This window comes from Microbacterium sufflavum (genome assembly GCF_023091155.1).
Taxonomy (GTDB): Bacteria; Actinomycetota; Actinomycetes; order Actinomycetales; family Microbacteriaceae; genus Microbacterium; species Microbacterium sufflavum.
This window is the reverse complement of record NZ_JAHWXK010000003.1, coordinates 112479-169855: the sequence shown is the minus strand read 5'-3', so window position 1 is coordinate 169855 and position 57377 is coordinate 112479. Positions and strand designations below refer to the sequence as shown.

The following is a 57377-nucleotide window of genomic DNA, read 5'->3' as shown; positions in this document are numbered from 1 at the left end:
ATGGCCCGTCCCCAGTCGGCGGCGTGCAGCACGCGGTCGCGCAGCCGCTCGTACCGCGTCGCCCGCGCCTCGGGGGGAGGCAGCAGGGGCTCGGGCGCGGTCACCGCTCCAGCCTAGACACCCCGCCCGCCTAAGCTGGGCGGGTGATCATCCTCGCCGCCACGCCCATCGGGAATCTCGGGGACGCATCACGGCGTCTGGTGGAGGTGCTGGAGAACGCGGAGGTCGTTGTCGCGGAGGACACCCGCACCACGCAGCGGCTTCTGCAGGCGCTGCAGATCGCCAACCGCCCGCGCCTGATCGCGCTGCACGACCACAACGAGAAGCAGAAGGCCGCGGAGCTGGCGGCCCTCGCCGCGGACACCGATGTCGTGGTGATGAGCGACGCGGGCATGCCGACCGTGAGCGACCCGGGCTACGGGCTCGTGGCCGAGGCCGTGGCGCAGGGGGTCACGGTCACCGCGATCCCCGGTCCGAGCGCCGTGCTCATGGCGCTGGCGATCTCGGGTCTGCCGACCGACCGCTTCACGTTCGAGGGGTTCCTGCCGCGCAAGCCGGGGGAGCGCCGGGCGACCCTGACGGCGCTCGCCGCGGAGCCGCGCACCATGGTGTTCTTCGAGTCGCCGTCGCGCCTGGCCGCGACGCTCGCCGACATGGGGGCGGCGTTCGGCGAGGACCGCCGGATCGCGGTGTGCCGGGAGCTGACGAAGCTGTACGAGGAGGTGCGCCGCGGGACCGCCGCCGAGCTCGCCGCCTGGGCCGCCGACGGCGTGAAGGGCGAGATCGTGGTCGTGGTCGAGGGCGCGCCCCGCCGCGCGGTGTCGGCCGACGACGCGCTGGCCCAGGTGCAGGCCCTGGTCGCGGACGGCACGCGCCTGAAGGAGGCCGCGGCCGAGGTGGCGGCGCAGACCGGCCTCTCCACGCGCGACCTCTACCAGGCCGCCCTCGCCGCCCGTACCCGATGAGCTCGGGGGGCACCCGGTGACGACACCGGCGGAGGCGCACGACGCCATCGCGGCCGCCTACGACCGCCGCGCCGCGGAGTACGTCGCGATCGCCGGCACGGTGGAGCAGCTGGACCCCCGCGACCGCGACACGATCGATCGCTGGCGCCGAGCCACCTCGGGTGCCCTGCTCGACGCCGGGTGCGGTCCCGGGCTGTGGACGCGGTTCCTCCACGACGCGGGGCACGACGTGTCGGGCATCGACCTGTCGGCGGAGTTCGTCGCGGAGGCCCGCACGCGGCACCCCGGCCTCGACGTCACCCAGGGCTCCTTCCTCGCGCTGCCGCAGCCCGCCGGGTCGCTGGGCGGCGTCCTCGCGTGGTACTCGCTCATCCACACGCCGCCGACCGAGGTGCCCGCCGCGCTCGCCGAGTTCGCGCGCGTGCTCGCGCCAGGGGGACGACTGCTGCTGGGCTTCTTCGACGGCGAGCCGCGCGCGCCGTTCGACCACGCGATCACGACCGCGTACTTCTGGTCCGCGGAGGCGCTCACGCCGCTGCTCGCCGCCGCGGGGCTCGAGGTCGAGGGGACCGAGACCCGCGCCCGCGTGCCCGGGGAGGCGAGCACGCGCCCGCACGGTGCGCTGATCGCCCGCCGGGTCTGATCTACGCTGTCCTGACACCCGATCCGACGACTCGACCCTGGGGGATCCGCCGTGAGCAAGGCCGCGACCGTGTACGACGTCGCCGCGCACGCGGGCGTCTCGATCGCCACCGTGTCGCGGGTGCTGCGGTCGCCCGATGCCGTACGACCGGCGACCCGCGAGCGGGTGCTCGATGCGGTCACGGCTCTCGGCTACGTCCCGAGCGGAAGCGCGCGCGGGCTGGCCGAGCGCCGGACGGGCGTGCTGGGCCTGTACTTCCCGGGGTTCGACGCGGCGGAGGACGCCCCCGCGCTCGACGTCCTGTCGAGTGCGGGAGCCGCGGCCCCGCCGTTCACGGTGGTGGAGGACGAGGGCGAGCCCGGCGCCCCCGCCACCTCGATGCTGTTCCTGGACGAGGTGCTGCGCGGGGCCGAGCTGGAGGCGTGGAAGCAGGGCTTCGTGCTGATGGTGGGCGTGGGGCGCGACGACCCCGACCGGTCGACCGTGCGGGACATGGCCGGTCGTGTCGACGGGCTCATGGTGCTCGCGAGCAGCGTGCCGGACGACGTGCTGGCGCGGCTCGCGCGCCGCATCCCGGTCGTGGTCCTGTCCGGTCCGCCGCGCGGCGACGACTACGACCACGTCACGGTCAGCAACGCCGAGGCGATGGGCGAGCTCACGCGGCACGTTCTCGCGCAGGTCGGGGAGGGTGCGGTCGCGTTCCTCGCGGGTCCCGCGGACTCGCCCGACGCGGAGCAGCGGCGCGAGGGCGTGGTGGCGGCCGTGGCGGCGTCGGGCCGGGCGACCGAGGAGCTGCGGCTGCTGCGCGGCGACTTCACGCGGGCGTCGGGGCGGCGCGCGGCCGAGGAGCTGCTGCGCGACGGCGCACCCCCGTCCGCGGTGATCGCGGCGAACGACCAGATGGCGCTGGGGGTCGTCGACGTGCTGCACCGCGCGGGCGTGCGCGTGCCCGACGACGTGCTCGTGACCGGGTTCGACGGCATCGATGCCGCCGCCCTCTCCGTCCCCCCGCTGACGACGATCCGGCAGCCGATGATCGAGCTGGGCCGCGCCGCGGTGCAGGTGCTGGCGCGCCGGCTGGAGGAGCCGGAGGCCCCGCCCGCGGTGGTGCGGCTGCCGTTGCAGATCCTCCTGCGGGAGAGCTCCGCGCGACCCGCCTGACGCGCCTCGAACGGACGGGAGCGCGGTGTCAAGGGGTTGCCGATCACAAATGTATGCGCTTACACTCGCTCATGCGGCTTCGGCCGACGGACGCTCCGACCCGTGGGGCGCCCATCATGACAGAGACGACATGAGGTCCCCCAGTGGCAGAGACGCACACCTTCCGACGCTGGCGCAGAGCCGCCGTCGTGGGGCTCGCGGCCGCGGCGATCGCGCTCAGCGGCTGCAGCATCCAGATCAGCTCCCAGCCCGACCCCTCCATCGGCGAGGACACGATGCTGATCAACGCCGACCACGGCAACCCGTTCTTCACGAAGAACTTCAACCCGTACCTGACCAACACGCGCACCGCCTCGCGGTGGATCTACGAGCCGCTGATCCTGGTGAACCCACTCGACGGCGAGCTCAACCCGTGGCTGGCCTCCGCGTGGTCGCAGCCCGACGCCCGCACGATCGTGATGACGCTGCGCGACGGGGTCGAGTGGAGCGACGGCGAGGACTTCACGGCCGACGACGTCGCCTTCACGTTCCAGCTGCTGAAGGATGAGCCGTCTCTCGATATCAAGGGCGCCTGGCAGCACATCGACTCGGTCGAGGTCGACGGCTCCGACGTGATCTTCCACCTGCAGAGCGAGGACGCCCCGTCGCTGTCGATCCTCGGCCAGACCATGATCGTGCCGGAGCACATCTGGAAGGACGTGCAGGATCCGGGCACCTGGCGCAACGAGGATCCGGTCGGCACCGGCCCGTTCGTGCTCGGCAACTACAACGACCAGCAGTACTCGATGGACCGCAACCCCGACTACTGGCAGGCCGACCGGATCGAGATCGAGCACATCATCCTCCCGGCGACCAACAGCCAGCTCGACACCGTCACCCGCGGCTACGACTGGGCGTACGCGTTCATCTCCGACGTGGAGGGCACGTGGGGCGCGGCCAGCCCCGACAACACCTGGTGGTTCCCGCCGGGCGGCGTGATCTCGCTGGTGCCGAACCTCGAGGTCGCCCCGTTCGACGACGTCAACGTGCGCCGCGGCATCGCGCTCGCGCTCGACCGCGAGGAGATCGCCGAGACCGCCTCCGAGGGCTACATGAAGCCCGCCGGCCAGACCGGCCTGATCCTGCCGAACCAGGAGCAGTACCTCGACCCCGAGATCCCCGACGCGGGCATGATCGCGCAGGACGAGGACGCCGCGCTCGCCGCCTTCGCCGAGTCCGGCTACACGCTCGACGGCGATCGGCTGGTGGGGCCGGACGGCGAGCAGCTGGAGTTCTCGCTCACCACCGCGAACGGCTTCTCCGACTGGACCCGCGCCGCGCAGACCGTGCAGCGCCAGCTCGGAGACATCGGCATCAAGGTCTCGCTGAAGCTGCCGCAGCCTGCGGGCTACCAGAGCGCGATCGGCAACGGCGACTTCGAGATGGCGATCGGCGGCATGGGCAACGGCGACGTCTACCAGGCGTTCAACAGCCTGCTCTCCAGCGACTTCTACGTGCCGTCCGGGGAGTCGACCACGAACAACTTCGAGCGCTACCGCTCGCCGGAGGCCGATGCGCTGCTCGCGGAGTACCGCGCGACGGTCGACCCGCAGCGCCAGGGCGAGATCGTGCACGAGCTGCAGAACATCGTGTACGACGAGCTGCCCGTGATCGGCATGTACTACGGCGGCATCTGGGGCCTGTTCAACGAGGCGAAGTTCACCGGGTGGCCGTCCGCCGACGACCCGTACATGATCCCGCAGAACTACGACTCGGCGCCCCTGATGATCTTCACCCACCTGAAGCGAGTGAACGGAGACGACCAGTGAAGTACGTCGCCCAGAAACTCGGCCTGTTCGTGCTGACCCTGTGGGCCGCGGTCACGCTGAACTTCTTCCTCCCGCGCATGATGCCCGGCTCGCCCGCCGACGCCGCGATAGCCAAGCTCTCGCAGAACGGACCCGTGTCGGATGCGACCAGGGCCGCGATCGAGGCGCAGCTCGGCGTGCCGACCGGCTCGCTGTGGGACCAGTACGTCGCCTACCTCGGTCAGGTCGTACGGCTCGACTTCGGCGTCTCGTACACGTTCTACCCGCAGTCGGTGTCGAGCATGGTGTCCACGGCGCTGCCGTACACGCTGGGCCTGGTGGGCATCGTCACGATCCTCGCGTTCGTGATCGGCACCCTCATCGGCGTGATGGCCGCGTGGCGGCGCGGCACCTGGCTCGACTCGCTGCCCACGCTGACCGGCTCGTTCCTCAGCACCTTCCCGTACTTCTGGACCGCGCTGCTGCTGCTGTTCTTCCTCGGCTACGTGCTGCACTGGTTCCCGACGACCGGCGCCTACTCGGCGACCACGACGCCCGGGTTCACGTGGGACTTCATCGTCGACCTGGTGCGTCACGCGTTCCTGCCGGCGCTGACGATCCTGCTCACGTCGCTCGGCGGCTGGATCATCGGCATGCGCAACGCCATGATCAACACGCTCGGCGAGGACTACATCACCTTCGGTGAGGCCAACGGGCTGCGCGGGCGCACGATCGCGCTCCGCTACGCCGCGCGCAACGCGATCCTGCCGAACCTCACCGGCTTCGGGCTCACGCTCGGCGGCGTGGTGGGCGGGTCGATCCTCGTGGAGCAGGTGTTCGGCTATCCGGGCATCGGCTACCTGCTGTTCAACGCCGTGATCGGGCAGGACTACCCGCTCATGCAGGCGCTGTTCCTGATGATCACCGTGAGCGTGCTCATCGCCAACTTCCTCGTGGACATCCTCTACGGGGTGCTCGACCCGAGGACGCGCCGATGATGATCCCTCCTTTCCCTGTCCGCCTGCACTGCGTGCTCGACCCGAGGACCAGACGATGACCTCCACCATGAACGTCAAGATCCCGGCCGATCGGATCGCGGCCCCCAGCCCGTGGCGCTCCTTCGGGCGCATGGTCGGCACCCTGTGGGCCAACGGCAAGGCACGGCTCGGGCTGTGCATCCTCGCCTTCTTCGTCCTGGTCGCGCTGTTCGCGCCGCTCCTCGCGCCGTACGGCCCGAAGGAGAACGGCTTCGAGCGCAACGCCGACGCGTCGTGGGAGCACTGGCTCGGCACGACCGCCGCGGGCGAGGACGTGCTCAGCCAGCTGATCTACGGCGCGCAGGTGAGCCTGCTGGTCGGCTTCGCCGCCGGCATCCTGTCCACGATCGTCGCGGTGCTGATCGGCCTGAGCTGGGGGTACATGCGCGGCTTCGCCGGCGAGGTCGTCGGGTTCATCGTGAACCTGTTCCTCGTGATCCCCGGCCTGCCGCTCATGATCGTGATCGCCGCGTACCTGCAGAACGGCGGCATCCTCATGATCATCGCCGTGATCGTGGTCACCGGTTGGGCGTGGGGCGCGCGCGTGCTGCGCAGCCAGACCCAGTCGCTGCGCGGCAACGACTTCGTCACCTCGGCCCAGTTCTCCGGCGACAGCAGGGCCCGCATCGTGTTCCGCGAGATCCTCCCGAACATGACCTCGATCATCGCGGGGACCCTGTTCGGCGCGGCCACCGCGGCGATCCTGGCGGAGGCAGGCCTGGAGTTCCTCGGCCTCGGCGACTCCAGCATCGTCAGCTGGGGCACCATGCTCTACTGGGCGCAGAACTCCAACTCGCTGCTCACCGGGCAGTGGCTGCTGCTGTTCGCCCCCGGTCTGTGCATCGCCCTGCTGGCCCTCAGCCTCACACTCATCAACTTCGGCGTGGACGGCATCTCCAATCCGCGCCTGCGGGAAGGGAAGGGGCGATGAGCGCCATGACCGCGCACACCTCGGATCGCAACGCCGGAATCCTCCTCGACGTGCAGAACCTGTCCGTCGAGTACGCCTCCCCGGGGCAGCAGCCCGTGCAGGCCGTGCACGACGTGTCGTTCACGCTGCGACGCGGCGAGTTCGTCGGACTCGTCGGCGAGTCCGGGTCGGGCAAGTCCACGCTCGGGTTCGCGCTGACCCGGCTGCAGAAGCCCCCGGCGCGCATCAGCGGCGGTCGCATCCTGTTCGACGGGCGCGACATCCGCGAGCTCGACGCCGAGGGACTGCGCCGCCAGCGGCAGGGCGGCTTCGCGATGGTGCTGCAGTCGGGCATGAACGCGCTCAACCCCGTGCGCACGGTCGCAGGTCACTTCCGCGACATCTTCGCCGCGCACGGGCATGTGCCCCGCGAGGCCCGTGAGGCCAGGGCCCGCGAGCTCGTGGGGAAGGTCGGCCTGAAGCCCGAGGTGCTCGACCGCTACCCCGGGGAGCTCTCGGGCGGCATGCGGCAGCGCGCCTCGATCGCCCTCGCGCTGTCGCTGGAGCCGCAGCTCATGGTGTTCGACGAGCCGACCACGGCCCTCGACGTGCTCGTGCAGCACGCGGTGATGGACACGATCCAGGAGCTGCAGCGGTCGGAACGGTTCACGGCGATCCTCATCAGCCACGACCTCGGCATCGTGCTCGAGGCCACCGACCGGGTCATGGTGATGCACGAGGGCCGCATCGTGGAGGACGCCCCGAGCCACGACATCCTGCACCGTCCGCAGGACGAGTACACGCGCATGCTGCTGAGCCACTACGCCGACCCCCGGGCGGAGAAGATCGAGATCCCCGGGTTCCTCGATGTGGGCACCCGCCGCCGCGAGGGCCGCAGCCGCACCGACGTCACCGAGACCCTGCCGACCGTGTCTGCGCGCGACACCCGGCGCGCGGACGCGGCGATCGTGGTGGACGGCGTCACCAAGCGGTACCCGGCGCCACGGCGCGGGCAGGAGCCGGTGGTCGCGGTCGACGACGTGTCCTTCCGGCTGGAGCCGGGGGAGGCCCTCGCGCTGGTCGGCGCCTCGGGGTCGGGCAAGTCGACGATCGCGAAGATGCTCACCGGCGTCGAGAAGCCCACCGCCGGCACGATCCGCTTCGGCGACACCGACGTCGCCGCGCTGAAGCGCCGGGGCCTGCGCGACCTCCGCAAGGACGTGCAGATGGTGTTCCAGGACCCGTATGCGGCCCTGAACCCGCTGCACACGGTCGAGTATGCGCTGTCCCGCCCGATCCGCAACTACACGACGCTGCGCGGCACCGAGGCGCGGGCGCGCGTGCTCGAACTGCTGGAGACCGTCGGCCTCACGCCCGTCGAGCAGTTCGCGGCCAAGCTGCCGCACCAGCTCTCCGGCGGACAGCGGCAGCGTGTCGTGATCGCCCGTGCGCTCGCGAGCGACCCGCAGGTGCTGATCGCCGACGAGCCCGTGTCGATGCTCGACGTGTCGCTGCGTGCCGGCGTGCTCGCGCTGCTGGAGGACCTGCGTGAGCGCTGGGGCATCAGCATGCTCTACATCACGCACGACCTGCTGAGCGCGCGCCTGGTCACCGAGAACATCCTGGTGCTCAACGGCGGACGGGTCGTGGAGCGCGGCGAGACCTCGCACGTGCTCCAGCACCCCGAGGACCCGTACACGGTCGAGCTGCTCGACGCCGTGCCCAACCCCTCCCGCGCGCGCTGAACCGCGCCGGGAGATCTGCAAGAAAGAGAGAGGAGCGCATCCGTGCTCGCATTCCCCGACGGCTTCCTCTGGGGCGCCGCGACCGCCGCCCATCAGGTGGAGGGCAACAACACCACGAGCAACTGGTGGGCGATGGAGCACGCCCCCGACTCGCCCATGGTCGAGCCCTCCGGCGACGCCGCCGACCACTTCCACCGCTACCCGGAGGACATGCGGCTGCTGGCCGAGGCGGGGCTGAACTCCTACCGCTTCTCGGTCGAGTGGGCGCGGATCGAGCCGGAGCGCGGCTTCGTGTCACGGGCGATGCTCGACCACTACCGCCGCATGATCGACACCGCGCGGGAGCACGGGCTCGACCCGACGGTCACCCTCATGCACTTCACGGTGCCGCAGTGGTTCCAGCGCGACGGCTTCTGGCGCGCGGACGACGCGGTCGACCTGTTCTCGCGCTACGTGGAGACCGTGCTGCCCATCCTCGACGGCGTGCGCTACGTGTGTACGATCAACGAGCCCAACATCGCCGCGATGCTGGCCGGGGGAGAGGACGCGGCCAACCTCGTCGCCTACGGTCTGCCCAATCCCGACCTCGCCGTGGCGGACACACTGCTGGCCGCGCACCGCCGGGCCTCCGAACTCGTGCACACCGTGCCGGGCGCGCAGGCGGGGTGGACCATCGCGACCCAGGCCTTCCACTCGACGGGCGAGCCGGGCGCCGACGACATGCTGGCGGCCTACGGCGACCCGCGCGACCACTGGTACCTGGAGCAGTCGGCCGGTGACGACTTCGTGGGCGTGCAGGCGTACACGCGCACGTTCATCGGTCCGGAGGGACCGCGGCCGGTCGCCGACGACGTGGAGACGACGCTGACCGGGTGGGAGTTCTACCCGCCCGCGCTCGAGCTGGGGGTGCGCAGCGCGTGGGAGCGCAGTGGCGGGGTGCCGGTGATCGTGACCGAGAACGGCATCGCCACGGCCGACGACACCCGCCGCATCGTCTACACGCAGGGCGCACTGGAGGGCCTGCACCGCGCGATCGCGGACGGCATCGAGGTGCGCGGGTATCAGCACTGGAGCGCGCTGGACAACTACGAGTGGGCGAGCGGCTTCCGGCCGACCTTCGGGCTGATCGGGTTCGACCACGAGACGTTCGAGCGGTTCCCGAAGCCGTCGCTGACGTGGCTGGGCGAGGTCGCACGACGCAACGCGCTCTGAGCGCGCACCGGCGTAACCTGCGGCATGGGGGCACCTAGAATTGCTCCATGCCCGCAGGCGAATCCTTCTACATCACCACGCCCATCTACTACCCGTCGGACGTGCCCCACATCGGCCACGGGTACACGACGGTGGCGGTCGACACGCTCGCGCGGTGGCACCGCCAGGCGGGGGATGACACCTGGATGCTCACGGGCACCGACGAGCACGGGCAGAAGATGCTGCGGGCGGCGGCGGCCAACGGCGTGACGCCGCAGGAGTGGGTGGACAAGCTGGTCAGCGAGAGCTGGTTCCCGCTGTTGACGACCCTCGATGTCGCCAACGACGACTTCATCCGCACGACGCAGGAGCGCCACGAGACCAACGTGCAGACGTTCTTCCAGCGCCTGTACGACCGCGGCTACATCTACGCGGGCGAGTACGAGGCGCTCTACTGCGTGGGCTGCGAGGAGTTCAAGCCGGAGTCCGAGATCGTCGACGGCACCGGTCCCTTCGAGGGGCTGAAGGTGTGTGCGATCCACTCCAAGCCGCTGGAGCTGCTGCAGGAGAAGAACTACTTCTTCAAGCTGAGCGAGTTCCAGGACCGGCTGCTCGAGCTGTACAAGACCGAGCCCGACTTCGTGCGGCCGGACTCGGCGCGCAACGAGGTCGTGTCGTTCGTGAGCCAGGGGCTGAAGGATCTGTCGATCTCGCGCTCCACGTTCGACTGGGGCATTCCGCTGCCGTGGGACGAGTCGCACGTGATCTACGTGTGGGTCGACGCGCTGCTCAACTACGCCACCGCCGTGGGCTACGGCTCCGATGAGGAGACGTTCGCGCGCCGCTGGCCCGCGTACCACGTGGTCGGCAAGGACATCCTGCGCTTCCACGCGGTGATCTGGCCCGCGCTGCTGATGGCGGCGGGGCTCGACGTTCCCAAGGGCGTGTTCGCGCACGGCTGGCTGCTGGTCGGCGGCGAGAAGATGTCGAAGTCGAAGCTGACCGGCATCGCGCCGACCGAGATCACCGACGTGTTCGGCTCCGACGCCTACCGTTTCTACTTCCTGTCGGCGATCGCGTTCGGCCAGGACGGCTCGTTCTCCTGGGAGGACCTGTCCGCCCGCTACCAGGCCGAGCTCGCGAACGGCTTCGGCAACCTCGCCTCCCGCACGACCGCGATGATCGAGAAGTACTTCGAGGGCATCGTCCCGCCGGCGGCCGAGTACACCGAGGCGGACCTCGCGATCCAGAAGATCGTCGCCGACGCCGCGACGAAGGCGGATGCCGCGATCGGCCAGTTCCGCATCGACGAGGCGATCTCCGCGATCTGGACCATCGTCGACGCGCTCAACGGCTACATCACCGAGAACGAGCCGTGGGCGCTGGCCCGCGACGACGAGAAGCGCGAGCGTCTGGGCACGGTGCTGTACACGTGTGCCGAGGGCCTGCGGGCCCTGGCGGTGCTGTTGTCGCCGGTGATGCCCCAGTCCACCGAGAAGCTGTGGATCGCACTGGGCGCCGCCGAGACGCTGGGTCGTCTGCAGGACCAGCCGATCCGTGAGGCGGGGGCGTGGGGCGTGCTGAAGCCGGGCACGAGCGTCAACGGCCTCGCGCCGCTGTTCCCGCGCGTGGAGTCGACGGCCTGACCGACACCCCATGACCGAGACGTACGTGCAGCGCCGAGACGGCGACGGGCGCAAAGACCTGCGGTATCCCGCAGCCCCCGAGCCCCTCGCCGTCCCGGTGTACGACAACCACGCGCACCTGGAGATCATGGACGGCGACGAGCCGTTGAGCCTGACGGAGCAGCTCGACCGCGCCGGGGCCGTGGGCATCGCCGGGGTCGTGCAGGCATCGGGCGACATCGAGTCGTCGCGCTGGGCGGTCGAGGCGGCGGCTTCGGACCGGCGCGTGCTCGCCGCGGTGGCGATCCACCCGAACGACGCACCGACCTATGCCGAGCAGGGCCGTCGCGGCGGTGTCGGTCTCGACGAGGCCCTCGCGGTGATCGACGAGCTGGCGGCGCATCCGCGCACCCGCGCGATCGGCGAGACCGGGCTCGACTTCTTCCGCACCGAGCCGGAGCGCCGCGGGCCGCAGTTCGAGTCGTTCGAGGCGCACATCGCGCTCGCGAAGAAGCACGGCATCGCGATGCAGATCCACGACCGCGACGCGCACGACGCGGTGCTGGAGACCCTGTCGCGTGTGGGCGCTCCCGATCGCACGGTGTTCCACTGCTTCTCCGGCGACGCCGCGATGGCCCGGGTGTGCGCCGACGCCGGCTACCACCTGTCGTTCGCGGGCAACGTCACGTTCAAGAACGCGCAGAACCTGCGCGACGCCCTGAAGGTCACGCCGCTCGACCGCCTACTGGTGGAGACCGACGCCCCGTTCCTCACGCCGACGCCGCTGCGGGGACGCCCGAACGCGCCCTACCTCGTGCCGATCACGGTCCGCTTCCTGGCCGCCGAGCTCGGCATCGGCGTCGACGAGCTGTCCGCGCAGCTCGCCGAGAACACCCTGCGGGTCTACGGCTCGTTCACCGACTGAGCGTCCACGTCGTCCGGGCCGGTCTGGGCGACCGGTTTCGCGCTCACGATCTGCGAGATCGGCTTCCACACCAGCAGCAGTGTGATCGCTGCGCCGCCGAACGCGAACCACCACGGTGCGGTGAGCCCCCACAGCTGGGCGATCACTCCGCCGAGCGCCTGGCCGACGATCATGCCCCCGAACACCCCGACCATGTTGACCGAGGCGACGCGTCCCTGCAGCTCGGCGGGCACGAGGCGCTGCCGGACGGTCGTGGAGATCGTGCCCCACACGAAGGCGTACGCGCCGAAGAAGAACATGATGATCAGCGCCACCCAGCCGGCGGTGGTGAGCGCGAACGCCAGGTGCATCAGCACCTCCAGCGAGAGCACGATGCGCATGAGGGTCGCGAACGACACGTGCCGTTCGAGCCACCCGAAGCTGAACGTCGCGAGGATGCCGCCGGCCGCGGACGCCGTGGTGAGGGCGCCGTACCCCACCGGGCCCATCTGCAGGTGCTCGGTCGCGTACAGCACGAGCACGCCCCACGGCGCCGCCCACGTGACGTTGAAGACGAGGATGATGATCACCAGCATGCGCACGGGCGGGTTGCGCCACAGCCAGCGCAGCCCCTCCGCGATGTCGGTGTGCACGGGCGGGTGCGCGGCGGCGTCCGCCCGGGGTGGCACGGGCGTGCGGGCCATGCGGGAGATCAGCACGACCGCGAGGCTGACGCACAGCACCTCGACCAGGAACGGCCAGGCGTGCCCGGCGGCGAACAGGAACGCCCCGAGGGGAGGACCGGCGAACTGGTTGGCCACGAGGTAGCCGGCCTGGAGCCGCGCGTTGCCGATCCCGAGGTCGTCCGGCTTCACGATCATCGGCAGCAGCGTGCTGCTCGCGGTGTCGACGAACACCTCGGCCGAGCCGTACAGGAAGGCCACCGCGAGCACGATCCCGATGTTCGCGGTGCCCGTCACGAGGAACACGCACAGCGCCGCGAGCACGACCGCCCGCGCGGCGTTCGCGATCATCACCAGGCGCCGACGGTCGAAGCGGTCGGCGATGGCCCCCGCGTGCAGGCCGAACAGCAGCCAGGGCAGGAACTGGAGGACGGCGCCGGAGGCGACGAGGATCGGCGACGAGGTCATCGAGGCGATGAGCAGGGGAGCGGCGGCCAGCGCCACGCCGTCGCCGATGTTGCTCGTCCACGACGACGCGAGCAGCCAGCGGAAGTCCCTGCCCATGCGCCGCGGAGCGATCAGTTCACCGAGGGAGGGCATCCCCGCAGGATAGCGAGTGCCGGGGACGGTCGGGCTTTCGGCGAGAATGGACGCATGACCGTCACCCTGCTCGGAGCCGCCGAGATCCGCCGACTGGCCGCCGAGCTCGATGTCACCCCCACCAAGAAGCTGGGCCAGAACTTCGTCACCGACGCGAACACGGTCCGCAAGATCGTGCAGGCCGCGCGCGTGCAGCCGGGCGAGCGCGTGGTCGAGGTGGGGCCCGGCCTGGGTTCGCTGACGCTCGCGATCCTGGAGACCGGGGCCGCCGTCACCGCCGTGGAGATCGATCACCGCCTCGCCGCCCGCCTGCCGCAGACCGCCGCCGAGCACGGCGTGCCCGAGGGGGCGCTCACGGTGGTCGATGCCGACGCGCTGCGGGTGGCCGAGCTGCCCGGCGAGCCGACCGTCCTGGTCGCGAACCTGCCGTACAACGTGTCGGTGCCGGTGCTGCTGCACTTCCTCGAGACCTTCCCCTATCTGCAGCGGGGCGTCGTGATGGTGCAGGCCGAGGTGGCCGAGCGCCTGGCGGCGAAGCCGGGGTCGAAGATCTACGGCTCGCCGAGCGTGAAGGCCGCGTGGTACGGCGAGTGGCGGCTCACCGGCACGGTGTCGCGGCAGGTGTTCTGGCCCGTTCCGAACGTCGACAGCCTGCTCGTCGGCTTCGATCGGTCGGAGGGCGAGCGCGGTTCCGAGGCCGAGCGTCGCCGCACCTTCGAGATCGTCGATGCCGCGTTCAACCAGCGCCGCAAGATGCTCCGCCAGGCGCTGTCCGGCGTCTTCGGCAGCTCGGCCGCCGCGACCGAGGTGCTGACGGCCGCCGGCGTGGCTCCGACCGCCCGCGGCGAGGACCTCACGGTCGACGACTACCAGCGCATCGCGCAGCAGGCACCGGCTGCCTGAGGCTCTACCCGCCGCTCCCGCCCCCGCCGCCGGGCTCCCGCCGTCGCAGCGGGAGCCCGGCGGAGGTGCGGGCAGGACGCGGAGCTCAGACCCCCGAAGGGATCTCCGTGAGCGTGCGGTCGTGCAGGGGCTGCACGGGTCGGTGGTTGTCGGGGTACACGGCGGTGAACGCGGCGAGCTCCTCCGCCGACACCGTCACCGGGGTGAGGTAGACGTTCCAGCGCACGTCCTCGGTGCACGGCGGCGTGGTGAGCGAGCCGTCGTACTGCACGCTCACGCCGTCCGCCGGGATGAGCGCGGCGGGGTCGATCTTGTGGCTCAGCGGCGTGCCCTTCTCGCTCACCGTGGGCGTGATCGAGGAGAAGAACTCGTCGAGCGCCGTGCTGGCCGCCCCTGCCTGCAGCATCACGCCGAGCACGAGCACCGAGCCGTCCTCGGCCTTGTGCACCAGGTGCAGCTCGGCGGGAGCCGTGCGTCCGTCGATCGTGTGCTCGCTGCTCGCGTGCAGGTGGAACTGCTGCAGCTCGTACGTCTTGCCGTTCACCTCGATCGAGTTGGACGTCGGGTCCTCCGGGATCGCCTCGATGGTGTGGCCGTTGTTCTCGATGTCGAACGCGGCGGGGGCGTAGTGCGTCACGACCTTCTGCGCGGCGGTCCCCATCTGCACCGTCGAGGTGTCGATGGCGATGGGGGACTCGTGGGAGCTGTCGACGTTCTCGCACGCGGCGCCGAACTTCCCCCAGTGCTCGGGGCCGTTGGAGCCGCGGTACGACCACTCGGCGTCCGCGGAGGCGCCGGGCGAGGGCGACGCAGACGCGGCGGGGGTCGTGGCGGCGGGTGCGCAGCCGGCGAGAGCGCCGATCGCGAGGGCCGCGGTGGACAGAGCGAGAGCGGGGCGGATCTTCATGTTGTTTCCTTCGGAGTGTGCGGCGCGCGCTGCAGGCACAGCGGATCGCCGCGCACCACACCGCGACGCCATCGGGACGATGCCCTGGCGGACTGCGTGATCACCCGGACGGCCAGTTGTCACTGCCCCGCGGCGTCCGAGCGGCACGAGTGTAGGCGACGAAACCCGGAGTTGCCCGTGGTCCCGCACCGCCCGTCGTCCCCGCCTACCAGCGCATCGGGCGCCACGCAACGGCGATCCCGGATCCCACACCGCCCGGTAATCTGGCACCGTGACCGACTCCCCGCGCTTCCGTCCCGATGTCCCCGAGCTCCACCGCCCGTACGCCGCCGACGAGGGCCGCTACGGACGGTTCGCCTACCGTCAGGTCGGGTCGTCCGGCCTCTACCTGCCGCCGATCTCGCTCGGGCTGTGGTGGAACTTCGGCGACAACATCCCGCTCGACAACCAGCGCGCGCTGCTGCGTCACGCGTTCGACGGCGGTGTCACGCACTTCGATCTCGCGAACAACTACGGCCCGCCCTACGGCTCCGCCGAGAAGAACTTCGGTCGCATCTTCGCGGAGGACTTCCGGCCCTATCGCGACGAGCTCATCATCTCGTCGAAGGCCGGCTGGGACATGTGGCCGGGCCCGTACGGCGACTACGCGAGCCGCAAGTACATCCTCGCCAGCGCCGAGCAGTCGCTCACGCGCATGGGCCTGGACTACGTCGACATCTTCTACTCGCACCGCGTCGATCCGGTCACCCCGATCGAGGAGACCGTGGGCGCGCTCGACACGCTCGTGCGGCAGGGCAAGGCCCTCTACGTGGGCATCTCGTCGTACAGCGCCGAGCGCACGGCCGAGGCGGTCGCCGTGGCGAAGGATCTCGGCACCCCGCTGGTCATCCACCAGCCCGCGTACTCCATCCTGAACCGGTGGATCGAGGACGGCCTCACGACGACGCTCGAGGAGTCGGGTCTCGGGGCCATCGCGTTCACGCCGCTCGCGCAGGGACTGCTCACCGACAAGTACCTGGGCGACGGCACCGCCGACCGGGCGCAGCAGCGCGGCTCGCTCCCGAACGGCAAGCTCACCGACGAGGCCGTGCAGACGCTGCGGGCGCTGAACGACGTGGCGAAGGGCCGCGGACAGTCGCTCGCCCAGCTGGCGCTGCAGTGGACGCTGCGCACCCCGGTGGTCGCCTCGGCCCTGATCGGGGCGTCCCGGCCCGAGCAGCTCGACGAGAACCTCGCCGCGCTCGACGGGCCCGAGTTCACCGCGGAGGAGCTCGCCCGCATCGACGAGCTGTCCGGGGGGATCGACGTGAACCTCTGGGCCACCTCCTCGGATCTGTGACCCGGTCATGAGCCTCGCCTCGGCCGCCGGATCCGTGCACGTGCGCGCGCCGGGGAAGATCAACGTCTATCTGGGGGTCGGTGGCCGCCACGACGACGGCTACCACGCCCTCGCGACGGTGTTCCAGGCGGTGTCGCTGTACGAAGACGTGATCGCGCGACGGGCGGACGACTTCTCGATCACGGTGTCCGGGGTCGAGGACGACGGCTCCGTGCCGCTCGACGACCGCAACCTGGCGATGCGCGCGGCGAAGCTGCTCGCCACGGCCACCGAGCACACCGGCGGGGTGGCGCTCGAGGTGCGCAAGAGCGTTCCGGTCGCTGGCGGCATGGGGGGCGGATCGGCCGACGCCGCCGCGGCCCTGGTCGCGTGCGATGCGCTGTGGGGGACCGGTCTGTCGCCCGCGCGTCTGCACGACCTGGCGGCGCGGCTCGGCGCCGACGTCCCGTTCGCCCTGCACGGCGGCACGGCGGTGGGCACGGGGCGCGGTGATCAGCTGAACCCCGCGCTCGCGCGCGGCCGCTTCGACTGGCTGCTGGTGACGAGCGAGCAGGGCCTGTCGACCCCGGTGGTGTACGAGCGGCTCGACCTGCTGCGCGAGGAGGAGGGTGCGCTCGCCGATGACCCGCCGCTGTCGCTCGACGTGCCGATCCCGGTGCTCCAGGCGCTGCGCACCGGAGACCCGCGGCAGCTCGCCGATGCGCTGCACAACGACCTGCAGACGGCGGCGCTGCACGAGCGGCCCGACCTGGGCGACACGATCGACCGCGGGATCGCGGCGGGTGCCCTGCACGGGATCGTCTCGGGCTCCGGTCCCACGGTCGCGCTGCTGTGCCCCGATCCCGAGACCGCGCAGGACGTGCAGACCCGGCTGCGGGACGAGGGGTTGGACCCGCTGCACGTGCACGGGCCGGTGCCCGGCGCCCGCATCCTCGGCTGAGGTCTCCCGCCGCGACGTCCTCCGGCCCACCGGTCCGTGACGCCTTCGGGATGCACGGCGCGGTCGTGGCAGACATAATGAAGTGACGATGTGACCGTGCACACGCGAGGAGGCAGTGATGTCCACGTCCTCCGAGCGTGCCCGCCTGCCGAGCATCCGCGACGTCGCCCGGCTCGCGGGGGTGTCGCACCAGACGGTGTCCCGCGTGCTGAACGATCACCCCAGCATCCGGCCGGAGACCAAGGCGAAGGTGCTCGACGCGATCGCCGTGCTGGACTACCGGCCGAACCTCGCGGCGCGCGCGCTGGTGACGAGCAAGTCGAACATGCTGGGCATCCTGTCCGCCACGATCGGCGAGTTCGGCCCCACCTCGTCCATCGCCGGGATCGAGGATGCGGCGCGCGAGGAGGGCTACTCGGTCTCCACGCTCAATCTCCCCTCGACCACGCCGGAGGCCATCGGCAACGCGGTGCGCCAGCTCGAGCGGGAGCAGGTCGACGGGATCGTGGTGCTCGCGCCACAGGTGCGCGTGTTCCATGTCTTGCGCGGCATGTCCGGCGCGATGCCCTTCGTCACTCTGCAGACGGCGTCGGGCTCGGACGGCGTGAGCCTGTCGGCCGATCAGGTCGCCGGTGCCAAAGCCGCGACGGAGCACCTCATCTCGCTCGGGCACAGCGACATCCTGCACCTGGCCGGACCGCAGGACTGGATCGAGGCGGAGTCGCGCATGCGGGGCTACCTCGACGCGCTGCGCGATGCCGATCTGCCCACGTTCCCGCCCATCCGCGGGGACTGGACGGCGGACTTCGGCTACTTCGCGGGCAAGGAGCTGTCGCACCGCCGCGACTTCACGGCGGTGTTCGCGGCGAACGACCTGATGGCGATCGGACTGCTGCACGGCTTCCGCGACGCGGGGGTGCGGGTGCCGCATGACGTGAGCGTGATCGGCTTCGACGACATCCCGGTCGCGGCCCACGTGGCACCGACGCTGAGCACCGTGCACCAGGACTTCCCGGAGCTGGGCCGCCGCGCGGTGCGCATCCTGCTGGCGCAGATCCGCGGTGAGGATCCGCCCGCGTTCGGGGCGCTGCAGACGCTGCTGCGGGCTCGCGAGTCGGCCGCCGCCCGCTGAGCCGATCCGGCGCGCTCGGGGCACTCGATTCCCGCGGGCCGCGCCCCTCCACGGATCGAATCCTTTCGATCCGCCGCGCCGCCGGGATGCCCGTGTTCCTGCGGATCGCGAGGAGATCACGGTCGCGACACGGAATGCCCGCGCCGACTTGACACCGCTCCCGCGGGAGACGACGATGTATCGATGTGAACGGTCACATCGAAGGTGACCGCACGTCGCGAGGAAGATCCGTGAGCACCACTGCAACGTTGCCGACCGTGTCAGGCCCGATCCTGGAGATGCGCAGCATCACCAAGGAGTTCCCGGGGGTCAAGGCGCTCGCCGACGTCTCGATCACCGTCCGCGCCGGCGAGATCCACGCGATCTGCGGCGAGAACGGCGCCGGGAAGTCGACGCTGATGAAGGTCCTCTCCGGGGTGTACCCGTACGGCAGCTACGACGGGGAGATCCTGCTGTACGGCGAGGAGCAGCGCTTCAAGGACATCGCCGCGAGCGAGCAGGCGGGCATCGTCATCATCCACCAGGAGCTGGCGCTCATCCCCGAGCTGTCCGTCACCGAGAACATCTTCCTCGGCAACGAGATCCGCCGCTTCGGCCGCATCGACTGGCAGGCGCAGAAGGAGCGCACGATCGAGCTGCTCGCCCGCGTCGGGCTGAGCGAAGACCCCGACGTGCCGATCAAGACCCTCGGCGTCGGCAAGCAGCAGCTCATCGAGATCGCCAAGGCCCTCAACAAGGACGTCAAGCTCCTGATCCTCGACGAGCCGACCGCGGCCCTGAACGAGAACGACTCCCAGCACCTGCTCGACCTGATTCTGGGGCTCAAGGCCAAGGGCATCGCGTCGATCATGATCAGCCACAAGCTCAACGAGATCGAGCAGATCGCCGACGAGATCACGATCATCCGCGACGGCCGCACGGTCGAGACGCTCGACATCTCCCGCGGCGAGATCAATGAGGACCGCATCATCCGCGGCATGGTCGGCCGGTCGCTGGAGAGCCGCTACCCCGACCGCACGCCCGAGATCGGCGAGGTGTTCTTCGAGGTCAGGGACTGGTGGGTGCAGCACCCGACGGTGCCGGAGCGCATGGTCGTGAAGGGCTCGAACCTGAACGTGCGGCGCGGCGAGGTCGTCGGCATCGCCGGGCTCATGGGCGCGGGGCGCACCGAGCTCGCCATGAGCATCTTCGGTCGCTCCTACGGCACCTATCTCTCCGGCACGCTCGTGAAGGACGGGCAGGAGATCGAACTGCCCGATGTCGCTGCGGCCATCAAGCACGGCCTCGCCTACGTGAGCGAGGACCGCAAGGTGCTGGGGCTCAACCTGCTCGACACCATCAAACGGTCGATCGTGGCGGCGAAGCTGTCGAAGATCGCGCACAACGGGGTGGTCGACGCGCGCGAGGAGTTCGCGGTCGCCGAACGCTACCGCAAGGCGCTGCGCATCAAGACCCCCTCGGTGGAGGAGGGCGTCGGCAAGCTGTCGGGCGGCAACCAGCAGAAGGTCGTCCTCGCGAAGTGGATGTTCACCGACCCCGACCTGCTGATCCTCGACGAGCCGACCCGCGGCATCGACGTCGGCGCGAAGTACGAGATCTACGCGATCATCAACGAGCTCGCCGCCCAGGGCAAGGGCGTGATCGTGATCTCCAGCGAGCTGCCCGAGCTTCTCGGCATCTCCGACCGCATCTACACCGTGTTCGAAGGCCGGGTCACCGACTGCATCCCGGCCGACCAGGCGACCCCCGAGGACCTCATGCGCAGCATGACCTCCGCGACCCAGAAAGCATCCGCATGACCACCGACTCGACCACCGCGAAGCGCGGCTTCCACTTCAAGGACATCACGAAGATGTTCGGCGGCGGCGGCACCTCCACGCTGCGCCAGTTCGGCATCCTCGGCAGCCTCGTCGTCATCCTCGTCGTCTTCCAGGTGCTGACGTGGATCGTGAAGGGCACCGGACTCACGCTGTCGTCCGGGAACCTCATCAACGTCGTCAACCAGTACTCGTACATCCTGATCCTGGCGATCGGCATGGTGATGGTCATCATCATGGGGCACATCGACCTCTCGGTCGGCTCGGTCGCCGCGTTCACGGGCATCGTGGTGGCGAAGGCGATGCAGGACTGGAACCTTCCCTGGCCGCTCGGCATCCTGCTGGGACTGGGGGTCGGTGTGCTCGTGGGAGCCTGGCAGGGCTTCTGGGTCGCCTATGTGGGAGTGCCGGCGTTCATCGTGACCCTGGCCGGCATGCTGTTCTTCCGCGGGGCGAACCAGTGGGTCGGCGACTCGCAGTCCGTGCCCGTTCCGGAGGGCTTCAAGATCATCGGCGCGGGGTACCTGCCGGAGATCGCACTGCCGCTGCCGTTCAACATCCCGACCATGCTGCTGGCGCTCGCCGGCGTGGCGTGGATCGTGTTCTGGGAGATCCGTACGCGTCGCGTGCAGCGCAAGATGGGCTCCGACATGGCGCCGCTGTGGGTCAGCGTCACCAAGGTCGTGCTGATCTCGGCGGTCATCCTCATCGCGGGCTGGCTGTTCGCCACCGGACGTGAGGGCACCAGCTTCCCGATCTCGGGCGTCATCCTGCTCGCCCTGGTCATCCTGTACTCGTTCATCACGAACAACACCGTGTTCGGCCGGCACATCTACGCGGTCGGCGGCAACCGGCAGGCGGCGCGCCTGTCGGGCGTGAAGGACCGCTGGGTCGACTTCTTCGTGATGATGAACATGTCGGTCCTGGCCTCGCTGGCCGGCATGATCTACGTCGCGAGGGCGACCGCGTCCGGTCCCCAGGATGGCAACGGCTGGGAGCTCGACGCGATCGCCTCGGTCTTCATCGGCGGTGCGGCCGTCTCGGGCGGCATCGGCACCGTGATCGGGTCGATCATCGGTGGTCTCGTGATGGCGTTCCTCAACAACGGCCTCGCCCTGCTCGGCGCCGGCGCCGACGTCGTGTCGATGATCAAGGGCCTCGTGCTGCTGTTCGCGGTCGGCATCGACGTGTGGAACAAGCAGCAGGGGCGCCCGTCGATCACCGGCTTCCTCACGCGCCGCTTCGGCCGCAAGCAGGACCCGGCCACCGACACCTTCGATCCGACGAAGACGAACTACCCCACCAGCCAGAAGTACGAAGCCCCCGCCGTCGAGGAGACGCGCGGAAAGTAAGGGCCGCGTCGCGCAGCGCACGCGCGACGAGACCTGCACACACCAGAGAAAGAGATCACATGAAGAAGATTCTTCTGTCGGCGACAGCGCTTGTCGTCGCGGGCGCATTCGCCCTCACCGGCTGCTCCTCGGAGCGCGGCGGTGACACGGGATCGGGTTCCGGCGATGAGGCCACGAAGGGCTTCGCCGCCGACGCCACGATCGGTGTCGCCCTCCCGGACAAGACCTCGGAGAACTGGGTCCTGGCCGGTGACCTGTTCAAGACCGGTCTCGAGAAGGCGGGATTCAAGGCCGACGTGCAGTACGCGCCGGCCAGCAACACGGTCGCCGAGCAGCAGAACCAGATCCAGGCGCTCGTCACGGGCGGTGCCAAGGTGATCATCATCGGCGCGAAGGACGGTAAGCAGCTCACCACCCAGGTCGAGGCCGCGCGCGACGCCGGTGTCGCCGTCATCGCGTACGACCGCCTGATCGAGAACACCGACGCGGTGGACTACTACGTCGCGTTCGACAACTTCGAGGTCGGCAAGCTCCAGGGTCAGGCGCTCCTCGACGGTCTCGCCGAGCGCGCGGGCCACGAGGCGCCGTACAACATCGAGCTGTTCTCGGGTTCGCCGGACGACGCCAACTCCGCCGTGTTCTTCAACGGCGCGATGGAGGTGCTGCAGCCGAAGATCGACGACGGCACGCTGAACGTCGTCTCCGGGCAGACCGAGATCTCCCAGACGGCGACCGAGGGCTGGAAGCCGGAGAACGCCCAGCGCCGCATGGACTCGATCCTCACGTCCAGCTACGGCTCGGAGACGCTCGACGGCGTCCTGTCCCCGAACGACACGCTCGCGCGCGCCATCATCACCTCGGCGCAGCAAGCCGGCAAGCCCGTCCCGGTCGTCACCGGTCAGGACTCCGAGGTCGAGTCGGTGAAGTCGATCATGGAGGGCGTCCAGTACTCCACGATCAACAAGGACACCACGCTGCTCGTGGAGCAGGCCATCAAGATGGTCGGCCAGCTGCAGAAGGGCGACGAGGTCGACGTCAACGACACCGACCAGTACGACAACGGCAAGAAGGTCGTTCCGGCCTACCTGCTCCCGCCGGTCATCGTGACCAAGGAGAACGCGGCCGAGGCGTACGCCAACGTGCCGAGCCTCCTCGAGATCGTGAAGTCGTACCAGTAACACGATTCGCACAGCGCACGAGCCGTCCGTCCCTTCCGGGGCGGGCGGCTCGTCCGCATGGGGGCCCGTGTCTGTCCGGCGCCTGCGTCACGGGGCTGTGTCGGTCGCGGCGCCCGTGACGCCAGCGCACCGGCGCCGATCACGAGGTCGCGTCACGAGGTGCGCGTCATGGAGGCGCGGGTGAGGAGCAGGAGGGTGAGGGCGATCCCGGTGAGGGCGACCGCGACCCAGACCGGTCCGAGAGGTCCGGTGCCGGTCGCCAGTGCCGCGGCTCCGAGCACGGGGCCCGCGGCCGCTCCGACGTTCAGGGCTGCGGTCGCGGCGGAGCCGGCCATGGTCGGTGCCGCGGTCGCGGCGTACAGCACCCGTGTGACCAGGGTGCTGCCCACCCCGAACGACAGCACCCCCAGCACGAGCACGCCGGCGAGCAGAGCCGCGGGGTGGATCGCGAGGAGCGCGAACGCCGTCCAGCCGGCGAGCAGCAGCGGTCCGCCGATGCCGACCACCAGCCCGGGGTGCCGGTCGGAGAGTCGCCCAGCGACGGTCACACCGACGAACGACCCGACGCCGAAGAGCACCAGGGTGATCGCCACCCATCCCTCGGCCAGGTGCGCGGTCTCAGTCACGATCGGCGCGAGGAACGTGAAGGCGGCGAACGTGCCGCCGTTGATCAGCGCCGCGAGCGCCAGAGCGATGGCGACCGGTCGGGTGCCGAAGACGCGCAGCTCGGCACGCAGGGTCGGCGCGGCCGCGGGCGCGGGCGTGGGTGTGGGCGCTGGTGTGGGTGTGGGTGTGGGTGTGGGCGTGGCCGCGGGCGCGGGCGCGGGTGTGGGTGTGGGTGTGGGCGCTGGTGTGGGTATGGATGTGGACTCTGGCCGGTATGGAGCGATCACGCGCGCAGGGACGCCGCGGACGATCCCGAGGAGGGCGGGCACGCAGAGCAGCGCGACCGCCCAGAAGGTGGCGCGCCACCCCCAGGCCGCGCCCAGCACGGTGCCCGCGGGAACGCCCGCGACCGTGGCGACGGTGGTGCCGGCCAGGAGCACCGAGACCGCGCGCCCGGTCTGGCCGGGCGGCACCAGCGACGTCGCGGTGCGCAGGGCGACGGCGAGGAAGCCGGCGTTGGCGATCGCGCTCACCACCCGCGTGAGGAGCAGGACCTCGAACGACGTGGTGAGGGCGCCGAGCACGTGGCACGCGCCGAACGCGAGCAGGCACAGGAGCAGGGTGAGGCGAGGCGGCCATCCGCGCGCGAAGGCCGCCATCACCGGGGCGCCCACGACCATTCCGATCGCGAAGGCGGAGGTGAGCAATCCCGCTGATCCGACGGGGATGGCGAGGTCGTCGGCGATCGCGGGGAGGAGCCCGGCGAGCATGAATTCGGACGTGCCCATGACGAACACCGTCAGGGCGAGGGAGTAGAGGGCAAGAGGCATCGAGGACTCCGAGGTGAGAGAGCAGAAGAGGTCTTCTGGTCACCACGGCCAGCCCGGTGCGACGGGTGCGACGGGGGAGCGCCCGCCCGGGGGCGGATGCGACGAGTCAGCGAGTGTCGGGGCTGGCGGTGCGACCGGCAGCCCCCGACCTGTCTGATTCGGGGCTCGACATGCTTCCACTCTAGGGGGAGGCGCGCTCGCCGTACCTGCCGCGCTCGCCGCACTCGCTGCACCCACCGCTCGCCGCACCTGCCGCACTCGCTGCACCCACCGCTCGCCGCACCTGCCGCACTCGCTGCACCCACCGCTCGCCGCACCCGCCGGCATCATCAATGCGCTCGCAGCATCGCGACTCAGAACGGTGCCGCCTCCGCGAACACCACCGATGGCCGAGGCGGCGGGCGGTCGAGGTAGCTCCGTCCGGTCGGACTCGTCCACTCCAGAAGGCCGCCCGGCCGCTGTCGCACCTGCCACGGGGAGTGGTGCTTGAGGGTGTGGTGTCTGCGGCAGAGGGTCGCCAGGTTCCGGTGCTCGGTCTTCCCGCCGCGGGCCGCATCGTGGCTGTGGTCGAGGTCGCTCTTCCGCGCCGCGAGGCCGCATCCGGGGAAACGACAGCGCTGGTCGCGCGCTCGCAGGTGCCGGCGGAGCTCCTCGCTCGGCCGGTAGCGGTCGACCGCGAGCGTCGCGCCGCTGATCGGATGCGTCAGCACCCGGTCCCACCCCGCGGCGCCGCCGGTCAGATGTCGGGCGGTCTCCGCATCGATCGGCGTCTGACCGTCGAGCTCAGCCGGAGCGCCCACCGCCGTGGGGTGATCGTCACGAAGAAGGGTCAGCACAGGCACCGTCACCTCCACGCGCGCCCGCAGCTCGCCCAGCAGACCGTCCGCCGTGTCGTGGCCGGCCGGGGTGCCAGTCAGCACCAGATCGGAGAGCAGGTCGGCTCGCAGCTGGTCGACCGTGCGGGTGTCGGGTGTGGCAGGGGAGGGCTCGGTCGCGCCCCGCTCCGCGCGCGCGTTCTCCTGCTGTACGGCGTGAGCCATCTGCGACAGCCGGTCGAACATGCCGTGGACGAGTGCCGCCGGTCCGTGCATGCCCAGGTCGGCCATCCCGTCGCCTGCGTCTTTCACCCAGACCCGCCGCTGCTCGCGGGCGTCGCGGTGCCGTTCGGTGACCGTGCGCTCCTGGAAGCGTTCGGCGAGGCGTCGCACGAGCGGCCGCAGCCGGTTGGGCGAGGTGGTCTGCGCGAGGGCTACGGCGTCGTCGGCGAAGGCCGACCGCTCGGAAGCGTCGTGGAGATGCGCGCCCGCGTCGAGGATCGCGCGCGCGTGCGCCGCGCTGATCAGCCCGCGGCCCTGCGCCTCCCACACCGCGGGGAAGCGCTCGACCAGCCAGGACGCCTCGGACATGCGCCGTTCGACCGCGCGATCGCTCGCGCGCTGGGCCGCGCCGATCTCGGCGGCGACCGTGCGGATCGCCAGGTCGCCGTGGTCGGGGTGGCGCCCCTGCCGGGCGATGTCGACCGCGAGGCGCCCGGCCAGGGCCAGCAAGCCGTCGCGGGCGGCCTGCATGCTGCTCAGCGTCTGCTCCGCCGCGACCAGGCCCGCGACCAGCTCGGCGAGCATCGCCCGCTGGGAGTCGGTGGCGTCGAGCAGCGCGGTCATGACCTCACTCCATCACTGACCACCGACATTCGAACAAAGGATCGAACGAGTGTGGACGAAAGTCAGGTCACGGAAAGGTAACGGTCGTGGTTTACTGACGCGATGCTTCTCAACGTCGTCGAAGCCGGTTCGGGCGAGCACACGGTCGTGCTCCTCCACGGCATGATGGGCTCCGCCGAGAGCTGGCACCGCGTCGTGCCCGCGCTGACGGAGCGCGGTTTCCGCGTACTCGCGCTCGATCTCCCCGGTCACGGACTCTCGCCGCGCGATCCGCAGCTCACGATCGAGAGCGCGGCCGACGCGGTCGTCGAGACCCTGGTGCGCCTCCTCGAGCCCCCGTCCGCCACCCCCGGCCCGCCCCTGATCGCCGCGATGGGACACTCCTTCGGTGCCACGGTCCTCGCCGCGGCCGCCCCGCGACTCGAACCGGCGCTCGCCGTCTACGTCGACGCGGCGCTGACCCTGCAGGGCGGTCAGGATCGCGCGGCGCTGGTGTCGCAGTACGAACACGACCGGCGTGCACGCCTGTCGCCGACCGAGCTGCGCCGCGCGCGTCCGTTCTATTCGGTCGCCGATGCCGAGGCGGAGGCCCGCGCGGCCGAGCGGTTCGATGCCGCGACGGCCGCGTCCGTGTCGTGCGGCTCCGATGGGCACTGGAGCGCCGCACCGGGCTCGATCGTCGTCCGCGCCGACCCCAGCGCGTGGGTCACCGACGAGGACGCGCGCCGGTTCGAGCACGAGGGCGTCCGCGTGCGGAGCATCCCTGGCGCGGCGCACACCGTCTGGTACAGCCACTTCGACGTGTTCACCGCGGCGCTGCCGGAGCTCTTCGGCTCCCGCTGACGACAGGGCGGGCGGCCCGCGATCCGCGACTACCCTGGAGAGGACATGGCACATCTTCTCGGGGCCGAAGCCCTGCACCTCGAATACCCGACCCGCGTCGTCTTCGACTCCGTCACCCTCGGCATCGAGGAGGGGGACCGCATCGGGATCGTCGGCCGCAACGGCGACGGCAAGTCCAGCCTCCTCGGCATGCTCGCCGGCACCAAGGAGCCGGACTCCGGCCGGGTGACCGTGCGCGGCGGCACCCGCATCGGTGTGCTGACCCAGGCGGATACGCTCCCGGACGACCTCACGATCGGCGCGGCCGTGGTCGGCGACGTGCCGGAGCACGAGTGGGCGGGCGACGCCCGGGTGCGCGATGTGATCGACGGGCTGCTGCGAGAGCTCCCGTGGGACGCGCGGATCGGATCGCTCAGCGGCGGCCAGCGGCGGCGTGTGTCGCTCGCCAAGCTCCTGACCGGCGACTGGGACGTGATCGCGCTCGACGAGCCCACCAACCACCTCGACGTCGAGGCCATCACCTGGCTCGCCGGTCACCTGAAGAAGCGCTGGTCCCCGAACGCCGGGGCGCTGCTGGTCGTCACGCACGACCGCTGGTTCCTCGACGAGATCTGCACCGAGACGTGGGAGGTGCACGACCGCATCGTCGAGCCGTTCGAGGGCGGCTACGCGGCGTACATCCTGCAGCGGGTCGAGCGTGACCGCATGGCCGCGGCGACCGAGGCGAAGCGGCAGAACCTCGCCCGCAAGGAGCTCGCGTGGCTGCGCCGTGGCGCCCCCGCGCGCACCAGCAAGCCGAAGTTCCGCATCGACGCGGCCAACGAGCTGATCGCGGACGTGCCGGAGATCCGCGACAAGGTGTCGCTGCAGTCGCTCGCGGTGTCGCGGCTCGGGAAGGACGTGGTCGACCTGCTCGACGTCGGCGTGACCTACCCGACCGAGGACGGCGGCGTGAAGACGGTGCTGAAGGACGTGGAGTGGCGCATCGCACCGGGGGAGCGCACCGGCATCCTCGGGGTGAACGGGGCGGGGAAGTCCACGCTGCTCGGGCTGATCTCCGGTGCCGTCGAGCCGACAGAGGGCCGGGTCAAGCGCGGCAAGACCGTGCAGGTGCGCACCCTCACGCAGCGCCTCGACGAGCTCACGCCGCACTGGAACGACCCGGTGCGCGTGGTGATCTCCGGGTTGCGCACCTCCTACACGCTCGGCGCCGGGTCGAAGGCGCAAGACCTCACGCCCGGTCAGCTGCTGGAGCGGCTCGGGTTCTCGTCGGCGCAGCTGTCGACACCGGTCAAAGACCTCTCGGGCGGCCAGCAGCGCCGGTTGCAGCTGCTGCTCGTGCTGCTCGACCAGCCCAACGTGCTGATCCTCGACGAGCCGACCAACGACATGGACACCGACATGCTCGCCGCGATCGAGGACCTCCTCGACTCCTGGTCGGGCACGCTCCTGGTCGTCAGCCACGACCGGTACTTCCTGGAGCGCGTGACCGACCAGCAGTACGCGATCCTCCCGGGGCCCGACGGCGCCGGACGGCTGCGCCACCTCCCCGGCGGCGTGGACGAGTACCTGCGGCTGCGCGAGCGGGTGGAGGCCGAGGGGCCGAAGCCCTCCGCGAGTGCCGCTGCGGCGGCACCGACCGGCCTCGACGGTGCCGCGCTCCGCACGGCGCAGAAGGAGGTCGCGGCGCTCGAACGACGCATCCAGAAGCTCACCGCGCAGGTCGACGCGGCCAAGCACGCACTCGCCGACCACGACCAGTCCGACTACGCCGGACTGGGGGAGCGGATGAAGGAGATCTCGGCGCAGGAGGCCGAGATCGAGGAGCTCGAGCTGCGCTGGTTCGAACTCACCGAACAGATCGGCTGAGACCAGGAATATCCTTCTCCCCATAGCGTTGGGAGGTAGGGATGGAAGGCCTTGAAGTCACCGTCCTGCTCGGACTCACGATCCTCGTCGGAACCCTGATCGCCCCGCGCGTGCGTCTCGCGCTCCCGCTCGTCCTCGTCCTGCTCGGACTGCTGCTCGGTTTCGTGCCGGAGCTGCGCGAGGTGCAGCTGCCGCCGGAGGCCGTGCTGCTGCTGTTCCTGCCCGTGATCCTGTTCTGGGAGAGCCTCACCACGTCGCTGCGCTCGATCCGCCGCGACTTCCGCTACATCCTGCCGATGAGCACCCTGCTCGTGGTGGCCTCGGCGTTCGCGGTCGCGGGCATCGGCGTGCTGTTCGGGATGCCGTGGGAGGTCGCGCTCATCCTGGGCGCCGCCGTCGCCCCGCCCGATGCCACCGCGGTCGCCGCGCTCGGACGTCTGCTGCCGCGACGCATGTTCATGAAGCTGAAGGCGGAGAGCCTCACGAACGACGGCACCGCGCTCGTCCTGTATGCGATCGCGGTGTCGCTCGCGCTCGGCGGCCAGGTCACGCCGCTCTCGGTCACGTGGGACGTGCTGGTGTCGTACGTCGGCGGGGTCGCGGCGGGCGTCGCGGTCGCCGCGATCGCGTACCTGCTGCTGCGTCGCATGTCGTCGACCATCGTCATCAACGTGACGCTGCTGCTCGTGCCGTTCTCGGCGTTCCTGGTCGCCGAGATGGTGCACGCCTCGGGGGTGCTGGCCGTGGTCGTGGCCGGACTCATCGTGGCCTGGGTGTCGCCGCGCGTGACGACCGCGGCGTCGCGGCGCCAGGCGGACGCGGCGTGGCCCTTCGGCGTGTTCCTCCTCAACGGCGCGCTGTTCGTGCTCATCGGGCTCGAGGTGCAGTACGTGGTGCACGAGGTGCCGCCGTCGGTGATCGGGCGACTGGTGCTGATCACGCTCGCGGTGTGGGCCACGCTGCTGGTCGTGCGCTACCTGTTCCAGCTGCTCAACGTGCTGTTCCAGGGCAGGCCGTCCGCCCGCCCGGCCCCTGGCTCGCGCTCCCGTGCGCGCCTCGTGTCCACCGTCGCGGGGATGCGCGGAGCCGTGTCGCTCGCGATCGCCCTGTCGGTGCCCACGACCGTGACCGAGGGCGGCGCGATCGCCGGCCGCGACGAGATCGTGCTCGTGACGGCCGGGGTGATCCTGCTCAGTCTGCTCGCGCAGGCCCCCATGCTGCCCGCCCTGGTGCGCTGGGCGCGGTTCCCGGTCGACCACGCGGAGGCCGAGGAGTTCGAGCTCGCGGAGCGCGCGATCTCCGGCGCCGCTCTGGCCGCGCTGGACGACCTGGCCGCCGAGCACGGCGTCGGCGCGGAGGTGCGCGATCACGTGCGGGCCGAGGGGTATCGCAACCTGGAGTTCGCGAACGCCCGGACCCTGGCGCGGGAGCAGGCCCTGATCGACGCGGAGGCCGAGGCGCTGGACGACATGCTCGGCGAGCCCGACCCCCTGGGCATCGGCGGGGAGCCGGAAGCCGACGGCGGCGTCGGCGGCGCGGTCGACCCCGAGTCGAGCGACGGCACGGTGCTGCAGATGATCGCGACCTCGGCCGACGTCGACCTGGCCCAGCGCTCTCCGCTCATCCGGCACGAGGAGCACACGCGACTCAAGCTCGCGCTGCTCGACCGCAAGCGCGAGGTGCTGCTCGGGCTGCGCAGCGCCGGGACCGTGGACGACCTGGTGGTGCGGCGCATCTCGGCCCGGCTCGACCTCGAACAGGTGCGTCTGCAGGGCATCGAGGAGTTCGACTGACCCTCACCCGGTGGTCCGCCCCGGGCGCCGCCGGGACCTGTGACGCCGTGTGACGGCGCGATTCCGCCGCCTGCGCCCGACCTGCCTAACGTAGTCGGGTCCCGCCAGGAAGGAACCCCCTCATCATGTCCCGCCGCACCACCACCGTCCTCGCCGCGCTCGCCGCGGTCCCGCTATTCGTCGCGCTCTCCGGATGCGCGACGGCCTCCTCCGACGCCGGTTCCGGCGACGCGGAGAACGAGACCGTCAAGATCGGGGTCGTCGGCAAGGGCGACGCGCAGTGGCCCGCCTTCGTCGAGGCTGCCGCCGACGAGGGCATCACGGTCGAGCTGGTCGACTTCGGCTCCTACGAGCAGCCGAACCCCGCGCTGACGGAGGGCGAGATCGACCTCAACCAGTTCCAGCACATCGTGTACCTCGCCGAGTACAACAACGCCTCGGGCTCCGACCTCACGCCGATCGGCTCCACCGCGATCTACCCGCTCGGCCTGTACTCGAAGAAGTACGACGACGTGGACGACATCCCCAAGGGCGAGACCGTCGCCGTGCCGGACGACGCGTCGAACCAGGCCCGCGCGCTGAACGTGCTGCAGCAGGCCGGCCTCGTCGAGCTGAAGAGCGGCGGCACGCCCTACTCCGACCTCGCCGACGTCGACACCGAGAAGTCGAAGGTGCAGGTGAAGGCGCTGGAGGCGGCGCTCATCCCCACCTCACTGCCCGATGTCGCCGCTGCGATCATCAACAACGACTTCGTGGAGGACGCCGGGCTCACGTTCGACGACGCGATCGCGCAGGACGACCCCGAGGACCCGAGCGCCCTGCCGTACGTGAACATCTTCGCGGCCCGCGCGGAGGATGCCGACAACGAGACCTACAACAAGCTGGTCGAGATCTTCCAGACGAACGAGGACGTGCAGGCGGGACTCCTCGAGTCCTCCGGTGGCACGGCGGTGGCGCTGCAGACCCCGGTGAAGGACCTCGTGGCCTCGCTGGAGAAGGTCCAGAAGAACGCCGACGCGAAGAAGTGACGCAGTGGGGGTGCGGGGCACCCCCACCCCATGAGGGAGAATCGGGTGGCGCCTCTCGCGTCGCCCGATTCTCCGTTTCCCGAGACCCAGACCGGAGCAGCACATGCCGATCGTCTCCCTGACGAACGTGTCCAAGACCTACCCCTCCCGCAGTCACGGTGAACCGGAGGTCGTCGCCGTCGACGACGTGACCCTCGACATCGACCAGGGCGACGTGTACGGCATCATCGGCTACTCCGGCGCCGGCAAGTCGACGCTGGTGCGCCTGATCAACGCCCTGGAGCCGGCGACGAGCGGCACCATCACGGTCGACGGAGTCGATCTCACCACGCTCGGCGAACGCGAACTGCGCCGCGTGCGCGGCGGCATCGGCATGATCTTCCAGCAGTTCAACCTGTTTTCCTCGCGCACCGTGCGGTCGAACGTGGCCTACCCGCTGACGCTGGCCGGCTGGTCGAAGCCCGACATCGAGGCGCGGGTGACCGAGCTGCTGTCGTTCGTGGGGCTGTCCGACAAGGCGAAGGCCTACCCCGAGCAGCTGTCCGGCGGCCAGAAGCAGCGCGTCGGCATCGCCCGGGCCCTGGCCACCAAGCCCGCGATCCTGCTCGCCGACGAGGCCACCAGCGCCCTCGACCCGCAGACCACGCACGAGGTCCTCGACCTGCTCAAGCGGGTCAACGAGGAGCAGGGCGTCACCATCGTGGTCATCACCCACGAGATGGACGTCATCCAGACGATCGCGACCAAGGTCGCCGTGATGGAGAACGGTCGCGTGATCGAGCGCGGCGACGTGTTCGACGTGTTCTCGGCGCCGCAGAACCCGGCGTCGCAGCGCTTCGTCGGCACGGTCGTGAAGGGCGTGCCGTCGCCGTCCGAGCTCGCCGTGCTGCGCGAGCGGCATCGCGGGCGTCTCGTCACGTTCTCGTTCCGCGACGGCGACTCGTCGCAGGCGCAGGTGTTCCTCGACCTCGCGGCCGCCGGACTCGACTTCGAGCTCGTGTACGGCGGCATCAACGACATCCGGGGCAGGGCGTTCGGGCACCTGACGCTCGCGATCCGCGGAGACTCCTCCGCGATCGACAGGGCGCTCACCACGATCGGTGAGCGCGTGGACGTGACCGTGATCGCCGCAGAGGAGGCCCGCTGATGGATCGTCTGAACGAACTGTGGCCCGAGTTCTGGTCGGCCGCACTGGAGACGCTGTACATGGCGTCGTTCGCGCTCGTGCTCGGCGGGATCCTCGGTCTTGCGATCGGCATCATCCTCTACATCACGCGCCCCGGTGGACTCCTGCAGAACCGGGTCGTCTCGGTGCTCGTCAACCTGGGGGTCAACTTCTTCCGACCCATCCCGTTCGTGATCTTCATGGCCGTCGCGCAGCCGTTCGCGCGGCTCGTGGTGGGGTCGGGCATCGGCACCACGGCGGGCGCGTTCATCATCGGGCTCGCGGCGGCGTTCGCGATCGGCCGCATCGTGGAGCAGCACCTCGTGTCGGTGTCGCCCGGCGTGATCGAGGCGGCGCGGGCGATGGGGGCGGGGCCGTGGCGCATCCTGTTCACGGTCGCGATCCCGGAGTCCCTCGGACCGCTGATCCTCGGCTATACGTTCATCGTGGTCGCGCTCATCGACATGACCGCGATGGCCGGTCTGATCGGCGGCGGCGGCCTGGGTGCGTTCGCGCAGATCTACGGTTTCCGGCAGTTCGAGCCGATCGTGATGTGGGCCGCCATCATCCTTATCGTGGTGTTCGTGCACCTGGTGCAGCTGCTGGGAACGCGGCTCGCCCGGAGGATCATGCGACGCTGACCCCCGGTGGGGCGCGGGTCAGCGCGCCGGGGCAGCCTGCAGGCTCCGGCGGGTGGTGAACACGCGCTCCTCACCGGTGAGCGGGTCGAGGAACCGCAGTTCCCGCGCCAGGAGCTGCAGGGGCCGGGAGAAGTCGTCGGGCTGCTCGGGCAGCAGCTCCGGGTAGAAGCCGTCGTGCAGGATGCCGAGCCCGAGCGCGGCCAGGTGCACGCGCAACTGGTGCATCTTGCCGCTGTGCGGGCGCAGCAGGGTGTGCACCACGCGGTCGTCGGCGTCGATCACGTCGATGAGCGTCTCCGAGTTGGGCTCCCGGGTGTCGTCGACCTGCACGCGCACCTCTCCGCGGTGCTTCTCGATGTGGGTGCGGTACACCAGCGGGAAGCGGGAGGGATCCCAGCCGGCGGGCCGCGCCGATACGGCCTCGTACACCTTCTCGACCCGTCGATCCTCGAACAGCAGCTGGTAGGCGCCGCGGGTGGCGGGGCGGACGGAGAACATCAGCAGCCCGGCGGTCGCGCGGTCGAGGCGGTGGATCGGCGTGAGCTCCGGGTTGCCGAGCCGGTTGCGCAGCCGCACGAGAGCGGAGTTCTGCAGGTACTTCCCGCCCGGGGTGGTGGGCAGGAAGTGCGGCTTGTCGATCACGACGAGGTGGTCGTCCTCGTGCAGGATCTCCTCGGTGAAGGGGATCTCCTTCTCGACGGGCGGCTCCCGGTAGTACCAGACGAACTCCTCGGCGCCCAGCGGCGTCTCCCGGCTGAGCGGTCGTCCGTCGCGGGCGACGATCTCGCCGCGGTCGAACCGCACGAGCAGCCGCTCGGGGTCGAGGTGGAAGAACCGCTCGACCATGTAGTCCGCGATCGTCGGCCAATCCCCGGTCAGCGGAACGTGCAACCGCGTGGCGCCGACGCCGTCGCGCACGGGGAGCGGGGAGGGCATGCCCATTGTTCGGCCTTCGGCAGGAGGGGCGGGACCCCTCCACCCTAGGCGACGGCGCCGGTCGGCTCGGCTCAGTCCGCCCCGGCGGCGATCCAGTCGTCGAAGGTGGTGGGGGCGAGCCGGGCTCCCTCGGCGGGGAGCAGCACCTCGCCCGCGAACTCGACGCCCAGAGCCGCACCGCGCCACGAGGCGCGCAGCGGAAGCTCTCGTCCGCGGGCGGCGAGGGTGCGCCTGGCCATGTCGACGGCGTCTTCGGTGCGGGGCCCGGCGATGTCGAAGGATCCGCCCAGCGCGGGGGCGGCGGCCGCCTCGACGAGGGCGACCGCCACGTCCGCCGGGGCGATCGGCTGCAGCAGCAGCGGGGGGACGACGCCCTCGCCGTCGACGATCGACCACTCGGCGATCATGGCGGGGAAGTCCTGGAACTGCGTCGCGCGCACGATCGTGAAGGGCACGGCGCCGCGGGCGACCTCGCGCTCCTGGGCCCGCTTGCCGAAGTAGTGCGGGTTGCCCTGCACCCGATCGAGCGCGGCGATCGACAGGGCCACGTGGTGGGCGACCCCGGCGGCGGCTCCGGCGACCAGGAGGGTGCGCGTCACCGTCGCGAACACGCGCTCGGCCTCCGCCACGTCGGACACCGGGGGATTGGTCGCGTCGATCACGGCGTCGACCCGGTCGAGCCGCGCCGCGAGACCCTCGCCCGTCGTCAGATCCACCCCTTCGCCGCGGCTGAGGGAGATCGCGTCATGGCCTCGCCGTCGCGCCTCCTCCACCACGAGCCGCCCGATCCGTCCTGTCCCGCCTGCCACTGCGATGCGCATGCCGCTCCTTTGTCGTGATCCGTGGCTATCCTGCCCCGGGCCGCCGACATCCGCCGCGCACGCGTGAGCGGCGTCAGGCGTCGAAGCTCAGGCTGAGCTTGCGCAGCAGACCGGCGAGCCGTTCGCGGTCGCCGCGCGACAGTGCCCTGAGCAGCTCGGCCTCCGCGTCGACCAGCCGGGTGATCGCCGCGTCCACCCGGATACGCCCGTCGTCGGTGAGCGTCACCAGCACGCTGCGGCCGTCGCCGGGGTCGGCCTCCCTGCGCACCAGCCGCCGCCCGACCAGCCGGTCGATCCGGTTGGTCATGGTGCCGCTGGACACGAGGGTCTGCTGCAGCAGCTGCTTCGGGGAGAGCTGGAAGGGGGCGCCGGCGCGGCGCAGCGCCGACAGCACGTCCCACTCCCACGACTCGAGGTCGCTGCGGCGGAACACCTCGCGGCGGGCGCGGTCGAGGTGACGCGACAGCCGGTCCATCCGCGACAGCACCTCGAGCGGGGAGAAGTCGAGGTCGGGCCGCTGCGTGTTCCACGCGCCGACGATCCGGTCGACCTCATCCACCTCGCTCATGCGTTCATTATCGCGTGCGCCCCGTCGTCCGCCGACCCGCGGGCGGGCAGCTCCCGGGTCAGGAACACGCTGTGCGGATCCGGCCGGTAACGGCCGAACGCCGCGCACTCGCGGAAGCCCGCGCGGGTGTACATCGCGACCGCGGGCAGGAAGAAGTCGTCGCGCCCGGTCTCCAGCGACACCCGGCGCACCCCGCGAGCGGTGGCGTCGTCGAGGAGGAACCGCACCAGGGTGCGTCCGATGCCGCGGCCGCGCAGTGCGGGGTCGGTGCGCATCGACTTGAGCTCCTCGTGCCCCTGGTCGACCGTGGCGAGGGCGCCCGTGCCGACGATGCGGTCGTCCAGGGTGGCGGCGAACAGGCGCACGTGCGGTGCGAGGAGTCCGTCGATGGGCAGGGCGTGCTGGCTCTCGGGTGGCGCGGTGCCCTGCATCTCGGCGTGATGCGCGGACACGAACGCCGCGAGGTCCGGCGTGGCGGAGGCGATGCGGGTGATGACGACGTCGCTCATGGCCCCAGCATCGCAGAGCCGTGTTTCGTCGCGATGTCGGCCACCCGGGCGTGCATCGGAACACGAGCGGGGACGTGGCAGACTTGTCGGGCGGTGCCCACGCGGGGGCCGCGGTCCGCCGTGGTGTAATGGCAGCACGACAGCCTTTGGAGCTGTGAGGTCTAGGTTCGAGTCCTGGCGGCGGAGCATGACTGGGAACAATCTCGCCATCGTCGTCCTCGCCGCAGGTCAGGGCACCCGCATGAAGTCGCGGCTGCCCAAGGTGCTGCACCCCATCGGCGGCCGACCGCTCGTCGGGCACGTGCTCACCACGGCGCGTCGGCTGCAGGCCGCGCACATCGAGGTCGTCGTGCGTCACGAGCGCGACCAGGTGGTGGCCGCGCTCGCGGAGGACTACCCCGATGCGGTGTTCGTCGACCAGGACGACGTGCCGGGCACGGGGCGGGCCGTGCAGGTCGCGGTCGATGCGCTGCCCGGCGACTTCGACGGCGATGTGCTCGTGCTCTCGGGCGACTGCCCGCTCGCGGACGCCGAGACGCTCACCGCGTTCCTGGAGGAGCACCGCGCCTCCGGTGCGGCGGCCACCCTCATGACGGCCCTGGTCGACGACCCCACCGGCTACGGCCGGGTGATCCGCGACGCGGACGGCGGTGTCGACCGCATCGTCGAGCAGAAGGACGCGACGGCCGAGGAGGCCGCGGTCACCGAGATCAACGCCGGCATGTACGTGTTCCGTGCCGCGACGCTGCGCACGTACCTGCCGCAGGTGGGCGTCGACAACGCGCAGGGCGAGATGTACCTGACCGATGTGCCCGGGCTGCTGCGCCGTGACGGCGACCGCGTGGCCGCCTCGGTCGTCGACGACGTCGAGGTCACGTTCGGGGTGAACGACCGTGCGCAGCTCGCCGAGGTCGGCCGCCGCTTGAACGCCCGCATCGTGCGCCGCTGGCAGCTCGAGGGCATCACGGTGATCGATCCGGCGACCACGTGGATCGACGACGACGTCACCCTGGCGCCCGACGTGACGCTCCTGCCGAACACGCAGATCCTGCGCGCGACCACCGTCGCCGCGGGCGCCACGATCGGTCCCGACACGACGCTCGTGACCTGCGAGGTGGGGGAGGACGCGGTGGTGCGGCGCACCGACGCCACGCTCGCCGTGATCGGCGCCGAGGCGACCGTCGGGCCCTTCTCCTTCCTCCGTCCCGGCACCGTGCTGGGCGCCAAGGGCAAGATCGGCGCGTACGTCGAGACGAAGAACGCCGAGATCGGCGAGGGCAGCAAGGTGCCGCACCTCTCCTACGTGGGGGATGCGACGATCGGCCGCGGGGTCAACCTGGGCGCGAGCACCATCACCGCCAACTACGACGACGTGAACAAGCACCGCACCGAGATCGGCGACGAGGTCCACACCGGCTCGCACACGGTCCTGGTCGCGCCCGTTAGGCTGGGTGCTGGTGCGAAGACCGGTGCCGGCGCCGTCGTCCGCAAGGACGTCCCCGCCGGTGCCCTGGCCATGAGCGTGGCCCCCCAGCGCAACGTCGAGGGGTGGGTCGAGAAGAACAGAGCAGGCACGGGGGCGGCGGACGCCGCGGCCCGGGAGAACACGGCGGAATAGGCGGAGCATGGCCCGGAAGAAGAAGACGGTCGACCTGGATCGCGACAACGGGGTGGCCCCCGGGATCATCGCGAAGACCAAGAAGCGGCTCGTCGTCGCGGGCGGGCGCTCCCACCCCGAGCTGACAGCGGCCGTCGCCGAGGCCCTGGGCACCGAGATCGCGCCGGTGGAGCACCGCACGTTCGCGTCGGGGGAGATCTACGCCCGCTTCGAGGTCTCGATCCGCGGCGTCGACCTCTTCCTCATCCAGACCTTCGGTGAACCGGTGAACGAGTGGCTCATGGAGACGCTCATCATGATCGACGCCGCCAAGCGCGCGTCGGCCAAGCGCATCACCGTCGTCGCCCCCTACTATCCGTATTCGCGCCAGGACAAGAAGGGCCGCGGCCGTGAGCCGATCAGCGCCCGCCTGGTCGCCGACCTGCTCAAGACGGCCGGCGCCGACCGCGTCATGAGCGTCGACCTGCACGCGGCGCAGATCCAGGGCTTCTTCGACGGCCCGGTCGACCATCTCTTCGCCAAGCCGGTGCTGCTCGACCACTTCGAGCGCACGCTGAGCCCGGACGACCGCGAGATCCTCACGGTCGTCTCGCCCGACATGGGCCGCGTCCGCGTCGCCGACACGTGGTCGGACAGCCTCGGTGCGCCGCTGGCGATCATCCACAAGCGCCGCGACCCGAAGGTCGCCAACCAGGTGTCGGTGCACGAGATCGTCGGCGCCGTCGAGGGGCGCACGTGCCTCCTGGTCGACGACATGATCGACACCGGTGGCACGATCGTGAAGGCCGCTCAGGCGCTCAAGGCCAACGGCGCGCACCGTGTGATCGTGGCCGCGACCCACGCGATCTTCAGCGACCCCGCCTCGGAGCGGTTGCAGGACGCCTCGATCGATGAGGTCGTCGTGACGGACACGATCCCGCTGTCGGCGTCGCGCCGCTGGGGCAACCTCACGATCCTGCCGATCGCCCCCCTGCTGGCCAGGGCGATCCACGAGGTGTTCGAGGACGGCTCCGTGACGAGCATGTTCGGCGGCGACGCCTGACGCATCGGCACAGCACAGCCGGAGCATAGGCGCGGTCCCTACCGTCGAAGGATCGACAGACCCCGACCCACGGAGGCCCCCATGATCCGCACGACCGTACCCACGTCCGTCCGCACCGGTTCCGCGCTTCTCGGGGTCGCCGGCCTGGTCGTGCTCGCGGGGTGCGCGGGCACCCCCGACGCCGCCGACTCGTCGAACGCTTCGACGGCGCCGACGGGTTCGAGCTCGTCGTCCGGCGGGGGCGACGCCGCGGGCTCCTACAACGACGGCACCTACACCGCCGAGGGGTCGTACCAGACCCCGGAGACGGTCGAGCAGATCTCGGTCACTCTCACGCTCGCGGACGGCGTCGTGACCGACGTCGAGGTGACGGGCGACCCGAAGGCACCCGAGACCGAGCAGTATCAGGGCCAGTTCATCGACGGCATCGCGGACGAGGTCGTGGGCAAGCCCATCGACGAGCTGAACGTGAGCCGCGTCGCGGGGTCGTCGCTCACCAGCGGCGGCTTCAACGACGCGGTCGAGTCGATCAAGGAGCAGGCCGCCTCCTAGGCGCGGGGCCTCGTCATGGCGGGTTGGCGTTTCGAGGCGATCGGCACGCACTGGGAGATCGAGACGTCATCGCCGCTCCCGGAGCCCGTCCGATCCGCCGTGTCGGCGGTGATCGAGAGGTTCGACCGCGCCTGGTCGCGGTTCCGGGCCGACTCGGAGGTCTCGCGGCTCGGGCGCGAGGGCGGGACGCTGGCCTCCGCCGACGCGGCGCCCATGCTCGACGCGTATCGCGCGCTGACCACGGCGACCGACGGGGCCGTCAACCCTCTCGTCGCCGACAGTCTCGCCGCCCTGGGCTACGACCGGGAGTACTCGCTCGTGCCGCGGGACCCGCTCGCCGCGCCCGCGGACTGGACGGAGCGGGTCTCGTGGACCTCGACCGGGGTGACCGCGTCGGCTCCGGCCCTGCTCGACGTCGGCGCGCTCGGCAAGGGTCGCCTGGTGGACCTGGTGATGACGGAACTGGCGGAGGTGCCGGACGACGTCGTGGTCGACGCGGGCGGTGACCTCCGGGTCCGCGGCTCCGGTGAGCGCGTCGCCCTGGAGCATCCGTACGACCCGCGGAAGGCCGTGGGCGTGGTCGAGGTGCGTGACGGCGCGCTGTGCGCCTCGGCCGTGAACCGCCGCGCGTGGGGAGACGGGCTGCATCACGTGCTGGACGCCCGCACCGGGGTGCCCGTGCGCACCTGGGCGGCGACCTGGGCGCTGGCGCCCGACGCGATGATCGCCGACGCCGTGGCCACCGCGCTGTTCTTCGACGGGGGCCCGGCGCTCGCCCTGGCCTGGGGCGTGGAGTGGGTGCGCATGACCACCGATGGGCGCCTGCAGTGGTCGCCGGGCTGTCCGGCCGAGCTGTTCACGGTGGGCGGGCCTGGCCGGGCGGCCGCTGACTAGGGAAGAGTGGAACCGTGATCACGACATTCGCCGCTGCACGCCAGCGCGTCCTCGCCGTGCTGGGCGCGCTGTCGATGTACCGCCTGGTGCTCTTCGCCCTCATCGCCCTCGCCGCGATCGCCCTCGTCCTGTCGCTGTTCGGGGTGATCGTGTCGCCGACGCCCGTCGAGCTCGTGGTGTCGTTCGCGGTGCTCGCGGCCGTGATCTCGGCGGTGGACGCGGCGGCGCAGCGCATCCTCCGGCTGCCGTGGCGGATCGAGTCGTCGCTGGTGACCGCGCTCATCCTGCTGTTCGTGTTGCGTCCCGGTGCGGAGCCCGCGGCCCTGCTCGGGCTCGCGATCGCGGGCGCCGTGGCGAGCGTGTCGAAGTACGTGATCGCCTGGCGCGGCCGCCACATCTTCAACCCGGCGGCCTTCGGTGCGGCGGTCGTCTCGATCCTCGGCGCGTTCGGAGCCTTCGCGTGGCTGGGTACCTCGTCGTCGTGGTGGGTCGGCACTCCGGTACTCGCCGTGCCGGTGGTGCTGCTCGGGGTCGCCGTGCTCTGGCGCACCGAGAAGATCCGGGTCGTGTCGCTCTTCCTCGTGGCCGCGGTGGCCACGTCCCTGGTGCGCCAGGCCGTGCAGGCGGCGCAGTTCGACATCCCGTTCGACCTCGTCACGGCGCTGTCGTTCGCGGTGCTGCAGTCGCCGTTCCTGTTCCTCGGCGCGTTCATGCTGTCCGAGCCGCTCACGCTCCCGCCGCGACGGCGACAGCAGCTCGCGGTCGCGGTCCTGGTCGGTGTGCTCGCCGGCTGGCCGATCTCGGTGGCCGGGCTGTTCACGCTCGGCCAGGAGCGGGCGCTGCTGATCGGCAACCTGCTCGCCTTCGCGTTCGCGGTGCGCGGCTCGGTGCGGCTCGTGCTGGAGCGTCGCACCTTCGTCACCCCGACCGCGCAGGAGCTCACGTTCCGCGCGAAGGGGCGGGTCCGGTTCCTCGCCGGCCAGTACCTCGAGCTGGACGTGCCGCACCGCCGTCCCGACGCGCGGGGCACTCGACGGGAGTTCAGCATCGTCTCGGCACCGGCCGACCTGCCGACTCTGCGCATCGCGTACAAGAACGGCGACCAGAAGCACCCGTCCAGCTACAAGCGCGCGCTGGCGGCCGCGGAGCCGGGGGCGACGTTCGCGGTCACCGGCACGTGGGGCGACTTCGTCCTGCCGCGCGGCGAGCAGCCCGTGCTCATGGTCGCGGCGGGCATCGGCGTGACGCCGGTCGTGTCGCAGTTGCGGCAGCTGCGGGCCACGGGTCAGCAGCGCGACGTGGTGCTGGTCTACGTCGCCGCGGAGGCCGCGGAGCTCGCGTTCCGGGAGGAGCTGGAGGCGACCGGCGTGCGGACGGTGGTGTTCACGCGCGACGAGCCCACCGGGCTTCCCGCGCACTGGTCCTGGGCGCGGGGCGCGCGCCTGGGTGCGGAGTCGCTCGAGCAGGCCGTGCCCGACCTGGCCGAGCGGCACGCGTTCATCTCCGGACCGCCGCGGCTGATCGCCGACCTCGCGCCGGCGCTGCAGAGGGCGCGCAGCCTCACGACCGACGCGTTCGCGGGTTACTGAGCGGGGGCCGGAGCGGGCGCGGACGGGATCCGCACCGTGAAGGTGGTGTCACCCGGCTCGCTGGTCACGTCGATCACGCCCCCGTGCCCCTCGACGATGGCCTTCACGATCGCGAGGCCGAGCCCGGTGCCGCCGGTCTGACGGGCGCGCGAGGTGTCACCGCGGGCGAAGCGGGCGAAGAGCTCGTCGCGGATCGCGGGGTCGATGCCCGGCCCGTCGTCGTGCACGCGGAGCACGGCGTCGTCGCCCTCCCTGGCGACGCTGAGCGTCACCGTGGTCCCCGCCGGGGTGTGTGCCCTGGCGTTCGCGAGCAGGTTCGCCACCACCTGGTGCATGCGCCCGGCATCGCCCAGGATCAGCACCGGCTCGTCCGGGACCTCGATGCTCCAGTGGTGCTCGGGTGCGGTCGGCCGCGCGTCGGAGAGGCCCTCCAGCGCGAGCTGCGCGAGGTCGACGTTGCTGTAGACGAGCTCGCGGCCCTCGTCGAGACGGGCGAGCAGCAGCAGGTCCTCCACGAGCCTGGTCATGCGCAGCGACTGCGCCTGGATGCGCTCGAGCGACGACGTGGTGCCCTCGATCGCCTCGGGGGCCTTGGCGGGGTCGGTCGCGGCGTCCGCCTGACGGAGCGCGCGCAGGGAGAGCTCGGAGTAGCCGCGGATCGAGGCGAGCGGGGTGCGCAGCTCGTGGCTCGCGTCGGCGACGAACTGCCGCATGCGCTCCTCGTTCTTCTGTCGAGCGGCGAGGGAGACGTCCACGTGGTCGAGCAGCTTGTTGAGCGCCGCGCCCACCAGCCCGGTCTCCGTGCGCGGATCGGCCTCGGCGGGCGGCACGCGCTCGGTGATGCTGACCTCGCCGCGGTCGAGCTGCTGGTTCGCGACCCGGGTGGCGGTCGCGGCGACCGCGCGCAGCGGACGAAGGCTCACCCGGATGGTCACCGCGGTGGTGAGGGCGAGGAGGATCAGGCCGCCCACGGTCGCGAGCACGATCACGGTGAGCAGCTGCGTGAGCTGGTTCTGGATCTCGTCGCGGGGGAGTCCGGTGACCACGACGACGCCGTTGCTCGCGGTGGTCGCGAAGACGCGGTACGAGCCGAGCCCGTCGAACGTGATGGTGCCCTGGGTGCCGAGGGCGACCGTGCCGTACAGCTGTCGCAGCTGCTCGGAGGTGAGGGTGGTCGACCGGTTGCTGAGCTCGGCGCGGTTGTCGTGGAACGCGACGCCCGTGGCACCGGCGACGGGGCTTCCCACCGAGAGCAGCAGCCCCGGCACGGGGTCGATGCGGTAGAGGATGTTCTCGACGGTCGCATCGGACGGCGCGACCCGCTCGACGACCTGATCGCGGATCGTGACGGCGTAGCCCTTGACCTTGTCGTCGAGCTGCTGTTCGAGCGTGCTGCCGAGGGTAGCGCTGGTGATGATGGCGACGATGACGAGGATGAGCGACACGAAGCCGATCACGGCCGTCATGAGCCGCGTCTGCAGGCTCATGGGGCGTCGCGTCATCGTCGCGACGCTCACTGCGGGGCCTTGATCATGTAGCCGACGCCGCGCACCGTGTGCAGCAGAGGAGTGCGTCCGGCGTCGATCTTCTTGCGCAGGTAGGAGATGTACAGCTCGACCACCGACGACTTCCCGCCGAAGTCGTAGCTCCACACCCGGTCGAGGATCTGCGCCTTCGACAGCACGCGGCGCTCGTTGCGCATCAGGTAGCGCAGCAGCTCGAACTCGGTCGCGGTCAGTTCGATCTCGGTGCCGTCGCGCACGACCTCGTGGCTGTCCTCGTTGAGCGTGAGGTCGGCCACGCGGAGGATGGACTGCCCGTCGTCTGCGGTCGCGTGACCGGTGCGGCGGATGATCGCGCGCAGGCGGGCGATCACCTCTTCGAGGCTGAACGGCTTGGTCACGTAGTCGTCGCCGCCGGCGGTGAGGCCCGCCACGCGGTCGCCGACGGCGTCCTTGGCCGTGAGGAACAGCACGGGCACGAGGTTGCCCGCATCGCGGAGCCGCTTGAGCACGGACATCCCGTCGAGGTCGGGCATCATGATGTCGAGCACGAGCGCGTCCGGCTCGAACTCCTTGGCCACCTGGATGGCCTCGAGGCCGGACGACGCGGTGCGCACCTCCCACCCCTCCATCCGCAGGGCCATGGCGAGCAGGTCGGTGAGCATCTGCTCGTCGTCCACGGCGAGGATGCGCAGAGGGGAGCCGTCGGGGCGGCGCAGTTCGGGCAGGTCGCTGGTCATAGCGTCTATTCTGCGGAATCTCCTATGCGATTTCTATGGAGGCCGCTATGTGTTCTCTGGGAACAGCCCTCCCGAATGTCTGCGCCCGGGTCTACCGTGTGCTCATGACCGACAGCGTCGAGCATCCTTCCCCCATCGTCCACCGTCCCTCCACCGTCTCCGAGGTCGCCGACCTCGTCCGTCGCGCCGCACGGGAACCCGTCCCGCTGACCGTCGTCTCCGGCGGGCACGGCCCCTGGTCGCACGCCCCCGCACCCGGCATCCGCATCGAGCTCGGCGCCCTGTCCTCCGTCGAGGTCGAGGGCACCAGGGTCCGCATCGGCGGCGGCGCCGTCTGGGGCCACGTGTCCGCGGAGCTCGCGAACCACGGCCTCGCGCTCAGCTCGGGCGACACCGCGAGCGTCGGCGTGGGCGGTCTCACCCTCGGCGGCGGCATCGGCTGGATGGTCCGCGCCTGGGGCCTCGCGGTCGACCAGCTGGTCGGCGCGCAGGTCGTGACCGCGACCGGCGACGTGATCGAGACCTCCGCCGACGAGCACCCCGACCTGTTCTGGGCGCTGCGGGGCGGTGGCGGCAACTTCGGCATCGTCACCCGCTTCGACTTCGAGGCGCACCGGCTCCCGGGCATCGCGCTGGCCGAGAACGTCGTCGACGGTGATGCCACCGACGTCCTCCGGGCGACACGCGACCTGATGCGCGATGCCCCGCGCGAGCTCACCGTCACGTTCATGGACGTGCCGCCCATGGACCCGAGTGCTCCAGCGGGCGCCAGGCTCACCGCGGTCTGGGCCGGCCCCGAGCCCGAGGCGCTGCAGGCCGCCCTCGCCCCGATCGCCGCGCTCGATGGCGTGCACAGTGAGGTCAGTACGCCGGCCTACCGCGACATCCTGCTGGAGATGCCGCAGCCCGAGGGGGAGGAGGCCCCCGCTCCTCCCGGGTTCATCGCGGCCAACGGGCTCATGTCCGACCTCGATGATGAGCTGATCGACCGCCTGATCGCCTTCCGGAGCGCCTATCCGGCGTCGGTCGTGTTCCTGCGCTCGCTCGGCGGCGCCTTCGCCGACGTGCCCCAGGAGGCGACCGCGTTCCCCGCCCGTTCCGCGACCTGGTTCGTGATGGCGGCCGCCTTCGACATCCCCGGACTGCTCGACGACGCCGCGCGCGAGCGCGCTGCCGTCGAGGTCCAGCGGATCGCCGCGGGGCGCCTCGCCGAGTACAGCAACTTCGTCGACACGGAGCACTCCGAGACGGTCGCCGGCATGTATGCCGAAGAGGCGTTCGCCCGGCTCCTCGAGGTCAAGCGGCAGTGGGACCCGCAGAACCTGTTCCGCCGCAACCACAACATCAGCGTCTGAGCGACGACGCACGAGGGCCCGGGAACCATGCGGTTCCCGGGCCCTCGTCGCACGGAGGCGTCAGTGCGTGTCCTCGGCCTCGATCTCGGTGCGGTCGCCCGACCACAGCGTGTGGAACGTGCCGTCCTTGTCGATGCGCTTGTAGGTGTGGGCGCCGAAGAAGTCGCGCTGACCCTGCACGAGCGCGGCGGGGAGGCGGTCGGCGCGGATGCCGTCGTAGTACGACAGCGACGACGAGAACGCCGGGGCGGGGATGCCCGACTGCGCGGCCGTCACCACGACGCGGCGCCAGGCGGACTGGGCGCGGGTCAGCGCCTCGGCGAAGTACGGCGCCGTCATCAGCACGGGAAGGTCGGGCGTCTCGGCGTAGGCGTCCGCGATCCGGTTCAGGAACTGCGCCCGGATGATGCAGCCGCCGCGCCAGATCTTGGAGATCGCGCCGAGGTCGATGTTCCAGCCGTACTCGGCGGCCCCCGCGCGGATCTCGTCGAAGCCCTGCGAGTACGCGACGATCTTCGACGCGTAGAGCGCCAGGCGCACGTCCTCGATGAACGCATCGACCTGATCGGCCGGCACGGTGAACTCCTCGTCGGGTCCGGGAAGCGACGCGGCGACGGCGCGCTGCTCGGGGTGCGAGGAGAGCGAGCGGGCGAAGGTCGCCTCGGCGATGCCGGAGACCGGGACGCCGAGCGACAGCGCGGTCTGCACGGTCCAGGCGCCGGTGCCCTTGGCGCCGGCCTGGTCGAGGATCACATCGACGAGGGGCTTGCCGGTCTCCGCATCCACCTGACGGAGCACCTCGGCGGTGATCTCGATCAGGTACGACTCGAGCTCGCCGCGGTTCCACTCCGCGAAGATCTCGGCGATCTCGGCGGGCGACTTGCCGGTGCCGCGACGGATGAGGTCGTAGGCCTCGGCGATCAGCTGCATGTCGGCGTACTCGATGCCGTTGTGCACCATCTTGACGAAGTGGCCGGCACCGTCGTGACCCACGTGCGTGACGCACGGTTCGCCCTCGGCGACCGCCGCGATGGACTTGAGGATCGGGCCGAGCGTGACCCACGACTCGTCGGAGCCGCCGGGCATGATCGAGGGACCGGTGAGCGCACCCTCTTCGCCGCCGGAGATGCCGGCGCCGACGAAGTTGATGCCCGTCTCCCGCACGGCCTTCTCGCGGCGGATGGTGTCGGGGAAGTACGCGTTGCCGCCGTCGACGATGATGTCGCCCGGCTCGAACACCTCGACCAGCGAATCGATCACCGCGTCGGTCGGGGCACCCGCCTTGACCATGATGATGGCCGTGCGCGGCTTCTGCAGCGCATCGGCGAACTCCTGGTACGTCCGGGCGGGGATGAAGCCGGCTTCCGGATGCTCCTCGAGGAGGGTCTCGGTCTTCTCGTAGCTGCGGTTGAAGATCGCCACGGTGTTGCCCTCGCGGCTGGCGAGGTTGCGGGCGAGGTTCGACCCCATGACGGCGAGTCCGACGACTCCGATGTTCGCTGATGCTTCGGGCACAGAGGGCTCCTCGATCGTGAAGAAGGGTTGTGTTCAGCGTATCGCTGTGCGGTCGGTCGGCGCGCGATCGTTTCCCCGTGAGGCCGCGGCGGTGCGGCCCGCCTCGACCTCTACGCTGGTCGGAGCAGGCCTGCAGAGAGGGAGTCGTCGTGACGGAGTCCGAGAAGAAGGTGCGCGCCGTGGTGGCGGTGCCGCTGCCCGAGGAGCTGTGCCGGCTCATCGAAGAGCTGGAGCCGCGCCTGGAGGTGGTGAGCGATCCGTCGCTCGTGCCGCCGATGCGCGGGCCCGCGGACTGGTCGGGCGACCCCGGGTTCACGCGCACGCCGCAGCAGCAGGAGGCCTTCGACGCCCTGGTCGACTCCGCCGACGTGCTGTTCGGGATCCCGGACGTCGATCCCCGCGCCCTGGCGCGCACGGTGTCCGCGAACCCGCGGCTGCGCTGGGTCATGACCACGGCGGCGGGCGGCGGGAGCACGGTGCGCGCCGCGGACCTCGGTCGCGCCGACCTGGACCGGGTCGTCTTCACCACGAGCGCCGGCGTGCACGGTGGCACTCTCGCCGAGTTCGCGGTGTTCGCCGTGCTCGCCGGTGCCAAGGGGTTGCCGCGTCTGCTGGAGGATCAGCGCGACCGTCGCTGGCCCGAGCGGTGGGAGATGAGGCAGGTCGAGGAGATGACGGTGCTCGTCGTCGGGTTGGGCGGGATCGGAGCGGAGTGCGCGCGCCGATTCGATGCGCTGGGTGCGCGGGTGTGGGGCACGAGCCGTTCCGGCCGTCCGGTGGAGGGGGTCGAGCGGCTCGTCTCCCCGGATGCGCTGAGCGAGGTGGTCGCGGAGGTCGACGCGATCGTGGTCACGCTGCCCGGTACCGCGCAGACCCGGCACCTGATCGGCGACGACGTGCTGCGGGCGGTGCGCCCCGGGGTGATCGTCACCAACGTGGGCCGGGGGAGCGTGATCGACGAGGCCGCGCTGCTGCGGGCGCTGGACGACGGGCGCGTGGGGTTCGCCGGGCTGGACGTGTTCGAGGAGGAGCCGCTGCCGGAGGGCTCGCCCCTGTGGTCGCACCCGCGCGTGCTCGTGAGTCCGCACACCGCGGCGCTCAGCTCCCGCGAGGAGGAGCGCATCGCCCGCCGCTTCGCGGAGAACGCGACCCGCCTGCTCGACGGCCGCGAGTTGCGCGCCGTGGTCGACACCGTCGAGTTCTACTGAACCGGGCGGCGATGAGCGTCCGCATCGTGGTGATGGGGCCGAGCGGCTCGGGCAAGTCGACGGTGGGCCGGGCCCTCGCGGAGGCGCTGGACGCGCGGTTCGTCGACGGTGACGATCTGCATCCGCTCACCAGCGTCGACAAGATGGCTGCCGGTGTCCCGCTCGACGACGAGGACCGCCTGCCGTGGTTGCGGGTCGTGGGCGAGACGCTGCGCGCGCACGACCGGATCGTGATCGCCTGCTCCGCGCTGCGGCGTCGCTACCGCGAGGCGATCAGGACGGGGGCGCCGGAGGCGTTCTTCGCGGAGCTCGTCGTCGATCCTGCGGTGCTGGCCGCGCGGATGCGGGCGAGGGAGGACCACTTCATGCCGGCGTCGCTGCTGGACTCGCAGCTCGCGGCGCTGGAGCCGCTGGAGGGCGATGAGCGCGGGGTGCGGGTCGAGGCCACGCGGAACCCCGCCGGGGAGGTCGACGCCATCGTCGCCGCGTGGCGGGACGAGGAGCGTCGGAGGGGCGATCAGTCCTTGCGGTAGCCGGAGCGGCCGAGCGAGAACAGCGCGCCCGCGGTACCGATCGCGGCGCAGAGCGTCATGGCGCCGATGAGCCAGAGGAGGACGTGCGAGAGGAAGGCGCCGTCGAGCATGGGGGTACTCCGAGTTCTGCAGAAGGGACGGTGTCCTCAGCCTATCGGGTGATCCGGTACCATGGACACGTACCTCGGCGAGGGATGCTTCTGCGCGTGCGCGGATCTCCGTAATCGACGCGGCGAAGCAAGCCCGGTGGCTTTCCTCACGCGTCCGCGTTCGAGTTCACAATTCCAAGACCACCGCGCGGCGCCTTCGCTGCGTGCCCCGAAGGAGAACCCATGTCTGAAGACACCACGGTCCACGCCGAGCTGCGCAACAGCTTCGGCAAGGGCTTCGCCCGTCGTCTGCGCGCCGCCGGCAAGATCCCCGCCGTCATCTACGGCCACGGCACCGAGCCCGTGCACGTCGCGCTCCCGGGCCACCAGGTCTCGCTGATCGTGCGTCGCGCGAACGCGCTGCTCGACCTCGACATCGAGGGCACCTCGCAGCTCGCGCTCGTCAAGGACGTGCAGAAGGACCCGGTGCACCAGATCATCGAGCACATCGACCTGCTGGTCGTGAAGAAGGGCGAGAAGGTCGCGATCGACGTTCCCGTCGTCGTCACGGGCGAGTCGGCTCCCGGCACCATCGTCAACCTCGACGCGACCACGCTGTCGGTCGAGGCCGAGGCCACCCACATCCCGGAGCACATCGAGGTGTCGGTCGAGGGTCTCGAGGAGGGCGCGCACATCACGGCCGCCGACGTCACCCTGCCCAAGGGCTCGTCGCTGCTGACCGACCCCGAGGTCCTGGTCGTCGCGATCGCCGTTCCGGCCGCTCCGGTCGAGGACGAGGTCGAGGCCGCCGAGGGCGAGGCTCCCGCCGAGGCCGCCGAGGAGGCCGCCGCGGAGTGATCTCCGACAGCTTCACCACGGAGGGGACGCGATCGCATCGCGTCCCCTCCGTCGTATCCTGACCGGGTGCGCGGCGCCCGCGAGAGAGGACGAGGAATGGCAGTCACCTGGCTCGTTGTCGGACTCGGCAACCCGGGTCCGCGGTACGAGGCGACCCGCCACAACATCGGCCAGCTGGTCGTCGACGAGTTGGCGAGCAGGCGCGGCGAGACGTTCCGTGAGCACAAGGGCGGTGCTCGTGTGGTGGAGACGTGGCTGCGCCCGGGGGCGGACAAGCTCGTGCTCGCCAAGCCGAACACCTTCATGAACGTCTCGGGGACACCGGTCGCCGCACTGGCCCGGTTCTACTCCGTCGCGCCGGAGCACGTGGTCGTGGTGCACGACGAGCTCGACATCCCGTTCGACACGGTGAAGCTGAAGACGGGCGGCGGCCACGGCGGACACAACGGCGTGCGCGACGTGGCGCGCGCGCTCACGACGCCCGAGTTCCCGCGCGTGCGCGTGGGGATCGGGCGCCCGCCCGGGCGTCAGGACCCCGCCGATTGGGTGCTGTCCCCGTTCGGGAAGGACGAGCGGGCGAACCTGCCGCTCCTCGTCGCGGATGCCGCCGATGCGGTCGAGCTGCTGGTGGACGAGGGGCTCCTGGCCGCGCAGCAGAAGCACCACGCGCCCCGCTGAGCGGTCGTGCGCTCAGGCGGGGGAGCCCGCGAATCCGGCGGCACCACCGACGGCGAACGTGACGAGCACGACGGCGGAGAAGATCACGACGCCGAGCACGGCGAGCACGAGCGCGGCGATCCCGGCACCGCGACCCTGCCGACGGCGGATCGCGATGATGCCGAGGACGAGCGCGGCGACGCCGAACACCGTCCCGGTCCAGAACGACAGCTCCGCCCACAGCACCTGATCTCGCGCCGGGCTGAGGACGCTCAGGTCATTGCCGCTCGAGACGCCGTAGGGGAGTCGTCGGCCGATCTCGAAGGCGCTGATGCCGCCGAGGATCGGGGCCACGACGGCCGCGACGAGGGAGAAGACGAGGGCGAGCGAGCCCAGGACGCCGGAGCGCTGCGGAGCCGCATCCGGCACGCTGTAGGCCCCGGACGGCACCGCGTAGCCGCCCACGGGCACGGCGTAGGCGCCGGGAGGGGCGGCGGGTGCGACCGGAGCCGCGGTCGGGTATGCGCCGGGGGCGGTGGCGTATGCCGGGGGTACCGGGGCAGCGCCGTACGACGGCGGGACCGGGGCGGCTGCGTACGACGGCGGGACCGGTGCGGCATCGTATGCGGGCGCGACCGGGGCGGCATCGTATGCGGGCGGGACCGGGGCGGCATCGTATGCGGGCGGGACCGGGGCGGCGGACGGCGCGGGGGCGTATGCCGGGGGTGCCGGCGGGGGTCCGTCGGGGATCGAGCGTGCGCCGGGGGGAGGAGGCAGCTGGGGATCGGTCACGCCCCCCATCCTAGAGGCGCTGCCGTCCTCGCCCCCGGGCACCGCAGCCGTCAGACCCGCCGGAGCAGTCCGACGCGGTCGTACACGTCGGACAGCGTCGCATCGGCGACGGCGTCCGCGCGGGCGGCGTTCGCGGCGAGGATGCGGTCGAGCTCGGCCGGGTCGTCGAGGAGCTCGAGCGCGCGCTCCCGCACCGGCCCGAACTCCGCCACCACGACCTCTGCCAGGCCCTTCTTGAAGTCTCCGTAGCCACGGCCCGCGTACTCGTCCTCGATCGCGGCGATCTGCCGACCGGTGAGGGCTGCGTAGATCGTCAGCAGGTTCGAGACACCGGGCTTGTTCTCGCGGTCGAACCGCACCGAGCCCTCGTTGTCGGTCACGGCCCGCATGATCTTCTTGGCCGACTTGGCCGGGTCGTCGAGCATCCACAAGACGCCGGCGTCGCTCTCCGCCGACTTCGACATCTTCGCGGTCGGGTTCTGCAGGTCGTAGATCCGTGCCGTCTCCTTCTGGATGACGGGGATCGGCACCGTGAAGGTGGGACCGAAGCGCGTGTTGAAGCGCTCGGCGAGGTCGCGCGTGAGCTCGACGTGCTGCTTCTGGTCGTCGCCGACCGGCACGACGTCGGTCTGGTAGAGGAGGATGTCCGCGGCCATGAGCACTGGATAGGTGAAGAGTCCGACGCTGGTCGCGTCAGCGCCGTACCGGGCGGACTTGTCCTTGAACTGCGTCATGCGACCGGCCTCGCCGAAGCCGGTGATCGTGCTGAGGATCCAGGCCAGCTCGGCGTGTGCGCGCACGTGGGACTGCACGTACAGCGTCGACTGCGAGGGCTCGATACCCGCTGCGATGTACTGCGCAGCCGTCCGGCGCGTCTTCTCCCGCAGCTCCGCCGGCTCCTGGGCCACGGTCAGGGCGTGCAGGTCGACCACGGAGAAGAAGGCGTCGTACGAGTTCTGCAGCTCTCGCCACTGCAGGAGAGCGCCGATGTAGTTGCCGATCTGGAGGGAGTCGGCGGAGGGCTGCATTCCGGAGTAGAGACGAGGCTTGTTCACCCGTCAATCCTATGCGCCCGTCGCGCGGCCCTCCGCGCGGCCGTCGCCTACGCTGGCGGCATGACCGAGACACCCCCGCCCGCACGAGGCCAGGTCTTCCTCGACTCCCTCGGAGCGGAGGCGGAGCGACTGCACCCGGAACTGCTCGCCTCGTTCCGTCGCCCCTCGGCCGTCGGTCACGCGGAGGGGGTGTTCGCGATCGCGGGAAGCCGCTTCGGTCGGTGGTCGGCGCTCGCCCGTCCCGTCGTGGGCCCGCGTCTGCTCGTCACCGCCCGGGGCCGCGCGGTGCCCTTCACGCTGATGACGGTGTCCGGACGGTCTCCGTCGGGGCGTGCCACGCTCGACTCCGTCCGCGTGTTCGGCTTCTCCCGCGGTGCGCAGGAGATCGCCGACCGTCTGACCGTGAGCGTCCGCCCTGGGCTGGTGCGCAACCTCCTCGGCTCGCGCGGTCGGGTCGAGCTGATCGAGGCGTGCTCCGTGACACCGGAGGGGTTCCTCCGCATGAGCACGGTGCGGGTCGCGCTGCGTCTGTGCGGTCGACGGGTCGCGCTCCGCGGACCCCTCGGCGTGCACGTCGATCTCGTGGACGGCTGGGACGAGGAGCACCGTCGTCGCACGATCGACATGCGCGCGGTGAACCCGGTGCTGGGGACGGTCTTGGAGTACCGCGGGTGGTACCGCGAACAGGACCGGCACGCGGCTGCGCAGCCCGGCTCTTAGCCCGGCTCCTAGCGAGCCCGGCACGACCGCCCGCGCGGCCGGCTCGGCGCGATCCGTGTCCGGGTAACGCACTCTGTGCGCGAGCGCGGCCCGGCACGACGCAACCGCTTGCGCGGCCGGCTCGGCGTCGTCAGTACGAGTAGTCGACGACGACCGGTGCGTGGTCGCTCCAGCGCTGGTCGTAGGCGGCGGCCCTGGCGACGTGGTAAGCCTCGACCCGTTCCGCGAGAGCGGGAGTTGCGAGGTGGTAGTCGATGCGCCACCCGGAGTCGTTGTCGAATGCCTTCCCGCGCATGGACCACCACGTGTACGGACCGTCGACCTCACCGTGGAAGCGGCGCCCGACATCGACCCAGCCGAGGCCGGTGCCGACCGAGCCATCGGTCCCCGTGATCGACGTGCCCGCCTCGCCGAGGAACCGGTCGAAGTACGCGCGTTCCCGCGGGAGGAAGCCGGCCTTGGTGCGGTTCCCGCGCCAGTTCTTGATGTCGAGCTCGCGGTGGCCGACGTTGAGGTCGCCCGTGACGAGGGCGAGGGCGCCGTCGGTGTTCAGCGACGCGAGTCGGGCCTCGAACGCGTCGAGGAACTTCCACTTCTCGTCCTGCTTCGGGGTGTCCGCCTCGCCCGAGTGTACGTAGGCGCTGACCACCGTCAGCGGCCGGTCGCCGATCACGTAGTCGGCCTCGATCCAGCGACCCTTCGAATCGAAGTCCTCCGGCCCGAAGTCGGTGCGGGAAGCGACGGCGGGGAGGCGGCTGGCGATCGCGACGCCTGCGCGCCCCTTCGCCGTTGCCTCGTCGTGCACAAAGGTCCATCCGGGGAGGGCGGCCTCGATGTGCTCGTCCTGGCCGCGGACCTCCTGCAGGGTGAGGATGTCGATGTCCGCCGCGTCGAGCCACGAGCTCATCCCGTTGCGAGCCGCCGCTCGGATCCCGTTGACATTGACCGTGGCGATACGCAGATGAGGCATTCCTCCAGCCTAACGAGCGCCTCCGACATCACCGCGGTCCTGGCGGTGGTTGAGCTCCGTGAGCAGACGCTGTGCCAGCGGGGAACCCGCCGGCAGCGGCGGCGGGGCAGTGGCCTCGAGGTGCGTCACTTCCTCCCGTGCGCGGCGCAGCGCCCGCTCGGTCGCCCACACGCGGTACCAGGGGGCGGCATCGCGCTCCGCCTGCGCGTCTCGGGCTCGGATGCGCGCGGCGACGAGCAGCGCCCGGTGCTCGTCGATGCGGCGCTCCGCCTCGGTCTGGGCGAGGAGCGGCAGGTCGCGGTCCTGTGCCGTCACCGCCATCCACGACGCCGCGACGAGCATCACGACGCCGTTCACGCGGAACCACAGCAGCAGTCCGACGAAGATCGCGAACGTGGCCAGGAGAGGGTTCGACGGCGTGTAGCTCAGCAGGAAGCCGACACCGAACTGCAGCACGGTCATGGCCGCACCGCCGAGGAGTGCGCCCGGCCAGATCACTCCCCAGTGCAGCGAGGTCCCGGTGAGGAATCGCACCATCGCGGCCAGGGCCCCGGTCAGGAGCACGAAGGACACGAGCACGGTCCCGATCCGGATGCTGAGGTTCAGCCCGTCCGATCCGGAGTCCCACCCGAGGAGGGTGAGGAGCCAGCGCAGCACGGCCGCACTGGCCGAGCTGAGGGCCGACCCGAGGATCAGGGCCACCCCGAAGATGAGGGCCGCGAGCAGATCGCGGGCCTTCAGCAGCAGGTAGCTGCGGCGGTCGGGCTCGAGCCCGAAGATGTCTCGCACGGCGCGGCGGGAGAAGGTGACCCAGCCGATCGCGGTCCAGATCACCGTGCCCAGGGCGATGAGGCCGGTGACGCCGAGCACGCCGGTCGTGTTGGAGGCGATCTCCTGCACCTGCTGCGGTGTGAACACGCCGCCCTGGTCGAGGATCAGGTTCGGGATGTAGTTGTTGATGATGTCGATGAGGCCGTTGACTGCATCTTCGCTGCCGCCCAGCCAGAGACCGGCGATGGCGAAGGCCAGGTACACAGCGGCGAAGATCGCGAACAGCGCCTGATAGCTCACGCCCGCGGCGAGCAGGAAGCCGTTGTGCTGCAGGAAGTGTCGCCACACCCGCACCGGGAACAGTCCCAGGGTGCGCTGCGTCAGCGCGGTCGCGCGCTCGACCGCCGCATCGAGACGACCGGGCTCGGTCGCGGCACCAGTGGGGTCGGACACGACCCCACCCTATCCAAGGCGCCCCACGCCGGGACGCCTCCGAGACGCGCGAAGGGCGGCTCCGCAGTCGGAGCCGCCCTTCGCGCGGGGGAGGAGATGCCTCAGGGGCGTCCGCGAAGGACCGCCTGCTTGACCTCTGCGATCGCCTTCGTGACCTCGATGCCGCGGGGGCACGCCTCGGAGCAGTTGAAGGTCGTGCGGCACCGCCACACACCCTCCTTGTCGTTGAGGATGTCGAGGCGCACGGCGGCGTTGTCGTCGCGCGAGTCGAAGATGAAGCGGTGCGCGTTGACGATGGCCGCCGGGCCGAAGTACTGACCGTCGGTCCAGAACACGGGGCACGAGGAGGTGCACGCGGCGCACAGGATGCACTTGGTGGTGTCGTCGAAGACCTCGCGGTCGGCGATGGTCTGCAGGCGCTCCTTGCCCTTCTCCGGCACGGAGTTCGCGACGAGGAACGGCTGCACCTCGCGGTACGACGCGAAGAACGGCTCCATGTCGACGACGAGGTCCTTCTCCAGCGGCAGGCCCTTGATGGCCTCGACGTAGATGGGCTTCGAGATGTCGAGGTCCTTGATCAGCGTCTTGCAGGCGAGGCGGTTCCGTCCGTTGATGCGCATGGCGTCGGAGCCGCAGATCCCGTGGGCGCAGGAGCGGCGGAACGTGAGCGAACCGTCGACCTCCCACTTGATCTTGTGGAGGGCGTCGAGCACGCGGTCGGTGGAGTAGAGCTCCACGTCGTAGTCGACCCAGTGCGGCTCGGCGTCGACCTCGGGGTCGAACCGGCGGATGTTGAACGTGACGATGAAGGACTGGATGCCGGTGTCTTCGGTCGTCTCCGCGGGGGCTTCGGCGATGGCGTTCGACATGGTCAGTACTTCCTCTCCATCGGCGGGTAGTTCAACTCGCCCTTGTCGTTCTTGGTGAACACGACGGGCTTCCAGTCGAGCTTGATGTGGTCGCTGGGGTCCGACGAGTGCGGGTCGCCCGTCAGGTAGGCCATGGTGTGCTTCATGTAGTTCTCGTCGTCGCGCTTCGGGAAGTCGTCGCGCATGTGACCGCCGCGGCTCTCCTCGCGGTTCTGCGCCGCGTAGACGACGACCTCGGCGATGTCGAGCAGGAAGCCCAGCTCCACGGCCTCGAGCAGGTCGGTGTTGAACCGGTGGCCCTTGTCGTCGACGTGCACGTTCTTGTAGCGCTCGCGCAGCTCGGCGATCACGCCCAGCACGTGCTGCAGCGACTCGTGCGTGCGGAACACCTGCGCGCCCTTGTCCATCTCGTCCTGCAGCGTCTTGCGCAGCACGGCGATGCGCTCGGTGCCCTGGTTGTTGCGCAGGTCCTCGAGCATGCCGGAGACGAACGCGGCGGGGTTCTCGGGGAGCGGAACGAACTCGGCGGTCTTGACGTACTCCACGGCGTTGCGGCCGCTTCGCTTGCCGAAGACGTTGATGTCGAGCAGCGAGTTGGTGCCGAGGCGGTTGGCGCCGTGCACCGAGACGCACGCGCACTCGCCGGCGGCGTACAGGCCGGGCACCACGGTGTCGTTGTCGGCCAGCACCTCGCCGTTGTTGTTGGTGGGGATGCCGCCCATGGCGTAGTGCGCGGTCGGCATCACGGGGACGGGCTCCACGACCGGGTCGACGCCCAGGTACGTGCGCGCGAACTCGGTGATGTCGGGGAGCTTGGTCTCGAGCACCTCGGCGCCCAGGTGCGTGCAGTCGAGCAGCACGTAGTCCTTGTGCGGTCCGGCGCCGCGGCCCTCCGCGACCTCCTGCACCATGCAGCGCGCGACGATGTCACGCGGCGCGAGGTCCTTGATGGTGGGGGCGTATCGCTCCATGAACCGTTCGCCCGAGGCGTTGCGGAGGATCGCGCCCTCACCGCGGGCACCCTCGGTGAGGAGGATGCCGAGTCCGGCGAGTCCGGTCGGGTGGAACTGGAAGAACTCGAGGTCCTCCAGCGGGAGGCCCTTGCGCCAGACGATGCCGACGCCGTCGCCCGTGAGAGTGTGCGCATTCGACGTGGTCTTGAAGATCTTCCCGAAGCCGCCGGTCGCGAAGATGACGGCCTTGGACTGGAAGACGTGAAGCTCACCCGTGGCGAGGTCGTAGGCGACGACGCCGGCGATCTGGGTCTTGCCCGCCTCGTCCTTCACGGTGATGAGGTCGAGCACATAGAACTCGTTGAAGAAGTTGATGCCGAGCTTGACGCAGTTCTGGAACAGCGTCTGCAGGATCATGTGACCGGTGCGGTCGGCGGCGTAGCAGGCGCGGCGGACCGGGGTCTTGCCGTGCTCGGCCGTGTGACCGCCGAAGCGACGCTGGTCGATCTTGCCCTCGGGCGTGCGGTTGAAGGGAAGGCCCATGTTCTCGAGG

At 70.8% G+C, this 57377-nt stretch carries 53 protein-coding genes and 1 tRNA gene (2 of these 54 cut by a window edge); 35 read left to right on the top strand and 19 right to left on the bottom strand.

From position 1 onward, the window contains the following. Positions 1-104: the 5' portion of a dolichyl-phosphate-mannose--protein mannosyltransferase gene (locus KZC56_RS16925; protein ID WP_247639077.1), read on the bottom strand. It extends 1450 nt beyond the left edge of the window; the window shows 104 of its 1554 coding nt (coding positions 1-104); its start codon is at positions 102-104; the stop codon falls past the left edge of the window. Between the two features lie 39 nt (positions 105-143). Here KZC56_RS16925 and rsmI point away from each other — a divergent pair, with 39 nt between their 5' ends. From rsmI to KZC56_RS16875, 10 genes are all read left to right on the top strand, one after another. Next, positions 144-965: a 16S rRNA (cytidine(1402)-2'-O)-methyltransferase gene (gene rsmI / locus KZC56_RS16920; RefSeq protein ID WP_206253074.1), complete on the top strand. Its 822-nt coding sequence runs from the start codon at positions 144-146 to the stop codon at positions 963-965. 16 nt (positions 966-981) lie between these two features. Further along, complete coding sequence (locus KZC56_RS16915) at positions 982-1608, top strand: class I SAM-dependent methyltransferase (RefSeq protein ID WP_136045274.1); 627 nt, start codon at positions 982-984, stop codon at positions 1606-1608. A 51-nt stretch (positions 1609-1659) separates the two neighbouring features. Next, positions 1660-2769, top strand: coding sequence for a LacI family DNA-binding transcriptional regulator (locus KZC56_RS17825; RefSeq protein WP_247639076.1), 1110 nt, complete (start codon positions 1660-1662; stop codon positions 2767-2769). 143 nt (positions 2770-2912) lie between these two features. Further along, the gene (locus tag KZC56_RS16905; protein WP_247639075.1) at positions 2913-4577 is read left to right on the top strand and encodes an ABC transporter substrate-binding protein; all 1665 of its coding nucleotides are present in this window, start codon (positions 2913-2915) and stop codon (positions 4575-4577) included. Then, positions 4574-5554 (top strand): ABC transporter permease, encoded by a 981-nt coding sequence (locus tag KZC56_RS16900; protein WP_136028586.1) that lies wholly within the window; start codon positions 4574-4576, stop codon positions 5552-5554. Before KZC56_RS16905 ends, KZC56_RS16900 begins: the two co-directional genes overlap by 4 nt. A 55-nt stretch (positions 5555-5609) precedes the next feature. After that, positions 5610-6524, top strand: coding sequence for an ABC transporter permease (locus KZC56_RS16895; RefSeq protein ID WP_247639074.1), 915 nt, complete (start codon positions 5610-5612; stop codon positions 6522-6524). Continuing rightward, positions 6521-8248: an ABC transporter ATP-binding protein gene (locus KZC56_RS16890; RefSeq protein WP_247639073.1), complete on the top strand. Its 1728-nt coding sequence runs from the start codon at positions 6521-6523 to the stop codon at positions 8246-8248. The genes KZC56_RS16895 and KZC56_RS16890 overlap by 4 nt, the downstream gene beginning before the upstream one ends. Positions 8249-8290: 42 nt before the next feature. Next, complete coding sequence (locus tag KZC56_RS16885; protein WP_247639072.1) at positions 8291-9460, top strand: glycoside hydrolase family 1 protein; 1170 nt, start codon at positions 8291-8293, stop codon at positions 9458-9460. A gap of 47 nt (positions 9461-9507) precedes the next feature. Beyond that, on the top strand, positions 9508-11085 hold the full coding sequence (metG, locus tag KZC56_RS16880; protein WP_136028589.1) for a methionine--tRNA ligase: 1578 nt from the start codon (positions 9508-9510) through the stop codon (positions 11083-11085). A 10-nt stretch (positions 11086-11095) separates the two neighbouring features. Next, the gene (locus KZC56_RS16875) at positions 11096-11989 is read left to right on the top strand and encodes a TatD family hydrolase (RefSeq protein ID WP_247639071.1); all 894 of its coding nucleotides are present in this window, start codon (positions 11096-11098) and stop codon (positions 11987-11989) included. On the opposite strand, the gene KZC56_RS16870 is transcribed toward KZC56_RS16875, so the two are convergent. Continuing rightward, the gene (locus KZC56_RS16870) at positions 11968-13251 is read right to left on the bottom strand and encodes an MFS transporter (RefSeq protein WP_206253079.1); all 1284 of its coding nucleotides are present in this window, start codon (positions 13249-13251) and stop codon (positions 11968-11970) included. The two genes, KZC56_RS16875 and KZC56_RS16870, sit on opposite strands and share 22 nt — an antisense overlap. 54 nt (positions 13252-13305) lie before the next feature. On the opposite strand from KZC56_RS16870, the gene rsmA reads away from it, so the two are divergent. After that, positions 13306-14154, top strand: a complete 849-nt coding sequence (rsmA, locus tag KZC56_RS16865) for a 16S rRNA (adenine(1518)-N(6)/adenine(1519)-N(6))-dimethyltransferase RsmA (RefSeq protein WP_247639070.1) — start codon at positions 13306-13308, stop codon at positions 14152-14154. Positions 14155-14239: 85 nt separating this feature from the next. On the opposite strand, the gene KZC56_RS16860 is transcribed toward rsmA, so the two are convergent. After that, positions 14240-15061, bottom strand: coding sequence for a carbonic anhydrase (locus tag KZC56_RS16860; RefSeq protein WP_247639069.1), 822 nt, complete (start codon positions 15059-15061; stop codon positions 14240-14242). 271 nt (positions 15062-15332) lie between these two features. On the opposite strand from KZC56_RS16860, the gene mgrA reads away from it, so the two are divergent. The 6 genes from mgrA to KZC56_RS16830 all read left to right on the top strand — a co-directional run bounded on the left by mgrA (position 15333) and on the right by KZC56_RS16830 (position 22819). Continuing rightward, positions 15333-16400 carry an L-glyceraldehyde 3-phosphate reductase gene (gene mgrA / locus KZC56_RS16855; protein ID WP_247639068.1) on the top strand — a complete coding sequence of 356 codons (1068 nt, stop codon included), beginning with the start codon at positions 15333-15335 and terminating at the stop codon, positions 16398-16400. A 7-nt stretch (positions 16401-16407) separates the two neighbouring features. Continuing rightward, positions 16408-17340 (top strand): 4-(cytidine 5'-diphospho)-2-C-methyl-D-erythritol kinase, encoded by a 933-nt coding sequence (locus tag KZC56_RS16850; protein WP_247639067.1) that lies wholly within the window; start codon positions 16408-16410, stop codon positions 17338-17340. A 118-nt stretch (positions 17341-17458) separates the two neighbouring features. Then, positions 17459-18472, top strand: a complete 1014-nt coding sequence (locus KZC56_RS16845; protein WP_136028596.1) for a LacI family DNA-binding transcriptional regulator — start codon at positions 17459-17461, stop codon at positions 18470-18472. Between the two features lie 185 nt (positions 18473-18657). Next, a complete protein-coding gene (mmsA, locus tag KZC56_RS16840; protein ID WP_443677175.1) occupies positions 18658-20271 on the top strand; it encodes a multiple monosaccharide ABC transporter ATP-binding protein in 1614 nt (537 codons plus the stop codon). Next, positions 20268-21641: a multiple monosaccharide ABC transporter permease gene (mmsB, locus tag KZC56_RS16835; RefSeq protein ID WP_136028597.1), complete on the top strand. Its 1374-nt coding sequence runs from the start codon at positions 20268-20270 to the stop codon at positions 21639-21641. The genes mmsA and mmsB overlap by 4 nt, the downstream gene beginning before the upstream one ends. 59 nt (positions 21642-21700) lie before the next feature. Then, the gene (locus KZC56_RS16830; protein ID WP_247639066.1) at positions 21701-22819 is read left to right on the top strand and encodes a substrate-binding domain-containing protein; all 1119 of its coding nucleotides are present in this window, start codon (positions 21701-21703) and stop codon (positions 22817-22819) included. 152 nt (positions 22820-22971) lie between these two features. On the opposite strand, the gene KZC56_RS16825 is transcribed toward KZC56_RS16830, so the two are convergent. Then, positions 22972-24255: an MFS transporter gene (locus tag KZC56_RS16825; RefSeq protein WP_247639065.1), complete on the bottom strand. Its 1284-nt coding sequence runs from the start codon at positions 24253-24255 to the stop codon at positions 22972-22974. 353 nt (positions 24256-24608) lie between these two features. After that, a complete protein-coding gene (locus tag KZC56_RS16820; RefSeq protein ID WP_247639064.1) occupies positions 24609-25916 on the bottom strand; it encodes an HNH endonuclease signature motif containing protein in 1308 nt (435 codons plus the stop codon). Between the two features lie 102 nt (positions 25917-26018). Here KZC56_RS16820 and KZC56_RS16815 point away from each other — a divergent pair, with 102 nt between their 5' ends. The 6 genes from KZC56_RS16815 (at position 26019) to KZC56_RS16790 (ending at position 33255) form a co-directional block, all read left to right on the top strand. After that, a complete protein-coding gene (locus tag KZC56_RS16815; RefSeq protein WP_136045695.1) occupies positions 26019-26759 on the top strand; it encodes an alpha/beta fold hydrolase in 741 nt (246 codons plus the stop codon). 45 nt (positions 26760-26804) lie between these two features. Further along, complete coding sequence (locus tag KZC56_RS16810; protein WP_136036321.1) at positions 26805-28628, top strand: ABC-F family ATP-binding cassette domain-containing protein; 1824 nt, start codon at positions 26805-26807, stop codon at positions 28626-28628. A gap of 41 nt (positions 28629-28669) precedes the next feature. Next, positions 28670-30421, top strand: coding sequence for a Na+/H+ antiporter (locus tag KZC56_RS16805; protein ID WP_247639063.1), 1752 nt, complete (start codon positions 28670-28672; stop codon positions 30419-30421). 125 nt (positions 30422-30546) lie between these two features. Next, on the top strand, positions 30547-31449 hold the full coding sequence (locus KZC56_RS16800; protein WP_247639062.1) for a MetQ/NlpA family ABC transporter substrate-binding protein: 903 nt from the start codon (positions 30547-30549) through the stop codon (positions 31447-31449). 103 nt (positions 31450-31552) lie between these two features. Further along, positions 31553-32596, top strand: a complete 1044-nt coding sequence (locus tag KZC56_RS16795) for a methionine ABC transporter ATP-binding protein (protein WP_136030433.1) — start codon at positions 31553-31555, stop codon at positions 32594-32596. Beyond that, positions 32596-33255, top strand: coding sequence for a methionine ABC transporter permease (locus KZC56_RS16790; RefSeq protein ID WP_136030431.1), 660 nt, complete (start codon positions 32596-32598; stop codon positions 33253-33255). The genes KZC56_RS16795 and KZC56_RS16790 overlap by 1 nt, the downstream gene beginning before the upstream one ends. Before the next feature lie 18 nt (positions 33256-33273). On the opposite strand, the gene KZC56_RS16785 is transcribed toward KZC56_RS16790, so the two are convergent. The 4 genes from KZC56_RS16785 to KZC56_RS16770 form a co-directional block, all read right to left on the bottom strand. Then, positions 33274-34197, bottom strand: a complete 924-nt coding sequence (locus KZC56_RS16785; RefSeq protein ID WP_136045699.1) for a pseudouridine synthase — start codon at positions 34195-34197, stop codon at positions 33274-33276. Between the two features lie 65 nt (positions 34198-34262). Next, positions 34263-35012: an SDR family oxidoreductase gene (locus KZC56_RS16780; RefSeq protein ID WP_247639061.1), complete on the bottom strand. Its 750-nt coding sequence runs from the start codon at positions 35010-35012 to the stop codon at positions 34263-34265. Positions 35013-35085: 73 nt separating this feature from the next. Beyond that, on the bottom strand, positions 35086-35580 hold the full coding sequence (locus tag KZC56_RS16775; RefSeq protein WP_136030425.1) for a MarR family winged helix-turn-helix transcriptional regulator: 495 nt from the start codon (positions 35578-35580) through the stop codon (positions 35086-35088). Continuing rightward, positions 35577-36089 carry a GNAT family N-acetyltransferase gene (locus tag KZC56_RS16770; protein ID WP_247639060.1) on the bottom strand — a complete coding sequence of 171 codons (513 nt, stop codon included), beginning with the start codon at positions 36087-36089 and terminating at the stop codon, positions 35577-35579. The genes KZC56_RS16775 and KZC56_RS16770 overlap by 4 nt, the downstream gene beginning before the upstream one ends. 114 nt (positions 36090-36203) lie before the next feature. Here KZC56_RS16770 and KZC56_RS16765 point away from each other — a divergent pair. The 6 genes from KZC56_RS16765 (at position 36204) to KZC56_RS16740 (ending at position 41784) form a co-directional block, all read left to right on the top strand. Next, positions 36204-36275 (top strand) — tRNA-Gln (locus KZC56_RS16765). A 1-nt stretch (position 36276) separates the two neighbouring features. Continuing rightward, positions 36277-37707 (top strand): bifunctional UDP-N-acetylglucosamine diphosphorylase/glucosamine-1-phosphate N-acetyltransferase GlmU, encoded by a 1431-nt coding sequence (gene glmU / locus KZC56_RS16760; RefSeq protein ID WP_247639059.1) that lies wholly within the window; start codon positions 36277-36279, stop codon positions 37705-37707. A gap of 7 nt (positions 37708-37714) precedes the next feature. Continuing rightward, on the top strand, positions 37715-38749 hold the full coding sequence (locus KZC56_RS16755; protein WP_247639058.1) for a ribose-phosphate diphosphokinase: 1035 nt from the start codon (positions 37715-37717) through the stop codon (positions 38747-38749). A gap of 81 nt (positions 38750-38830) precedes the next feature. Further along, on the top strand, positions 38831-39301 hold the full coding sequence (locus KZC56_RS16750; protein ID WP_136036315.1) for an FMN-binding protein: 471 nt from the start codon (positions 38831-38833) through the stop codon (positions 39299-39301). Positions 39302-39316: 15 nt separating this feature from the next. After that, entirely contained in the window at positions 39317-40195 is an 879-nt protein-coding gene (locus tag KZC56_RS16745; protein ID WP_206253094.1) for an FAD:protein FMN transferase, read from the top strand. Between the two features lie 14 nt (positions 40196-40209). Then, positions 40210-41784, top strand: a complete 1575-nt coding sequence (locus KZC56_RS16740) for an FAD-dependent oxidoreductase (RefSeq protein WP_247639057.1) — start codon at positions 40210-40212, stop codon at positions 41782-41784. On the opposite strand, the gene KZC56_RS16735 is transcribed toward KZC56_RS16740, so the two are convergent. Both KZC56_RS16735 and KZC56_RS16730 read right to left on the bottom strand, forming a co-directional pair. Continuing rightward, positions 41778-43286, bottom strand: coding sequence for a sensor histidine kinase (locus tag KZC56_RS16735; RefSeq protein WP_240753228.1), 1509 nt, complete (start codon positions 43284-43286; stop codon positions 41778-41780). The genes KZC56_RS16740 and KZC56_RS16735 overlap by 7 nt on opposite strands. Before the next feature lie 11 nt (positions 43287-43297). Beyond that, positions 43298-44026: a response regulator transcription factor gene (locus KZC56_RS16730; protein ID WP_136030408.1), complete on the bottom strand. Its 729-nt coding sequence runs from the start codon at positions 44024-44026 to the stop codon at positions 43298-43300. 104 nt (positions 44027-44130) lie between these two features. Between KZC56_RS16730 and KZC56_RS16725 the strand changes: the two genes are divergently transcribed. Beyond that, a complete protein-coding gene (locus KZC56_RS16725) occupies positions 44131-45381 on the top strand; it encodes an FAD-binding oxidoreductase (protein WP_247639056.1) in 1251 nt (416 codons plus the stop codon). 60 nt (positions 45382-45441) lie between these two features. On the opposite strand, the gene gnd is transcribed toward KZC56_RS16725, so the two are convergent. Next, entirely contained in the window at positions 45442-46896 is a 1455-nt protein-coding gene (gene gnd / locus KZC56_RS16720) for an NADP-dependent phosphogluconate dehydrogenase (RefSeq protein WP_136030406.1), read from the bottom strand. A gap of 149 nt (positions 46897-47045) precedes the next feature. Between gnd and KZC56_RS16715 the strand changes: the two genes are divergently transcribed. After that, positions 47046-48104 (top strand): D-2-hydroxyacid dehydrogenase, encoded by a 1059-nt coding sequence (locus KZC56_RS16715; protein WP_247639055.1) that lies wholly within the window; start codon positions 47046-47048, stop codon positions 48102-48104. Between the two features lie 11 nt (positions 48105-48115). Continuing rightward, on the top strand, positions 48116-48637 hold the full coding sequence (locus tag KZC56_RS16710; RefSeq protein ID WP_247639054.1) for a gluconokinase: 522 nt from the start codon (positions 48116-48118) through the stop codon (positions 48635-48637). Here KZC56_RS16710 and KZC56_RS17725 read toward each other — a convergent pair. Beyond that, on the bottom strand, positions 48622-48747 hold the full coding sequence (locus KZC56_RS17725; protein ID WP_275090547.1) for a hypothetical protein: 126 nt from the start codon (positions 48745-48747) through the stop codon (positions 48622-48624). The two genes, KZC56_RS16710 and KZC56_RS17725, sit on opposite strands and share 16 nt — an antisense overlap. Before the next feature lie 222 nt (positions 48748-48969). Between KZC56_RS17725 and KZC56_RS16705 the strand changes: the two genes are divergently transcribed. After that, on the top strand, positions 48970-49584 hold the full coding sequence (locus KZC56_RS16705; protein ID WP_247639053.1) for a 50S ribosomal protein L25/general stress protein Ctc: 615 nt from the start codon (positions 48970-48972) through the stop codon (positions 49582-49584). 96 nt (positions 49585-49680) lie between these two features. Beyond that, entirely contained in the window at positions 49681-50262 is a 582-nt protein-coding gene (pth, locus tag KZC56_RS16700; RefSeq protein WP_136036311.1) for an aminoacyl-tRNA hydrolase, read from the top strand. 12 nt (positions 50263-50274) lie between these two features. Here pth and KZC56_RS16695 read toward each other — a convergent pair whose 3' ends face one another. Together KZC56_RS16695 and trpS are read right to left on the bottom strand one after the other, a co-directional pair. Continuing rightward, the gene (locus KZC56_RS16695) at positions 50275-51033 is read right to left on the bottom strand and encodes a hypothetical protein (protein WP_247639052.1); all 759 of its coding nucleotides are present in this window, start codon (positions 51031-51033) and stop codon (positions 50275-50277) included. A gap of 50 nt (positions 51034-51083) precedes the next feature. Continuing rightward, positions 51084-52088: a tryptophan--tRNA ligase gene (trpS, locus tag KZC56_RS16690; protein WP_136044440.1), complete on the bottom strand. Its 1005-nt coding sequence runs from the start codon at positions 52086-52088 to the stop codon at positions 51084-51086. Positions 52089-52148: 60 nt separating this feature from the next. On the opposite strand from trpS, the gene KZC56_RS16685 reads away from it, so the two are divergent. Beyond that, positions 52149-52808 (top strand): DUF4166 domain-containing protein, encoded by a 660-nt coding sequence (locus KZC56_RS16685; RefSeq protein WP_247639051.1) that lies wholly within the window; start codon positions 52149-52151, stop codon positions 52806-52808. A gap of 130 nt (positions 52809-52938) precedes the next feature. Here the strand turns inward: KZC56_RS16685 and KZC56_RS16680 are convergent, their stop codons facing one another. From KZC56_RS16680 to sdhA, 4 genes are all read right to left on the bottom strand, one after another. After that, positions 52939-53778: an exodeoxyribonuclease III gene (locus tag KZC56_RS16680; protein WP_136030390.1), complete on the bottom strand. Its 840-nt coding sequence runs from the start codon at positions 53776-53778 to the stop codon at positions 52939-52941. A 9-nt stretch (positions 53779-53787) separates the two neighbouring features. After that, positions 53788-55002, bottom strand: coding sequence for a YihY/virulence factor BrkB family protein (locus KZC56_RS16675; RefSeq protein ID WP_247639050.1), 1215 nt, complete (start codon positions 55000-55002; stop codon positions 53788-53790). Positions 55003-55103: 101 nt separating this feature from the next. Next, positions 55104-55871, bottom strand: coding sequence for a succinate dehydrogenase iron-sulfur subunit (locus tag KZC56_RS16670; protein WP_136030386.1), 768 nt, complete (start codon positions 55869-55871; stop codon positions 55104-55106). A gap of 2 nt (positions 55872-55873) precedes the next feature. Further along, positions 55874-57377, bottom strand: the 3' portion of a protein-coding gene (gene sdhA, locus KZC56_RS16665) for a succinate dehydrogenase flavoprotein subunit (RefSeq protein ID WP_136030384.1). The gene runs 323 nt beyond the window's last position; the window shows 1504 of its 1827 coding nt (coding positions 324-1827); its start codon lies off the right edge, out of view; its stop codon occupies positions 55874-55876.

Bases quoted from the DNA above. Each gene is read 5' to 3' on its own strand.
- KZC56_RS16670 (WP_136030386.1), bottom strand. From the start codon at position 55,871: ATGTCGAACGCCATCGCCGAAGCCCCCGCGGAGACGACCGAAGACACC.
- KZC56_RS16895 (WP_247639074.1), top strand. From the start codon at position 5,610: ATGACCTCCACCATGAACGTCAAGATCCCGGCCGATCGGATCGCGGCC.
- KZC56_RS16850 (WP_247639067.1), top strand. From the start codon at position 16,408: ATGAGCCTCGCCTCGGCCGCCGGATCCGTGCACGTGCGCGCGCCGGGG.
- rsmA (WP_247639070.1), top strand. From the start codon at position 13,306: ATGACCGTCACCCTGCTCGGAGCCGCCGAGATCCGCCGACTGGCCGCC.
- pth (WP_136036311.1), top strand. From the start codon at position 49,681: ATGGCAGTCACCTGGCTCGTTGTCGGACTCGGCAACCCGGGTCCGCGG.
- KZC56_RS16750 (WP_136036315.1), top strand. From the start codon at position 38,831: ATGATCCGCACGACCGTACCCACGTCCGTCCGCACCGGTTCCGCGCTT.
- KZC56_RS16810 (WP_136036321.1), top strand. From the start codon at position 26,805: ATGGCACATCTTCTCGGGGCCGAAGCCCTGCACCTCGAATACCCGACC.
- KZC56_RS16820 (WP_247639064.1), bottom strand. From the start codon at position 25,916: ATGACCGCGCTGCTCGACGCCACCGACTCCCAGCGGGCGATGCTCGCC.
- KZC56_RS16870 (WP_206253079.1), bottom strand. From the start codon at position 13,251: ATGCCCTCCCTCGGTGAACTGATCGCTCCGCGGCGCATGGGCAGGGAC.
- KZC56_RS16780 (WP_247639061.1), bottom strand. From the start codon at position 35,012: ATGCGCATCGCAGTGGCAGGCGGGACAGGACGGATCGGGCGGCTCGTG.
- KZC56_RS16795 (WP_136030433.1), top strand. From the start codon at position 31,553: ATGCCGATCGTCTCCCTGACGAACGTGTCCAAGACCTACCCCTCCCGC.
- glmU (WP_247639059.1), top strand. From the start codon at position 36,277: ATGACTGGGAACAATCTCGCCATCGTCGTCCTCGCCGCAGGTCAGGGC.
- KZC56_RS16725 (WP_247639056.1), top strand. From the start codon at position 44,131: ATGACCGACAGCGTCGAGCATCCTTCCCCCATCGTCCACCGTCCCTCC.
- KZC56_RS16805 (WP_247639063.1), top strand. From the start codon at position 28,670: ATGGAAGGCCTTGAAGTCACCGTCCTGCTCGGACTCACGATCCTCGTC.
- KZC56_RS16755 (WP_247639058.1), top strand. From the start codon at position 37,715: ATGGCCCGGAAGAAGAAGACGGTCGACCTGGATCGCGACAACGGGGTG.
- KZC56_RS17725 (WP_275090547.1), bottom strand. From the start codon at position 48,747: ATGCTCGACGGCGCCTTCCTCTCGCACGTCCTCCTCTGGCTCATCGGC.
- KZC56_RS16875 (WP_247639071.1), top strand. From the start codon at position 11,096: ATGACCGAGACGTACGTGCAGCGCCGAGACGGCGACGGGCGCAAAGAC.
- KZC56_RS16710 (WP_247639054.1), top strand. From the start codon at position 48,116: ATGAGCGTCCGCATCGTGGTGATGGGGCCGAGCGGCTCGGGCAAGTCG.
- KZC56_RS16680 (WP_136030390.1), bottom strand. From the start codon at position 53,778: ATGCCTCATCTGCGTATCGCCACGGTCAATGTCAACGGGATCCGAGCG.
- KZC56_RS16825 (WP_247639065.1), bottom strand. From the start codon at position 24,255: ATGCCTCTTGCCCTCTACTCCCTCGCCCTGACGGTGTTCGTCATGGGC.
- metG (WP_136028589.1), top strand. From the start codon at position 9,508: ATGCCCGCAGGCGAATCCTTCTACATCACCACGCCCATCTACTACCCG.
- KZC56_RS16790 (WP_136030431.1), top strand. From the start codon at position 32,596: ATGGATCGTCTGAACGAACTGTGGCCCGAGTTCTGGTCGGCCGCACTG.
- KZC56_RS16830 (WP_247639066.1), top strand. From the start codon at position 21,701: ATGAAGAAGATTCTTCTGTCGGCGACAGCGCTTGTCGTCGCGGGCGCA.
- KZC56_RS16775 (WP_136030425.1), bottom strand. From the start codon at position 35,580: ATGAGCGAGGTGGATGAGGTCGACCGGATCGTCGGCGCGTGGAACACG.
- KZC56_RS16800 (WP_247639062.1), top strand. From the start codon at position 30,547: ATGTCCCGCCGCACCACCACCGTCCTCGCCGCGCTCGCCGCGGTCCCG.
- KZC56_RS16815 (WP_136045695.1), top strand. From the start codon at position 26,019: ATGCTTCTCAACGTCGTCGAAGCCGGTTCGGGCGAGCACACGGTCGTG.
- KZC56_RS16705 (WP_247639053.1), top strand. From the start codon at position 48,970: ATGTCTGAAGACACCACGGTCCACGCCGAGCTGCGCAACAGCTTCGGC.
- KZC56_RS16745 (WP_206253094.1), top strand. From the start codon at position 39,317: ATGGCGGGTTGGCGTTTCGAGGCGATCGGCACGCACTGGGAGATCGAG.
- KZC56_RS16785 (WP_136045699.1), bottom strand. From the start codon at position 34,197: ATGGGCATGCCCTCCCCGCTCCCCGTGCGCGACGGCGTCGGCGCCACG.
- KZC56_RS16730 (WP_136030408.1), bottom strand. From the start codon at position 44,026: ATGACCAGCGACCTGCCCGAACTGCGCCGCCCCGACGGCTCCCCTCTG.
- mmsB (WP_136028597.1), top strand. From the start codon at position 20,268: ATGACCACCGACTCGACCACCGCGAAGCGCGGCTTCCACTTCAAGGAC.
- KZC56_RS16845 (WP_136028596.1), top strand. From the start codon at position 17,459: ATGTCCACGTCCTCCGAGCGTGCCCGCCTGCCGAGCATCCGCGACGTC.
- KZC56_RS16890 (WP_247639073.1), top strand. From the start codon at position 6,521: ATGAGCGCCATGACCGCGCACACCTCGGATCGCAACGCCGGAATCCTC.
- KZC56_RS16860 (WP_247639069.1), bottom strand. From the start codon at position 15,061: ATGAAGATCCGCCCCGCTCTCGCTCTGTCCACCGCGGCCCTCGCGATC.
- KZC56_RS16735 (WP_240753228.1), bottom strand. From the start codon at position 43,286: ATGACGCGACGCCCCATGAGCCTGCAGACGCGGCTCATGACGGCCGTG.
- KZC56_RS16770 (WP_247639060.1), bottom strand. From the start codon at position 36,089: ATGAGCGACGTCGTCATCACCCGCATCGCCTCCGCCACGCCGGACCTC.
- KZC56_RS16685 (WP_247639051.1), top strand. From the start codon at position 52,149: ATGACCGAGACACCCCCGCCCGCACGAGGCCAGGTCTTCCTCGACTCC.